Raw genomic sequence first — 53,513 nt, 5'->3', positions numbered from 1 at the left:
CCTGCCGACTCGGGCGGTCGCGGAGCCTGCCGACTCGGGCGGTCGCGGAGCCTGCCGACTCGGGCGGTCGCGGAGCCTGCCGACTCGGGCGGTCGCGCGGATGTGCCGTCTCGGCTGTCGCGGGGCGTGCCGGCTCGGGCGGTCGCGGGGGTGTCTCAGGCCGTCGCGGGGCGTGCCGTATCGGGCGGTCGCGGGGGTGTCTCAGGCCGTCGCAGGGCCTGCCGTATCGGGCAGTTGTACGATGTGCCGTCTCAGGCCGTCCCGGGCATGTGCCGCCTCTTTGGCTGCGGGGGAGCCTTGTCGGGCGGTCGCGGTGCCTCTTGGGCGGCTGCACGAGTGCCTCGTCGGGTTCACTCGGAGCCATCCGCGTTGTAATCGCACTACATACGCCCCTCTCGGGGCACTATGGCGGGGTGGCAGCCGCGAGGACGCCCCCCGGGGCCGCCGGAGTCGGTGGGGCCAAGGGGTTCAAGGGGAGCAGCCGAGGTAGCGGTTCGGGTCGGTTCAGTGGGTCCGTCCGCGCGGTCGGTCATGCCCTGCACCTTCCCGTGACCGGCACGGTCCGCGGCATCCGCAGGGCGACGCACGCGCACGGCGCCGGCGAGTCCGGCCTCGGCAAGCTGATCGAACTGCACGCCGTGAACGGCGCCGGCGACGTCATGATCACCATCGCGCTCGCCTCCACCGTCTTCTTCTCCGTGCCCACCGACGAGGCCCGCGGCCGGGTCGCGCTGTACCTCGCCGTCACCATGGCACCGTTCACGGTGCTCGCGCCGGTGATCGGCCCCCTTTTCGACCGTCTGCCGCACGGCCGCCGCGCCGCGATGGCCGGCGCGATGCTCGCCCGGGCGCTGCTCGCGCTGATCATCTCCGGGGCCGCGGCCAGCGGCAGCCTGGAGCTGTACCCGGCGGCGCTGGGCGTGCTGGTCGCGTCGAAGGCGTACGGCGTGGTCAGGAGCGCTGTCGTGCCCCGGCTGCTGCCGCCCCGGTTCTCCCTGGTGAAGGCGAACTCGCGGGTGACGCTCGGCGGGCTGCTCGCCACGGGCGTGGCCGCTCCCATCGGGGCGGTGTTGCAGGCGATCGGCTCCCCGTGGCCGCTCTACGGCGCCTTCTTGATCTTCATCGCGGGAACGTTCCTGTCCTTCTCCCTGCCCCCGAAGGTCGACTCGGCCAAGGGCGAGGACCGGGCGCTGCTCGCGGCGGACGAGCAGCATCTGCACGGCCCGCACCGCAAGGCGCTCAAGCGGCCCGGCCTGCGCACCGTCGGCACGGCCGTCACGCACGCCCTCGGCGCGAACGCGGCGCTGCGCTGCCTGTCCGGCTTCCTGATCTTCTTCCTCGCCTTCCTGCTGCGGGAGCATCCGCTGACTGGCGAGAGCGCGGCGGTGTCGCTCGGGATAGTGGGTGTCGCGGCGGGCGCGGGCAACGCGCTCGGCACGGCGGTCGGGGCGTGGCTGCGGTCGCGGGCGCCGGAGGTCATCATCGTGACGGTCGTCGCGATCGTGCTGGGCGCGGCGATCACGGCCGCGCTCTTCTTCAGCGCGTTCCTGGTGGCGTGCCTGGCCGCGATCGCCGGTTTCGCGCAGGCGCTGGCCAAGCTGTCCCTGGACGCGCTGATCCAGCGGGACGTGCCCGAGCTGGTGCGGACGTCGGCGTTCGCGCGCTCCGAGACCCTGCTGCAGATGGCCTGGGTGCTCGGCGGCGCGATCGGCATCGTGCTGCCCCTGAACGGCGTACTGGGCCTGTCGGTCGGTGCCGCCATCGTTGCCGCCGGGTGGCTGACCACCGTCCGGGGGCTGCTCGCCGCGGCCCGGCACGGGGGCGCCGCGCGGCCGCGGGTGGCATGACGCAGGGCATGCGGCACCCCGGCGGGCGGCACGCCGTACCCCACGTGGCCGGACGGCTGGACGTGCCCGATAGCCTTCGGTCATGACCACGCTGCAATCCGCTGTGCGACGCCGCCGCGCCGTCGCCGCCGCCGGCGCCGTATCCGCCGGACTGCTCGTTCTGTCGGCCTGTGACAAGCCGACGCCGATCTCGACGATCACCGTCGGCCGGACCTCGGTGAGCTCGGAAGCCACCTGTGGCGGTCAGGGCAACGCGCTGAAGACCGCCGACCTGACGAAGTGCATCAAGTCCACGGACGTCAAGACGATCAAGGTCGACCCCGACGAGACCGTACGCTTCGGCCTCGACCCGGACATCGCCGACAAGCGCTGGGTGATCCTGATGAACGGTCAGCAGCTCGTCGAGGACAGCAACAAGACGTACCGCACGATCCCGGGCAGCGTGTTCTTCAACACCCAGTACGGCGCCCAGGGCAACTCGACCCTCGTCACCATCAAGGCGCTCGACGGCAAGACGAACAGCCAGACGGCCACCGGCCTGTGGTCCTTCAAGCTGAAGAAGGAAGACTGAGCACGTCGTCCATGCACGTCCTGGTGGCCACCGCGGTGCCCGTGGAACGGGACGCGGTGGCACGGGCCTGTGCGGGGCCGGTTCACGAGGTGCCGCTGCCCGGGGTGACGCTGTACCGGGTCGCCGGGTACGACCTGATCGCGGCCGGCGTCGGCCCCGCCCTCGCCGCCGCCTCCACGGCCGCCGCCCTCACCGCCGCCGCCCTCGACGGCGCCCCCTACGACCTCGTCGTCTCCGCCGGTATCGCCGGTGGGTTCCTGCCCGGCGCGCCCGTCGGGTCGCTCGTCGTCGCCGACGAGATCACCGCGGCCGATCTGGGGGCCGAGACCGGCGACGGGTTCCTGCCGGTGACCGAACTGGGCTTCGGCACCGTCACCCACCGTCCGCCCGAAGCACTCGTACGAGGGATCGCAGCCGCCACCGGAGCGCGCACCGGCGCGGTGCTGACCGTCTCGACCGTGACCGGGACCGCCGCCCGGGCCGACGCACTCCGCGCCCGCCACCCCCGCGCCCTGGCCGAGGCCATGGAGGGGTTCGGGGTCGCCGAGGCGGCCGCCGCGCACCGTGTCCCGGTGCTGGAGATACGCGCGGTCTCCAACCCCGTCGGCCCCCGCGACCGCGCCGCCTGGCGCATCGGCGACGCCCTCACGGCCCTGACCGAAGGCTTCGGGAAGCTCGCGCCCGTACTGGAGAGGTGGAAGCCAGATGAGTCCTGAACGCCCGCTGCAGATCGCGTACTCGCCCTGCCCGAACGACACCTTCGTCTTCGAGGCCCTCGCCCACGGCCGCGTCCCGGGCGCACCCGCGCTGGACGTCACCTTCGCGGACATCGACGTCACCAACGGCATGGCCGAGCGCGGCGAGTTCGACGTGCTGAAGGTGTCGTACGCCGTGCTGCCGTACGTCCTGGACGAGTACGCGCTGCTGCCGTGCGGGGGCGCGCTGGGCCGGGGCTGCGGGCCGCTGGTGCTGACCCGGGAGCCGGGGGCTGGGGGCACCTCCCACGCGTTCAGCAGTGGGGGATTGGGCGGCCGTGCGGTCGCCGTACCGAGCGAGAAGTCGACGGCGTACCTGCTGTTCCGGCTGTGGGCCGCGGACATGATTCCCGGCGGGGTCGGCGAGATCGTCGTGATGCCGTTCCACGAGATCATGCCGGCCGTGCGGGACGGGAAGGTCGACGCGGGGCTCGTGATCCACGAGGCGCGCTTCACCTACCAGAACTACGGCCTGCACAAGCTCGCCGACATGGGCGAGCACTGGGAGGACACCACCGGGCTGCCGATCCCGCTCGGCGCGATCATCGCCAAGCGGTCGCTGGGCGCGGAGGCGCTGACGCGGCTCGCCGAGTCGATTCGCACATCCGTACGAACGGCCTGGGGCGATCCCGAGGTCTCCCGGCCGTATGTCATGGAGCACGCCCAGGAGATGGACCCGGCCGTCGCCGACCAGCACATCGGGCTGTACGTCAACGAGTTCACCGCCGAGCTCGGCGAGGACGGCTACGCGGCGGTCCGCGGGCTGCTCACGCGTGCGGCGGCCGAGGGGCTGGTGCCGCCCCTCGGCCCGGATGCGCTCGACTTTCCGTAGACCCCGGTCAGACGTCCAACTGGTCGGCGACGGCGCGCAGCAGGCCCGCGATCTTCTTGCCGGAGGCCTTGTCGGGGTAGCGGCCCTTCTCGAGCATCGGCGTGATGTTCTCGAGGAGGGTCGTCAGGTCCTGGACGATGGAGGCCAGCTCGTCCGGCTTCTTGCGCTGCGCGGCCGCGACCGAGGGGGTCTCCAGGACCGTCACCGACAGGGCCTGGTCACCGCGCTGCCCGGCGACGACGCCGAACTCCACGCGCTGTCCCGGCTTGAGCGTCTCGACTCCGGCGGGGAGGACCGAGGAATGGACGAAGACGTCACCGCCGTCGTCACGGGAGAGAAAGCCGAAGCCCTTCTCGCTGTTGAACCACTTGACCTTGCCGGTAGGCACGTCTGTCCTCGTCCTCGTACTCGTCGGAAAACTGCTTCTGAAACGGCTCTGGATAGCACTGGGGCGGGTCGCGTGGGGACCCGCCCGTACCAAGGCTAATGGTCTTCGGGCGGGTGACAAGACGTCGCCCGGTTGTTCCTTCGCGCTGGGAACTACCCTGGTCCGGTGCGTGACAAAACCCAAACGAATTCCGCCGCGGCCGGTGACCGACTGATCCGTGCCGGTGCCATCGTCTTCTTCATCGGTGCGGTGGCCACTCTGGTCACGGTGGCACCACTGTTCCTCGGGGCGAAGCCTTTTCCCACGTACATGTTCGGCCTGAGCATGCTCATGGGTGTCGGCTTCCTGATCGCGGGCGCGGGTGTGCTCCAGTCGATCGCGGCGGGGCGCCGTCAGGCGCGCGGCGACTCGCGGTAGCCGGTGTCGTAGCGCGTGCCGGCGTTCGAAAAGCCCGAGCCGTAGTCCGAAAACCAATTCGGGAACTCGGTCAGATCCGCGAGAACGACGTCCGCGCCCGCCGCGCGCAGTTCCTCCTCGCCGCACGGACCGGTGGCCACCGCCACCGACAGGGCGCCGGCCGTACGGGCGCCGCGCACGTCCCCGACGTGGTCGCCGACGTACACGCGCGCGCCGTGCTCGCGCAGCGCCTGCGCCTTCTGCTCCGCCCACAGGTTGCCGACGACCTCGTCGGCCTCGATGCCCAGGTGCTCCAGGTGCAGCTTGGCGTTCGGCTCGTACTTGGCGGTGACGACGATCGCGCGCCCGCCGGCCGCCCGCACCGCCGCGATCGCCTCCCGGGCGCCGGACATCGCGGGCGTGGCGGTCACCGCGTGCGCCGGGTACATCTCCCGGTACAGGTCGGCCGTGGCCGCGACCTCCTCGTCTGGGAACCAGTTGATCAGCTCCTCCTCCAGCGGCGGACCCAGCCGTGTGATCGCCAGGTCGGCGTCGATGTACGTCCCCGTCCGCTCGGACAGCGCCAGGTAACAGGCGCGGATGCCGGGGCGGGAGTCGATCAGGGTCATGTCGAGGTCGAAGCCGACGGTCAGCGGGCGAGAGGTCATATGGGCCATTGTGCCCAGGGGGTATGGCGGGGAGACGTCCGGAACGTGTGACCTGCGTCCACCTGCTGGTGGCCCGGTCCGCCTACCGCTGCCGCTGAGAGCGCCACACGAGGAACAGCGCCGAGAGCACGGCCGCGCCCCGGACCACCCACGGCCAGGTCTGGGCGATCGCGTCGTTCATGTGGCCCTGGGCGATGGGGGTGCCCCAGCGGCCGTTGCTGCGGCCCCACAGCCAGACGACTCCTGCCGCGACCGCCAGCCCCGGCATGCCCATCACGGCCCACTTGGACTCCGTCCGGGTCAGGCGGCGGGAGGCGTAGGCGATGAGCCAGCCGAGCAGGAGGGCGAACCAGTTGCCGAGGACCGCGCCCGCGACGAGCAGGCCGGCCGCGAGCAGGAGGAGGGGGTTGCTCCAGCGTCCGGTGCGCAGGGGCGGCAGGCGCCGGCGCGGGGCGGGGGCGTCCGGGACAGCTGCGGCCTCCTCGGCCTTCGCAGCCTCCTCGGCCTTCTCGGCCCTTTCGACGGCCGACGCGGACTCGGGATCCGCCTGCTTCTCCGACTCCTCCTTCGGCGGACGCTTGAGCAGCTCCGGGATCTCCACGCCGCCGACGAAGCCCGGCACGTCGTCGCCGATCCCGAAGGGGCTACTGTCCGCCCGCCACCAGTCGGGCCGCGTCGCCGCCGTTCCGAGCTCCTCCGCGCTCGCCAGGTGCGGCGGGGACGGCGCATCGGAGGGCGCGGGACTCGTCTTCGGCTGGGCGGAGCGCGGCCGCGGTACGACCCGGCGCAGCCCCTTCGGCCGGTCCTCCCTCGCAGCGCCGTCACGCTGTACGAGGACGGAGGGGGCAGGCGGCTGCGGGGTCCCGGTGTCGGGGCCGCCCGCGGCCGCGACGACCTCGTCGGGGCTGCCGATGCGGGCGAGGATGCGGCGGACGGCGGCCGGACTGTCGACGGCGGCCTTGGCGCGACGCCGGTCGATCTCGTTGCGCAGCTCCAAGACCAGGCGCATTCTCGTGGCCGAGGACAGCTGCCGTTGCTGAGCGACGTCCCCGACGCGGCTCAGATACTCGTAGACGACCTGGTCGCTCTCGATTCCCACGAAGTCCCCTCCGGGGCGGGTGTGGTCCGGGCAAGCATTATCCAGCCCGCCCGGGGGTGCCCCCCGCCGGGAAGTGCGAGGACGGGGCTGTTCAGGCCGAATGGGGGTTTGGGGGCGCAGCCCCCGGGGACGCGCCCGCCACCGACCCCGCACGCTTCGGCTCAACCCCCGGAGGCAACCCGCTAACGTGGGTCGGATGAGCGATGAGAAACCGGCGGCCCCCCGTTCCCTCGCGGAAGCGCTCCGCGCGAGGGACGACGCCTTCCTGGCCGCGCTCCTGCGCAGCCGTCCCGATCTCATCACGCCGGTTCCGACCGACCTCACGCAGCTCGCCACCCGCGCCGGGACCCGCGCCTCGGTGGTCCGTGCCCTGGAGCGGCTGGACCGGTTCGCTCTGCAGACGGCGGAGGCGCTGGCCGTCGCGGCGGACCCGGCGACGTACGACGAACTGCTCGGCCTGATGGCCGGGGACGACGGTGATCCCGCCGTCGCCGCCGCGCTGCCGCGCGCCCTCGGCACCCTGCGCGGGCAGGCCCTGGTCTGGGGCGGCGACGACCGGCTGCGCCTGGTGCGCACGGCCCGCGAGCTGCTCGCTCCGTCGCCGCAGCACCCGTCCCCGACGGGGCTCGGCCCGACGGTCCAGGAGGCGACGGCGGGCATGTCGCCGGGGCGGATCCAGGAGCTCGTCACCACCGTCGGCCTGCCCTCGACCCACGACTCCGTCTCCGCCGTGGCCTCGCTCACCGCCCTGTTCACCGACCGGGAGCGGATGGCCGCGCTGCTGGCCGAGGCCCCGGCCGACTCCCTAGACGTACTGAACCGCCTGGTGTGGGGCCCGCCCTACGGCCAGGTCACTCCCTACCCCGCGCCGCGGCTGCGCTGGCTGCTCGACCGCGGTCTGCTGCTGCCGACGGCACCCGGCACGGTCGTACTGCCCCGGGAGGTGGCCCTGCACCTGCGTCAGGGCCGCGCCCACCGCACGCCCGAGCCCGTGCCGCCACCCGTCGAGGCGGCCGCGGTGCACCGTCCACAGGCTGTGGACGCGACGGCGGCCGGGCAGGCCCACACCGCGCTGGCCACCGTCGAGGAGCTGCTGAAAAACTGGGACGAGGGCGGGCCGAACGTGCTGCGCGCGGGCGGCCTGAGCGTGCGCGACCTGAAGCGCACGGCCGTCGCCCTCGACGTGTCCGAACCGGTGGCCGCCTTCTGGGTCGAGCTCGCGTACGCCGCCGGTCTGCTCGCGTCCGACGGAGAGGCGGACGAGCGGTATGCGGCAACCCCGGCGTACGACGAGTGGCTGGAGAAGCCCGCAGCCGAGCGCTGGGCGCAGCTCGCTCAGGCGTGGCTGGCGGCGACGCGGACGCCGGGGCTGGTCGGCGGGCGGGACGCGAAGGACCGGGCGCTGTCGGCGCTGGGCCCCGGGCTGGACCGCTCTGCGGCGCCGGAGGTACGGCACCGGGTGCTGACCCTGCTGGCCGGGCTGCCGGAGGGCACCGCGCCGTCCCGCGAGTCCGTGCTGGCCCGGCTGCGCTGGGAGCGTCCGTTGCGCTCGCCCCAGCGGGACGACGACCTGCGCAGCCGCCTCGCCCGGTGGGCGCTGTCCGAGGCGGAGCTGCTCGGGATCACGGGCCGGGGCGCGCTGTCCGCCCACGGGCGGGCGCTGCTCGGGGCCCCGCCCGCGAAGACCCCTGAGAAGGAGACCGAGCCCACGGGGCCCGGTGACAAGCTCCCCGTCCACCACCACCCACCGGCCCCTCTGGAACCCCTCTCCCCCGCCGAGCAGGCCACCGCCGCCGCGGCGGCCGCCCGCATCCTCGCCCCGCTCCTCCCCGAACCCCTGGACCACCTCCTGCTCCAGGCGGACCTCACGGCGGTGGCCCCCGGCCCGCTGGAGCGCCCGCTGGCCGACATGCTGGGCGTGCTCGCGGACGTGGAGTCGAAGGGCGGCGCGACCGTCTACCGCTTCACGCCGGCCTCCGTACGACGGGCCCTGGACGCCGGCCGCACCGCAGCCGACCTGCACGCCTTCCTCGCCGCGCACTCCCGTACGCCGGTTCCGCAGCCGCTGACGTACCTCATCGACGACGTGGCCCGCCGGCACGGCCACCTGCGGGTCGGCGCCGCCTCGGCGTACGTCCGCTGCGACGACGACGCGCTGCTGAACGAGATCCTCGCCGACAAGCGGTCCGCCGCCCTGCGCCTGCGCCGCCTCGCGCCGACCGTGCTGGCCGCCCAGTCTGATCCGGCGACGCTGCTGGAGGGGCTGCGCGCCATGGGCTACGCCCCGGCCGCCGAGTCCGCCGAGGGCGATGTCCTGATCACCCGCGCCCGTGCCCACCGCACCCCGCCCCGCACCGCCCCCGAACCGGTCCCGGACGGCCCGCCGCCCCCCGACGCCACCCTTCTGTCCGCCGCGATCCGCGCGATCCGGGCGGGCGACCTGGCCTCCACCGCCCCGCGCAAGCCGACCGTGGCCCCGGTGGCCGACGGCGAGCTGCCCCGCACCAACTCCGCCGAGACACTCGCCACCATGCAGGCCGCCGTCCTCACCGGCCAGGCCCTGTGGATCGGCTACGTCAACGCCGAGGGCGCCGCCAGCCAGCGCGTCATCGCGCCGATCCGCGTCGAGGGCGGCTTCGTGACGGCGTACGACCACACCGCGGACGAGGTCCGCACGTACCCGCTGCACCGGGTCACCGGAGTGGCCGAGCTCGCGGACGACCAGATCTGAACCAGGTGCGCGGGCGGGGACGGATCCGCGCCCGCCGGCCGCAGGAAACCGGGCGAGAACGGGTCCGCGCCCGCCAGCCGCAGGAAACCGGGCGAGAACGGGTCCGCGCCCGCCAGCCGCAGGAAACCGGGCGAGAACGGGTCCGCGCCCGCCAGCCGTCGGCGACCCTCGTGATCACCGGCCGGTAGGGCACACTGGACGTTTGGCCGGGCAGAGCCATGCAGAAAGGCAGCCGCGCGTGAATGGTCCGTTGATCGTCCAGTCCGACAAGACCTTGCTCCTCGAGGTCGACCACGAGCAGGCCGACGACTGCCGCCGGGCGATCGCCCCGTTCGCGGAGCTGGAGCGGGCACCCGAGCACATCCACACCTACCGGGTCACCCCGCTCGGCCTGTGGAACGCGCGCGCGGCCGGGCACGACGCCGAGCAGGTCGTGGACGCGCTCATGCAGTACAGCCGCTACCCCGTGCCGCACGCGCTGCTCGTCGACATCGCCGAGACGATGGACCGCTACGGCCGGCTGACCCTCAGCAAGCACCCGGCGCACGGGCTGGTCCTGACCACCACCGACCGGCCGGTCCTGGAGGAGGTCCTGAAGTCCAAGCGGATCGCTCCGCTCGTCGGTGCCCGCATAGACCCGGACACCGTGGCCGTGCACCCCTCCGAGCGCGGGCAGATCAAGCAGGTACTGCTGAAGCTGGGCTGGCCCGCCGAGGACCTCGCCGGGTACGTCGACGGCGAGGCGCATGCGATCGAGCTGCGCGAGGACGGCTGGGCGCTCCGGCCTTACCAGAAGCAGGCCGTGGAGAACTTCTGGCACGGCGGATCGGGCGTGGTCGTCCTCCCCTGCGGCGCCGGCAAGACGCTGGTCGGTGCCGGGTCGATGGCGCAGGCGAAGTCGACGACGTTGATCCTCGTGACGAACACCGTCTCCGCCCGGCAGTGGAAGCACGAGCTGGTGAAGCGGACGTCGCTGACCGAGGACGAGATCGGCGAGTACAGCGGCACCAAGAAGGAGATCCGGCCGGTCACCATCGCCACCTACCAGGTGCTGACGACCAAGCGGAAGGGCATCTACCCGCACCTGGAGCTGTTCGACTCCCGGGACTGGGGGCTGATCGTCTACGACGAGGTGCACCTGCTGCCCGCGCCGGTCTTCAAGTTCACCGCGGACCTGCAGGCGCGGCGGCGGCTGGGGCTGACGGCGACGCTGGTGCGGGAGGACGGCCGCGAGTCGGACGTGTTCTCCCTCATCGGGCCGAAGCGGTTCGACGCGCCGTGGAAGGAGATCGAGGCGCAGGGCTACATCGCGCCCGCGGACTGCGTCGAGGTCCGGGTCAACCTGACGGAGTCCGAGCGGCTGGCGTACGCCACGGCCGAGACCGAGGAGAAGTACCGCTTCTGCGCGACCACCGCGACCAAGCGGAAGGTAACGGAGGCGCTGGTCCGCCGCTTCGCCGGCCAGCAGATCCTCGTCATCGGGCAGTACATCGACCAACTCGACGAGCTGGGCGAGCACTTGAACGCCCCCGTGATCAAGGGCGAGACGTCCAACACGCAGCGCGAGAGGCTCTTCGACGCCTTCCGCGAGGGCGAGATCAGCGTGCTGGTGGTGTCGAAGGTCGCGAACTTCTCCATCGACCTGCCGGAGGCCACGGTCGCCATCCAGGTGTCCGGGACCTTCGGGTCACGGCAGGAGGAGGCCCAGCGGCTGGGGCGGGTGCTGCGGCCGAAGGCCGACGGCCACCAGGCCCACTTCTACTCGGTGGTGGCGCGGGACACGATCGACCAGGACTTCGCCGCCCACCGCCAGCGCTTCCTGGCGGAACAGGGCTACGCCTACCGTATCGTGGACGCGGACGAGATCCTGGCGGAGAGCTGATCCTCGGCCACTGCGGTGGCCGAGCGGAACCGGAGGACGGCCCCTGCCAGAAGGGCCAGCCCCAGCAGCACGTAGGGCGACGCCAGTGGCTGCTGCCACCAGGACAGGTGCAGGTCCAGGTCGCCGTCGTGCGGGACCAGCCACATCGTGCGGGCTGTGAAGAGGGCCGCCGTGAGCGCCGCCCACCGGCGGCGGCCCTCGGCCAGGAGTACGGCGATCAGCGGGACGCACCACACCCAGTGGTGGGACCAGCTGATCGGCGAGACGAGCAGGGCGGTGACGGCGGTCAGGAGGATGCCCCACTGCTCGTCAGGGGCCCGGCGCGCGAGCCACAGGCCGACGGCGGCCACCGCGACCGACGGCAGCACCCAGGCGAGGCCCGGCCCCGGGTCCCGCAGCGCGCGGGCGACCAGGCCCTGGAGGGACTGGTTGTCGATGATCCAGGGCCTGCCCACCCGGCCGGTCTCGAAGAGGCGGCGGGTCCAGAAGTCGACACTGGCCGCGGGGAGAACGAGGCCGCCGACGGCGACCGTCGCGGCGAATGCGGCCGTCGCCGTGGCCGCCTCGGCTCTGCGCCCCCGCAGAAGCAGGTACGCGACGAAGAGGCCCGGGGTGAGCTTGATTCCGGCCGCGACCCCGAGCGCGGCGCCCTTGGCGCGGGCGCCGGGGGGTCTGGTGAGGTCCCAGAGGACCAGGCAGGTGATCGCGAGGTTGATCTGGCCGTACAGGAACGTCTGGAAGACCGGCTCCAGCCAGACGGTGAAGGCCGTGGCCGTACACAGCAGCGGGAGGCCGGCCGGGCGGCCGGCGAGGCGGGCGGAGAGGCGGACGAGACAGGCGAGCAGGAGCGCGTTGCCCGCGAGGAACGCCGCCTTCAGAACCGGGACGGGGATCCACGCCGTCGGCACGAACAGCACCGCCGCGAAGGGCGGGTACGTGGCCGACAGTCGCCACTGGGTGACCGTGAAGCGGTAGAGGTCACGACCGTGGACGACGGCTTGGCCCTCCGCCTGGTACACCAGCGCGTCGGTCATCCGAATGTGCTGGGTGACGCACAGGACCGCGAGGGCGGACAGGGAGACGGCGAGGAGGACAAGGGGCGTTGCTGCACGTGACCGGAGGGCCACCGTCCGTTCTGGCACGGACCGACCCTAGTTGGTCACTTGTGGCGTATGCCCGCCTCCTCGCCGTACTCGCCGAGGATGATCACGTCGAACGCGGCGCCCGCGAAGACCCTGAGGGCGCGCAGGGCGTCGCCCAGACGGTGGTGGTGGCTGCCCTGGACGGCCGTGGCGCCGGCCGGCCGGGCGGCGGGAGCTGGGGTGATCATTGCTGCGCTCATGACTCAATGGTGGATGTCGGGACACAAGGCGGGCATCGGCCTTCAGGGCCAACCTCCTCGCCCTACACGTACCCCTCTGGAGGGACCACACCCCCTACACCGGAGGGACGGTCGCCCCTAGGGGGCGAAGCCCGGAGTGCGGGGCGGGAAATCCGTTGGCCTCCGCCGCCCCCGCCGACCTAGAATCTCCGCTCTTGCACGCCTCCCTCACGGAGTGCCCGCCCGTCACCCACCACCACTGTCAACCGAGGCCCTGCGGGCCGCCGCATCGTCTGACCGGACGGAAACGGGTCGGCATCCCGCAGCCGCCTGTCCCGTAGGTCTTCCGGAGGCACCCCCTTGTCCACGCCCGCCGGCCCCGCACGCCCCGCCGACGACCCCCTCGCCCGCGAACGGTCCCACCTCGCCGCGTCCCGGGCCGCCCTGCGCGCGATGCGCGAGGACGTCGAGTCGCTGGACATCAGCGACGTCACCGCGAACTGGGTCAACGCCGAGGTCCTCGCCCGCCAGATCGACGAACGCATCAAGGCGCTGGCCGACCTCAGCGACACCCCGCTGTTCTTCGGCCGCCTCGACTACCTGCACGCACCCGGCGCGGACCAGGCCGAGGGCGCGTCGAAGGGGGCGGCGCGAAGCGCCTCCGGCAAGGGCGGCGGTGGGCACCGGGAGGAAGAGCGCTTCTACATCGGGCGCCGGCACGTGCACGACGCGGACGGCGACCCGATGGTGATCGACTGGCGTGCGCCGGTCTCGCAGCCGTTCTACCGGGCGTCGAAGAACGACCCGATGGACATCGCGCTGCGCCGCCGCTTCGGCTACACCGGCGGCGACCTGACGGCGTACGAGGACGAGCACCTGTCCGACCCGGCCGAGGCGGCCACCACCAGCAAGCTGCTCCAGCAGGAGATCGAGCGCCCGCGCGTCGGCCCGATGCGGGACATCGTGGCCACCATCCAGCCCGAGCAGGACGAGATCGTACGGTCCGGCCTGTCGGGCACGGTCTGCGTGCAGGGAGGCCCCGGCACCGGAAAGACCGCCGTCGGCCTGCACCGGGTCGCCTACCTGCTCTACGCCCACCGCGAGCGGCTCGCCCGCACCGGCACCCTGGTCATCGGGCCGAACAGGTCCTTCCTGCACTACATCGAGCAAGTGCTGCCCGCGTTGGGTGAGTTGACGGTCCGGCAGGCCACGGTGGACGACCTGGTGGCCCACGTCGAGATCCGGGGCACGGACGACGCGGCGGCGGCGATCGTCAAGGGCGACGCGCGGATGGCAGAGGTGCTCAGGCGGGCCGTGTACTCCCACGTGACCATGCCGTCCGAACCGGTCGTGGTGGTGCGCGGCTCGCGCCGCTGGCGCGTCCCGGCATACGAACTCGAGGACATCGTCCGCGAGTTGCTGGACCGCGGCATCCGGTACGGCGCGGCCCGGGAGGCCCTGCCGCAGCGCATCGCGCACGCCGTGCTGGTGCAGATGGAACGCTCGGGCGAGGCCCCGGACGACCGCGTGCAGGACGCCGTCGCCCGCAACGCCGCGGTAAAGGCCGCCGTCAAGGCGATCTGGCCGCCGGTCGACCCGGCGAAGCTCGTGCTGCGGCTGCTGACGGACGCGGACTTCCTCGCCGAGCACGCGGACGGGATCCTCAACGATGAGGAGCAGAAGACGATCCTGTGGGCCAGGCCCGTGCGGTCGGTGCAGTCCGCCAAGTGGTCGGCGGCGGACGCGGTGCTGATCGACGAGGCGACCGACCTGGTGGAGCGGACGCACTCCCTGGGGCACGTGGTGCTGGACGAGGCGCAGGACCTCTCCCCCATGCAGTACCGGGCCGTCGGCCGCCGCTGCACCACCGGCTCCGCGACCGTCCTCGGCGACCTGGCGCAGGGCACCACGCCCTGGGCGACCCGCACGTGGGAGGAGGCCCTCGCCCACCTCGGCAAGCCCGACGGTGGCGTCGAGGAGCTGACGGCCGGTTTCCGCGTGCCGACGGACGTCATCACGTACGCCTCCCGCCTGCTGCCGTACATCGCGCCGGGCCTGACGCCGGTCGCGTCCGTGCGCGAGAACCCCGGCTTCTTCGAGGTCCGTACGATCGCCGACGACGCCGAAGTGGTGGGGGCGTGTGAGGAGTTGCTGCGCAACGAGGGCTCGATCGGCCTCATCGCCGCCGACGCCCGTGTACCGGCCCTCGCCGAGGCGCTCACGGTGGCCGGACTCACGTATCTGGACCCCGGCGAGGAGACGACCCGGGAGACCCGGCTGACCCTGGTCCCGGCCTCGTTGGCCAAGGGCCTGGAGTACGACTACGTGGTCCTCGACGAGCCGCAGGCCGTGGTCGACGGCGAACCGGACGAGCGCACCGGCCTGCGCCGGCTGTACGTGGCCCTGACCCGAGCGGTGTCGGGCCTGATCGTGACCCACGCGGCCCCGCTGCCCCCGCAACTCGCCCAGGACACCGCGGGGCAGACCCCCTGAACCAGTGCCCGATGAGGGCGGGCGACCGCCCCTCGGGAGGAGGAAGGGCGGCAAGTAGGGTGCTGTGCCGTTCTGTCATGTCGCCCTGGAAAGGCTTTCGTTGAGCGCGCCGCCCCCTGCCTCCCCCTCGCCGTTCCCGACCGGCCCCTCCGGCTCGCCCGCGCCCCCGTACCCGTCGCATCCCGCATACCAGCAGGCTCCCGGGCCGTACCCGCCCCCTCCCACCCGGCCGCAGCAGTACGGCGGCGCCGTGCCGGCGGCGGGCCGACGGCCGCATGCGAGGCGTGCGGAGCGACGCCTGCCGCACCGGTGACGGTCCGCGGCCATCAGGGCATGCTGGTGATCATGCGGTTCCTGCGGCGTCAAGGCGTCTTCTGCCGCACATGCGCGCTGGCCGTCTTCCGGCAGATGCAGTCGGACACCCTGGTGCCGGGCTGGTGGGGTCCGCTGTCGGCGGTCATCACACCCGTCACCCTGCTGGTCAACCTCAGCGCTCTGTCCGGGATACGGAGCATCCCCGCACCTGTCACGGCCGGGTGGCGGCCGTCGCTGGACCCGGGCCGGCCGGTGTTCAGGCGGCCGGCCGGTCTGGTGGCCCTCGTCCCCCTGGCCGGGCTCGCCCTGCTGGTCCTCGCCGTTCCGCTGCTCATGGTCATCGGCCTGTTGGCCGGGCCGGACGGGAGTGACCACCAGCCCCTGACGGTCGGATCGTGTGCCCGCAACGACGGCACCTGGAGCGCCAGGACCTCAAGAGCGTGCCCTGTGGCTCCTCCGACGCCGAGTTCCGCGTCACGGACCCGGGGGACGGGTCGTGTCCGGCCGGGGACTACATCGCTCACCCCGAGTACAGCAAGGACGGCACGACGGAGTTGTGCCTGCACCCTCTGAGGTGACGACGCCGCAGGGGGCAGAAACGCTAACCGGCCTGGGCGTCCAGCACCGCCCGCCACTCCGCCACCGCCTCGGCGGAAACCGGCCCGTCCCACCCGGCAGGCCGAGCCGCCCCGCCGATGTGGAACGCGTCGATCCCGGCGGCCCGAAGCCGCGGCACATGATCGAGCCGCAGACCCCCACCCACCATGATCCGCTGCTCGTACCCGGGCTCCCCACTCCGCGCCGCCTCGGCGACCAGCGTGGGGAGCCCGTCGTCCACACCCCCGGCAGCCCCCGCCGTCAGGTAGGTGTCCAGCCCGGGCACCCCGTCCAGCTGCTTCCGCAGCGCATCCCGGTCCGCGGCCCGGTCGATCGCCCGGTGGAAAGTCCAACGGCATCCGTTCAGTGCGGTGACGACCCGCTCCACGGCGGCCAGGTCCACGCCGCCCTCCGCGTCGAGGAACCCGAGCACGAACTCCTCGGCCCCCGCGGCCCGCAGTTCCCCCGCGACCCGGACCAGCCGGTCGACGTCGTCCGCGGCGAACCCGTCCGCAAGCCGCAGCATCACGCGCAGCGGGATGTCGACGGCGGCGCGGATCCCGGCGAAGGTCTCGGTCGACGGGGTGAGCCCGTCGGCCGCCATGTCGGTGACCAGCTCGAGGCGGTCCGCGCCTCCGGCCTGGGCGGCGACCGCGTCCTCGGTGTCGAGGGCGATCACCTCCAGGACTGCACGCGTGCTCATAGGACCCCTTTCGTTGGTTCCCCTGGCGCGGACAGGTCTAGTCCAATCTCAGGGTACGCCCGAAGGGGCCGAAGGCCGAGGACGGGTGCGCGATCAGCTCACCGAACAGACCCGAACAGGTCCCCGACCAGCTCACCGAACAGGTCACCGGCCAGATCACCGGCCAGATCACCGACCAGCTCACCGACAGGTCCCCGCCCAGATCACCCGAAGAGGTTCAGCTCGCCCTTCTCCGCGCCCGCCAGCTCGTACGCCGGCACCGGACGCCCCGCGTACAGCCGTACGAGCGTGGCGGCGTCGCCGATGTAGCGCGCCGGGGTCCGCTCCCCGCTCACGTCACCGAACCTGAGCGGTTCGTCCACGTCGTCGAGGTCGGCGTGCAACGGCAGGTGGCCCTTCTCGCGGGTGACCCGACGAGGAGGGGAAGCACGTACGGCAGCCCTTCCCTGCGTACGCCCCCCGGCTCGCCGAAGGTCTCGCGCACGTCACCGGCGTGCACCCTCCCCCACTGCCTTAAAAAACGGCGTGGGGGACCCCCATGCCGAGCGCGATCATGTCCAGCACCCCGCCGGCCTTGGCGATCACCGGCCCGGCCTGGGTCATCCCGCGTTGCAGCTTGTCGACGACCTGGGCGTTGGTCCAGTCGGCCCGCTCGGCGACGTCCCGGTCGTTGGACTCGGGCGAGAACACGCCCTTCTCGAACCGGCTCTCCACGACCCTGAGCAGCGTGGCCGAACAGTGCGCCAGCACGTCCCGCACCCTCCAGCCCGGACACGCGGCGGTCGGCAGCGCGAAGTCCGCGTGCGGCCTGGCCCGCAGCAGCGGGATCACCGTGTCCCGCTCGCTCGTGAGCAGCCGCCCGGGCAGCTCGGGGTCCCGTACCTCGTGCACGTCAGCAGAAGTCATGGGCTCCACGCTAGGGGCCACACGCCCCCCCGACGGGAGAATGAGCACATGGCCGATCACGCCGATCCCGACGCCCTGCGCCGCCGCTGGACCCGCGCCCTGGAGGGCGCCCGGGGTCCCGGCAACGGCCCCGACCCGGTGCCGTACGCCGACAACCTGCTCGCCCGCTGGCAGGAGCCGCAGCGGCGGTACCACACGCTCACGCACCTCATCGCGGTCCTCGACCACATCGACGTCCTGGAGCAGTACGCGGACGACCCGGACGTGGTCCGGCTGGCGGCCTGGTTCCACGACGCGGTCTACCGCCCCGACCGCTCCGAGAACGAGGAACGCTCGGCCCGCCTGGCCGAACGCGCGCTCCCCGAGGCCGGGGTCTGCGGCCGGAAAACCGCGGAGGCCGCCCGCCTGGTCCGCCTCACCCTCACCCACGACCCGGCCGACGACGACCGCAACGGCCAGGTCCTGTGCGACGCCGACCTGGCGATCCTCGCCTCGCCCCCGTCCGCGTACGCCGCCTACACGGCCGCCGTCCGCGAGGAGTACCACTTCGTCCCGAACGACGCCTTCCGCGAGGGCCGCGCCGCGATCCTGCGCCGGCTCCTCGCTTTGCCCCGCCTGTTCCGGACCCCGTACGGGGAGACGACGTGGGAGCAGACGGCCCGCTACAACATCGGCTCCGAGCTGGAAATGCTGTCGCTCTGAGGCCTCCGGCACCCCTACCCTGCGCCGTATGGGTGAATGGGGCGGGGAACAGGTGGAGGAGGCCGTCGCGGGCGCCGTGGCGCTGCTGCGGACGGTGACGGACCGGGACTGGGAGAAGGTGCGGGCCGGGCGGATGGAGTGGAGCTGCCGGCGGACCGCCGAGCACATCGCAAGCGATCTCATCGCGTATGCGGGGCAGTTGGCCGGGCGGGCGCAGACCGCGTACGTCCCCTTCGAGATCACCCTCGACGAGGGCACCGACAACGCGGGCGCCCTGGACGTGATCGAGACGACCGGCGCCCTGCTCGCGGCCGCCGTCCGCACCGCCCCGCGCGAGGCGCGCGCCTTCCACCCGTACCCCTTCCGCAGCGCGAACCGCGAGGGCTTCGCCGCGATGGGCGTCGCGGAAGTACTGCTGCACACGCACGACATCGCCGAGGGCCTCGGGCTGGCGTACGAGCCGCCCGCCGAGCTGTGCGAGGACGTCCTGACCCGGATCTTCCCGCAGGTCCAGCCCGGCCCGGCGCCCTGGCCCACCCTGCTGTGGGCGACCGGCCGCGGTGACCTGCCCGGCCGCGCCCCGGTCACCGAGTGGCGCTGGCACAACAACCTGGTCCTTCCCACCGAACGCCTCACTCTGCAGGGCGTCACGCCCGCGGCGGCACACGATCTGCGGCTGGGCGGAGACGGCGGTTTCGCGTGGATCGACGGCGGCCTTTTCGAGGGCACGCGGGAGGCCGCCGGGATGGTCGCGAAGGCGTACGAGGGCGGTACGCACCGGCCCGAGTGGGGTCTGTTCGTGCTCGTACGGCGACAGGACGGCCAGGCGATCGGCGGAATGGGCTTCCACGGTGCCCCCGACGAGGAGGGCCGGGCGGAGGTCGGCTACGACCTCGCCGAGACCGCCCGCGGCCAGGGCTACGCCACCGAGGCGCTGCGCGCCCTGTCGGCCTGGGCCCTGGCCCGGGACGACGTACGGGTGCTGTTCGCAAGGGTCGACCGGGACAACCTCCCCTCGCAGCGCGTGGTCTCACGCGCCGGGTTCGTCCAGGTGAGCGAGGACGAGGAGCAGCTCGCCTACGAACTGCGTGGCTGAGCACGCCCCTTGGGGCGGCGCAGCCCCGATGCGTACAGCAGCCGGACCACTTCCCGGCTGCTGACCTCGACCGCTCCGGCCGACACCGCGTCCGCGTACCGGTGGGAGGGGAGGTCGTAGTGGTCGCGTTCGAAGGCTCGGCGGGGCACGCCCAACTGCTCGGCGAAGGCGTGCAGTTCGCCGTACGAGACGTCGCTGACGAGGTGGGACCACATGCGGCCGTGTCCGGGCCAGCTCGGCGGGTCGATGTAGATCGTCACGGCGCCACCGCCGCGCCGGAGACCGTCACGAGGACGGCTCCCCTCCCGTCGCCTCCGCCAGCGTCCCCACCGGCGCCACCTTCACTCCCGCCTTGGGGCACACCCAGTGCGGGTCGGGGCCCAGTTCGGGCTCGACGTCCAGCGCGTGCGGGTCGCCGGAGCCGCACACCGGGCACAGCGGCCAGCGGCCGTACCGCTCGAGGAGCGCGTCCTGGACGTCCTGCGCGACCAGGCCGGCCACGTACGCCGCGCCGTCCGGCCACTGCTCCACCCACCAGCGGCGCTGGGCGACGGAGTCTTCCACGAGCGAGACCACGTCCGCATCGGCGACGTCACCCGCGACCAAGTCGGCGAGCACGAGGGCGCGCGCCGCGTGCAGGGCCTGCTCCAGGGGGCTGACGGGGTCCATGCCTCCATTGTGCGCACTCTTGACCGCGCCTCCGAACAGAAAATATCTTTCATAATGTGACCCAGGACGTGAAGGAAATTTTCGCAGGCACGGGCAGCCCGGGCGCCGCACCCCCCGCGCCCGCCGCCCTTTCGGCCAAGGTACGGACGCTCGCCCCGTCCATGACCCGCTCCATGCAGCGCGTCGCCGAGGCCGTCGCGAGCGACCCGGCCGGCTGCGCGGCCCTCACGGTCACCGGCCTCGCCGAGCTCACCGGCACCAGCGAGGCGACCGTCGTGCGCACCGCCCGCCTGCTCGGCTACCCCGGCTACCGCGACCTGCGCCTCGCCCTCGCCGGTCTCGCCGCCCAGCAGCAGTCCGGCCGCGCCCCCGCCATCACCACCGACATCGCAGTCGACGACCCGATCGCGGATGTGGTGGCCAAACTCGCCTACGACGAGCAGCAGACCCTCGCCGACACCGCCGCCGGACTCGACACCGTGCAGCTCGGCGCGGCCGTCACCGCGCTCGCCGCCGCCCGCCGCACCGACGTGTACGGCATCGGCGCCTCCGGCCTGGTCGCGCAGGACCTCACCCAGAAGCTGCTGCGCATAGGGCTGATAGCGCACGCGCACAGCGACCCGCACCTCGCCGTCACCAACGCGGTGCAACTGCGCGCGGGCGACGTGGCGATCGCGATCACCCACTCGGGGTCGACGGGAGACGTCATCGAGCCGTTGCGGGTCGCCTTCGAACGCGGCGCGACCACCGTCGCCATCACCGGCCGGCCCGACGCGCCCGTCGCGCAGTACGCCGACCACGTCCTGACCACCTCCACGGCCCGCGAAAGCGAGCTGCGCCCGGCGGCGATGTCCTCCCGGACCAGCCAACTGCTCGTCGTGGACTGCCTGTTCGTGGGCGTGGCGCAGCGGACGTACGAGACGGCCGCGCCGGCGCTCGCCGCGTCGTACGAGGCGCTGGCCCACCGTCACAGCCCGCGGGGCGGCGGAACGCAGCGCTAGGCCCACCCGTCCTCCAGACCGAGCCCACCCCCGTCACCGTCACTGTCACCCCGTCACCGCCACCCCGACAACCGTCACCCCGACAACCGCCACCCCGACAACCGTCACCCCGACAACCGCCACCCCGACAACCGCCACCCCGTCGCCGAAGCGCCCGGATCGCCGAGCCACCGAGCAGTCGGATCGCCCGCACTGGCAGTCGTACCGCACGAAGAGAGTCGCCCCCTCATGACCTCCACGTCCCACTACCGTGAGCTGCGCGCCGAGTTGGAAACGCTGACGACCGAGGCGTTCCGCCCGGAGCTGTCCGAGATCGACCGGCTGCCCACGCTCGAGATCGCACGGCTCATGAACGCCGAGGACGCGACCGTGCCCACCGCCGTCGCCGATCGGCTGCCGCAGATCGCCGCCGCGATCGACGCCGTGGCGGAGCGGATGGCGCGGGGCGGCCGGCTGATCTACGCCGGCGCCGGTACCGCCGGCCGCCTCGGCGTCCTCGACGCCTCCGAGTGCCCGCCCACCTTCAACACGGACCCGTCGCAGGTCGTCGGCCTGATCGCGGGCGGCCCCGAGGCCATGGTGACCTCCGTCGAAGGCGCGGAGGACTCCAGAGAACTGGCGGTCGAGGCCCTCAACGCGCTCGGCCTCACGCCCGAGGACACGGTGGTCGGCATCTCGGCCTCCGGCCGCACCCCGTACGCCATCGGCGCGGTCGAACACGCCCGGGAACTGGGCGCGCTCACGATCGGCCTCGCCTGCAACGCGGACAGTGCGCTGGCGGCCGCCGCCGAGCACGGCATCGAGATCGTCGTCGGCCCGGAACTGCTCACCGGCTCGACCCGGCTGAAGGCCGGCACGGCCCAGAAGCTGGTCCTGAACATGCTCTCGACGATCACGATGATCCGCCTGGGCAAGACCTACGGGAACCTGATGGTCGACGTACGGGCCTCGAACGACAAGCTGCGCGCCCGCTCCCGCCGTATCGTCGCCCTCGCGACGGGCGCGGCGGACGACGAGATCGAACAGGCGCTCGCAGCCACCGACGGCGAGGTGAAGAACGCGATCCTGACGCTCCTGGCCGACGTCGACGGCCCGACGGCGGCCCGCCTTCTGGAGGAGTCCGGCGGCCATCTGCGTGCCGCGCTGGCAGCGGCGAAGGGCTGACGAGCACGCTCGGGGCGCGCGCACGAACCCTGTCTCCACGGCCGCCAGGATCCTCCCCCACCGCCGCCAGCCGGTCCCCGTGCCGCGCGGTCGGGCGGTGCCACGCCAACCGGTCGGCCGGGTCGTCGCTGTTCGCGCGGGCGGTGGCCCGGTTGTCCGCCTCGGCCATGCGCAGGAGCTCGTCCGCCAGGGCGGCGACATCATGGGGCACTGCTCAACTCCTCCGTGTGGTGCGTGCGTTGCCCGGGTCTCGACCACCCTAAAGCCGCATACGGCACACAGAGAGCATTCCGGAGAACGGTGACAGAGGCCGCCGCGCGCTGGGATACTGGACCTACCGGCGGCGACTCACGGCAGTCGCGACTCCCGGTTCAGCCGCCGTGCGCGCGCCCGCAGTTCCTCACTCGTCGGCATCGCTCGCAGCACGTCCGTCAAGTGCTCGGCCGTACGGACGTTGCAGCGCCCCAGGTCGACCAGGGCGAACGGCTCGTCGCTCGCGCCGGTCACCGGGTCGACGCACAGCGACGGCAGTACGACACCGACCGCCTCCAGGGCCGCCCGCAACGACTCCACGATCTCTTCGGTGGACCGCACCATTCCCTACCTCCACGCTGAGTTGCCATTTCGCCACACAGAGTGTCCGACGAGAGGCTAGCCTGGCCACATCCGGCGCCCCAACAATTTCTGCTGTTCGACAGGGAGCTGCCCATGCCCGGACCGAGGGACCTCGACCCCTCCTCATCCCCGCGGGCCCTGCTGGGCGCCGAGCTACGGCACGCCCGCGAGAAGGCCGGCCTCAGCCAGGAGGAGTTGGGGCAACGGCTGTTCGTGAGCGGCTCGTTCATCGGCCAGCTGGAGGCGGGAACGCGGCGGATGCAGCCCGAGTACGCGCGCATGCTGGACGAGGTGCTGGGGACGGACGACTTCTTCGCACGGAACTGCAGGGCGGCGGCCAAGTCGCGATATCCGCAGCACTTTGCGGAGGCGGCGGAGGCGGAGGCGGTCGCCACGGCGATCCGGGAGTACGCGCCGATGCTGATTCCGGGGTTGCTGCAGACACCCGCCTACGCACGAGCCGTGTGCCGCGCCTACCGGCCAACGGCACCGGAGGGTGAGATCGACGAGTTGGTGGCAGCTCGGGTGGAGCGAGCGCGCATTTTCGACGATCCAACAGAGCCTTTGTTGTGGGCGGTGATCGACGAGGCCGCACTGCGCAGGGTGACCGGTGGGTCCGAGGTGATGGCTCAGGCCCTGAAGCACGTCGTCGGCTTGGTCCGCCGCAACCGAGTCATCGTCCAGGTACTGCCGTTCGACGCGGGAGCGCACCCGGCCATGGAGGGCTCCCTCAAGCTGATGGACTTCGAGGACGCGCCTCCGCGGGTCTACTTCGAGGGCGTCGGCACCGGGCGGCTGGAGGACGACCCGGCCACCGTCAAGCACCAGCGGCTCACCTACGAACTCCTCACGGCCTGCGCACGCTCGCCGGAGAACTCCCTGGCCCTGATCGAGGCGATGGCGCAGGATTACGCCCATGAGGAGCATCCCTGAGTACGACCTGGCCGGGGCCACCTGGTGCAAGTCCAGCTACAGCGGCGGCAGCGGCGGCAACTGCCTGGAAGTGACCCACGACTTCCCTACCGTCGTCCCCGTCCGCGACTCCAAGAACCCCCGTGGCCCGAAGCTCGTGTTCCGGGCGGAGGCCTGGTCGGCGTTCGTCGCGGACGTGAAGTCGGCCGGCTGAACGCCCGATCCCGAGTGGCCCGAAGCTCAAACGCCGAACCCCGAGCGCACTTTTCAAGGAATGGGTGGAGGGTCTCAACCCACCCTCCCACCCCGGCGAGTTGACTTGGCGCGTTCGACTTGCCACGCACAGTGACAAGGCTCTGACGTCCCGCACAACGCATAGCCCCCGTCAGGTGCGCCAACACCTGCGGGGGCCTGACCGACGAGATCGAGAGAGAGTCGATCCCATGGCTGACGGCCAGCTCAGCCCCGCCCACCTGCCCGCGCACGCGTCCCCGCACTCGATGGCCAATCCGGGTTACGGCAAGCGTTCGGCGCCCGACCAACTTGCCCGCTCCCGAAACGACTTCGCCCACCTCCCACCCCGCGAAGCCGCCATCGCCGCGTACATCGACCGTCTCCCCGACGGCGCCGACATCTCCGTGAAGACGCCGGCCAAGACGCTTCCGTACGGGCAGTGCGCGCTGCGCACGGCCCTCAACCACCTCCAGCGGACCGGCCACTTGCGCCGAGGCCGGGAGCGTGTGGCGGCGAACTCAGGCGGCTCCCGCTGGATCACCCGATCGTGGTTCTCCCGTACGGCACGAGACGACGACTGGTGGGCGGCGTTCACACGGGGCGACGTACGCGAGGAGCCGGCACCGGGCCCGCCCCGCCCGACCCGCTCCCGCGCCCACATCCTCCTTGCCGCCCTGGGCCGCACGGCACCCGCTCTGTCCCTCTCCCAGGCCGAATGCGTGGAACTCGCCCCGCTGCTGACGGAGTGGTTCGCCAGGGGCGCCACGGACGACGCCGTACTCCACGCCCTGACCTCCGGCCTGCCCACCCCGGTCCACCACCCCGCCGCCCTGGTCCGCAGGCGACTGACCGACAAGCTCCCTCCCGAGCCGCCCGCACCGCAGCCTCCACGCCGCCCCTTCCGGCTCCTCGAATGCGCCGAGTGCGGCGTCCCGGGCCGTCCGGAGGCACTGCCGGGCGGCATGTGCGGCACGTGCCGGGGCGAGCGAGCCACCGCGCGCAGCAACGCACCCGTACCCGCCACCGCGGTGCACGCCTACGCGGCCGGAATCCGCGCCGCGATGCCTCGGCGGCGAGGAAGACCGAAGGACGGCCGCTATCAGCAGTCCCCGTCCTACCCTTGGGGGGCGACCGTCGAGCTGCCCGACCCGGTGCGGGTCAGGCTCGACACCGAAAAGCTCAAGGACTACGCCGACTGACGACGATGAACCATGCCCAGTTGACCGCCCTCGGCCGTGCGCTGCGCCTCCTCGGCGAGCACGGCGAGGCCCTCACCGGCGACACCCCCGACGCCAAGCTGCACGAGATCAAGGCGGATGTGCGGCGCGCCCTCGACCTGCTGGACGAGAGCGTCACCACCGCGGCCCCGGCGACCCGGTGCCCCGAGCACCCCAACGGCCCCGTCGACGAGAGCGCCCCCGACCTGTGCCTGCTGTGCGAGACTCGGCGCCGGGCCGCCCGCCGTTCCGACGTCAACGGTTCCTATCCGTACACCCGGCCCGCCGCCGAGCCCACCGCCCCCGCCCCGTCCCGGTACGGCGTGCGCGGGGACCGGCCACAGCCCCAGCAGCGCTGGCTGCCGGAGCTGTGGAACGGGCGGGAGTGGCAGCTGTGCGGCACCCCGCGCCGGGACCGCCGCGAGGCGGAGCTGTACATCGCCGCCCAGCGCCGCGGGCCCCGTGCCGCCATGGCCTACCGGCTGGTGCACGAGTTCACCGATTACGAGGTGGTGCGGGTCTGGGGCACGCCGGTACGGGTCGACATCGAGCCGCTGGGGAACCTCTAGAAACCAGGTCCTACGCGACGTCGTCACACCTTCGCTTCCGAGGCCGCCGTCTCCCCGGCCGCCACCGGCTCCCCCACCGCCGCAGGACGCTGCCGCGGGATGAAGGAGGCGACGAGGAAGCCGAGCAGGGCGGCGTCGGCACCTACGGCCAGGACGGTCTTGAAGCCGTTCTCGGAGGGCAGCGCGTAGGAGCCGAATTGCGTCGTCATGTGGGCCAGGACGACACCCGCGACCGCACTGGCGGTCGACGTGCCGATGGACCGCATGAGGGTGTTGAGGCTGTTGGCGGCGCCCGTCTCGGAGGCGGGATCAGCGCGCCGATCATCAGCGTCACCTTCGGGCCCTTGGCCCGGGACACGGTCGCGGACACCGGGGCGACCGCCATCATCACCAGGCCGGACGGTGCCATGACGAGGCCGGACGCCAGCAGCGACTTGCCCAGGCCGTAACCGGTCTGCGCGGGCATCTGCAGCAGCTGCGGGATGACCAGGGACATCGAGAACATCGCGAAGCCGATTGCCACCGAGGCGAGGTTGGTGACCAGCACCTGTCGGCGGGCGGTGGTGCGCAGGTCCACCAGCGGGGCCTCGATGCGCAGTTCGAAGAAGCCCCACGACAGGAGCACCACGACGGCGGCCGCGAACAGGCCCAGGGTCATGCCGCCGGCCCAGCCCCAGTCGGCGCCCTTGGAGATCGCCAGGAGCAGGCAGACCAGGCCGACCGCCATGCCCACCGCTCAGACCAGGTCGAACCGGCCGCCCGTGCCCACCTTCGACTCCGGTACGAGGCTCAGCACCAGGACCGCCGCGACGACTCCCAGGCCGGCCGAGGTCCAGAACAGCACGTGCCTTAAGCAATGGAAATATGCGTACTGCGCCGGAACGTGCAGGTGTCGTGCAAGCAGCAGGTCGGCGCCTCCCACCTGCGGGAGGCGCCGACCTCGTGCCGTCAGGTACCGGCTCAGCTCAGCGTCTTCAGCGCCGCAGGGTCGTACGGCTTCAGCTCGTCGAAGCGGCCGCCGAGGACCTTCGCCGCCCACTCCGGGTCCTGGAGCAGGGCGCGACCCACGGCCACCAGGTCGACCTCGTCGCGCTCCAGGCGGTCGAGGAGGTTGTCGAGGCTGCCCACCGCGGCGCCCTCGCCCTGGAACGCCCTGATGAAGTCGCCGTCGAGGCCGACCGAGCCGACGGTGATGACCGGCTTGCCGGTCAGCTTCTTCGTCCAGCCCGCGAGATTGAGGTCCGAGCCCTCGAACTCCGGCAGCCAGTAGCGGCGCGTGGAGGCGTGGAAGACGTCCACGCCGGCCGCCGCCAGCGGGGTCAGGATCGCCTCCAGCTCCTCCGGGGTCTCGGCGAGCCGCGCGTTGTACGCCTCCTGCTTCCACTGCGAGTAGCGGAAGATGACCGGGAACTCCGGCGAGACAACCTCGCGGACCGCCGCCACGATCTCCGCCGCGAACTTCGTCCGGGCCACCGCGTCGCCGCCGTAGGCGTCCGTACGGCGGTTGGTGCCCGCCCACAGGAACTGGTCGAGCAGGTAGCCGTGGGCGCCGTGCAGCTCCACCCCGTCGAAGCCGATGCGCTCCGCGGCGGCGGCCGCCTCGGCGAACGCGCCGATGACGTCATCGATGTCCTGCTGCGTCATCGCCCGGCCCGTGCCCTCGGTGCCGTCGATGCGCAGCCCGGAGGGGCCGACCGCGGGCGCGTCCGGGAACGGCGGCTGGCCCTGCTGCCGGACCATGCCGATGTGCCACAGCTGCGGCACGATCCTGCCGCCCGCCGCGTGCACGGCCTCGGCGACCTTCGCCCATCCCGCGAGCTGCTCCTCCCCGTGGAACCGCGGCACGCGGTCGCTCTGCCCTGCCGACTCGTGCCCGACGTAGGTGCCCTCGGTGACGATCAGCCCTACGCCCGCGGCGGCGCGGCGGGCGTAGTACGACACCACGTCCTCCCCGGGGACGCCGCCCGGCGAAAACATGCGCGTCATGGGCGCCATCACGATCCGGTTGGGGACGGTGAGGCCGTTCAGCGTGAGAGGACGGGACAGGATGCGGGCCGCGCGGGAAGCGGACTCGGTTGCGGTGGCGGTCACGTGGCGGACTCCTCGGAGGCGTGATGAGTACCAGCTGGTATGTGCACGCGCATTACTGCACACAGGCGTCAACTGCCCCACCCGGTACGGCATTCCGCCGTCCGGCGCCACTTGCTGTGATCCGGAACACGCCCGAGGGCGGCACCCCCTGCTTCCAGGGAGTGCCGCCCTCGGCACGGAAGGGACGGTTCCGATCCTCGAAGATCCTTCGAAGGATCAGAAGTCCATGTCACCGCCCGGCATGCCGCCGCCGGCCGGCGCGGAGGCCTTCTCCGGCTTGTCGGCGATGACGGCCTCGGTGGTGAGGAACAGCGCGGCGATGGAGGCGGCGTTCTGCAGCGCGGAACGGGTCACCTTCGCCGGGTCGATGATGCCTTCCTTGATCAGGTCGACGTACTCGCCGGTCGCGGCGTTCAGGCCGTGGCCCGGGGTCAGGTTGCGCACCTTCTCGACCACGACGCCGCCCTCGAGGCCGGCGTTGATCGCGATCTGCTTCAGCGGGGCCTCGAGCGCGAGCTTCACGGCCTGGGCGCCGGTCGCCTCGTCACCCTCGAGCTCCAGCTTCTCGAAGACCTGGGAGGCCTGCAGCAGGGCCACGCCACCACCGGCGACGATGCCCTCCTCGACGGCCGCCTTGGCGTTGCGGACGGCGTCCTCGATGCGGTGCTTGCGCTCCTTGAGCTCCACCTCGGTGGCGGCACCGGCCTTGATGACCGCGACACCGCCGGCGAGCTTGGCCAGGCGCTCCTGCAGCTTCTCGCGGTCGTAGTCGGAGTCGCTGTTCTCGATCTCGGCGCGGATCTGGTTGACGCGACCCGCGACCTGCTCGGCGGAGCCGGCACCGTCGACGATGGTGGTCTCGTCCTTGGTGATGACGACCTTGCGGGCGCGGCCCAGGAGGTCCAGGGTCGCGTTCTCCAGCTTGAGGCCGACCTCCTCGGAGATGACCTCGCCGCCCGTGAGGATGGCGATGTCGCCGAGCATGGCCTTGCGGCGGTCGCCGAAGCCCGGGGCCTTGACGGCGACGGACTTGAAGGTGCCGCGGATCTTGTTGACGACCAGGGTGGACAGGGCCTCGCCCTCGACGTCCTCGGCGATGATCAGCAGCGGCTTGCCCGACTGCATGACCTTCTCAAGGAGCGGGAGCAGGTCCTTGACCGCGGAGATCTTGGAGTTGGCGATGAGGATGTACGGGTCCTCGAGCACCGCCTCCATGCGCTCCATGTCGGTCGCGAAGTAGGCGGAGATGTAGCCCTTGTCGAAGCGCATGCCCTCGGTGAGCTCCAGCTCCAGACCGAAGGTCTGCGACTCCTCGACGGTGATGACGCCTTCCTTGCCGACCTTGTCCATGGCCTCGGCGATGAGCTCGCCGATCTGGGTGTCGGCGGCGGAGATGGAGGCCGTGGAGGCGATCTGCTCCTTGGTCTCGACCTCCTTGGCCTGGTCGAGCAGGGCGGCGGAGACGGCCTCGACGGCCTTCTCGATACCGCGCTTCAGGGCCATGGGGTTGGCGCCGGCGGCGACGTTGCGCAGGCCCTCCTTGACCAGCGCCTGGGCCAGGACGGTAGCGGTCGTCGTACCGTCACCGGCGACGTCGTCGGTCTTCTTCGCTACTTCCTTGACCAGCTCGGCGCCGATCTTCTCGTACGGGTCCTCGAGCTCGATCTCCTTGGCGATGGAGACACCGTCGTTGGTGATCGTGGGGGCGCCCCACTTCTTCTCGAGGACGACGTTGCGGCCCTTGGGGCCGAGGGTCACCTTGACGGCGTCCGCGAGCTGGTTCATGCCGCGCTCGAGGCCGCGCCGCGCCTCCTCGTCGAACGCGATGATCTTGGCCATGTGAAGTGGTCCCTCCAGGACTGGGGGTGATTACTTCGGACCGCGCCCGCGCCCGCGACGGACGGCCCCGACCGGTGGTTCCTTGCCCCACCTGGTCCGTGGCCTCACCGACCCGGTCCTTCATTGTCACTCTCACCTTCAGAGTGCTAACGCCAATGATTAGCACTCGCCCCTGCCGAGTGCAAGCGCCTCGGGGGATCGGCGGCGGCGCTCAGCCGCGCGCGAACCGGGATCGGCAGATGCGCTCAGCCGCCGCGACCAGGGAGCGTACGAGCGCGGGAGCAGGCGCGCCCGGGTGTGCGTGCAGCCGTCGAACGGTCCCGGACACGCCGAAGGGCTCGCACCCCATGGAGGTGCGAGCCCTTCGGCAGAAGACGTTGCTTGCGGTGGTCGCGCGATTCAGGCCGTGACGCGGACCATGTCGGCCTGCGGGCCCTTCTGGCCCTGCGAGATCTCGAACTCGACCCGCTGGCCCTCTTCCAGCGTGCGGTAGCCGTCCATCTGGATCGCGCTGTAGTGGACGAAGACGTCCGCACCACCGTCGACCGCGATGAAGCCGTACCCCTTCTCCGCGTTGAACCACTTGACGGTGCCCTGAGCCATGCCTAACTCCCCTATTACTGGCCCTTGCACAGATCCACACTTCGCGGATCCGGGTCAGACCTCACCCCCCATGGATTTGGGGGCGTGCGCCGGAACGCGTCGACCGCGGCTGAATGTATCTGTCCAACTGCCGTCTGCAACAGGTCAATCGGACGAGAATTCTGGACGTGGCCGGTCCGGAATGTGGTGAGAATTCACCTGAATTCAGGGCAAGTCGGGCCCCACAAAGGCCACAAAAGCCGCAAAAAACCCGCGCACTTTGGCTACTTCTTGTCGGGCACGCGGGAGGAATCCAGGGCTTCCGACCCGGGGATCAGAAGCGCGTTCCCCAACTGTACCGCGCTCAATCACGCTGAATTGCCCCCTCCGCTTCTCTCACGGAGGGGGCAATTCGATGAACTCTCGGTGACGAGCGTTACCGAAGGTAACGATCAGCCGCCGGCGACTGCCGGAATGATGGAGACGCCCGCGCCGTCCGGGGTCGCGGTCTCCAGGCCCTGCTCGAAGCGGACGTCGTCGTCGTTGACGTAGACGTTGACGAAGCGGCGCAGCTTCCCCTGGTCGTCCAGCACGCGGGCGGCAATGCCGGTGTGGTTCTTCTCCAGGTCGGCGATGACCTCGGCGAGGGTCGCGCCCTCGGCGGTCACCTCGGCCTGACCGCCGGTGTAGGTGCGCAGGATGGTGGGGATGCGAACGGTCACGCTCATACGAGGCCAGCCTCTCGGAAGGAGTCCAGGGTCGGACGGATCGTCGCGGTGAGGCCGGTGCCCGCCACCGCGTCCAGGGTCTTCAGGCCGTCGCCGGTGTTGAGGACGACGGTCGTCTTCGCCGGGTCGAGGACGCCGCTCTCGATCAGCTTCTTCGTCACGCCGACCGTCACACCGCCCGCCGTCTCCGCGAAGATGCCCTCGGTGCGGGCGAGGAGCTTGATGGCGTCCACGACCTGCTCGTCGGTGACGTCCTCCACGGCACCGCCGGTGCGGCGCGCGATGTCGAGGACGTACGGGCCGTCGGCCGGGTTGCCGATCGCCAGCGACTTGGCGATGGTGTTCGGCTTCTGCGGCCGGACGACCTCGTGGCCGGCCTTGAAGGCGGTGGACACCGGCGAACAGCCCTCGGCCTGGGCGCCGAAGATCTTGTACGGCTTGTCCGCCACCAGCCCGAGCTTGATGAGCTCCTGCAGACCCTTGTCGATCTTCGTGAGCTGGGAGCCGGAGGCGATGGGCACGACGATCTGGTCCGGCAGCCGCCAGCCCAGCTGCTCGCAGATCTCGTACGCCAGGGTCTTGGACCCCTCCGCGTAGTACGGCCGCAGGTTGACGTTGACGAAGCCCCAGCCCTCGCCGGCCGGGTCGCCGATCAGCTCGGAGCAGAAGCGGTTCACGTCGTCGTAGTTGCCCTCGATACCGACGAGGTCGCCGCCGTAGATCGCGGCCATGACGACCTTGCCCTGCTCCAGGTCGTGCGGGATGAAGACGCAGGAGCGGAAGCCGGCGCGGGCGGCCGCGGCGCCGACGGCACCGGCCAGGTTTCCGGTGGAGGAGCAGGACAGGGTGGTGAAGCCGAAGGCGCGGGCGGCCTCCAGGGCCTGGGCGACGACGCGGTCCTTGAAGGAGTGCGTCGGGTTGCCGGAGTCGTCCTTCACATACAACCCGCCGGTCACGCCGAGCTCGCGGGCGAGGTTGTCGGCCTTGACGAGCTTGGTCCAGCCCGGGTTCAGGTTCGGCTTTTCGGCCACGTCCGCGGGGACGGGCAGCAGCGGCGCGTAGCGCCAGATGTTCGCGGGGCCCGCCTCGATCTGCTTGCGGAGCTCCTCGGTGTCGTAGGCCGAGAAGTCGTAGGCGATCTCCAGGGGGCCGAAACACTCCTCGCACGCGAAGACCGGGCCGAGGGGCACGCGGTGGCCGCACTCGCGGCAGGACAGCGCGGCGGCGGGACCGAGGTCGACGGTGTCAGCGGTGGTTGCAGCGGTCTGCACAGCCATGTGAGGCGAGGCCCTTTCTCCTCATCTTCCTCACGACGCATCTCGCCGTGAGACGGATTTGGCACCTTCCCTAGCCGGGAGCCTCGCAATGGATGGACGAGAACCGGCTGGAGGGTTGCCGGGGCTTCATCGGGCCGTGTCCCTCTGCCCCTCTGGATGAGCGGTATGCGGTTGTGGGTGGCGGTGACCCGCGACATGCGATGGTCATCCGCGTTGTTCAAGACTGTAACCGAAGGCCAGGACAGTTGAGATAGTCGTCCGAACCGCGAGACGGATCACCCGACTGTGTGAATCCGTACTGTGATTTGAACTGCAGTGAGGAGCCGCAGACCGTGCTGGAAGAAGTCGAGCGCTGGCTGAGGACACGCTCCTGGTCCGTGACCGATCGCCCGCTCTACAGGATCCTGGCCGCCAAACGCGCGAGCGGCTCGTCGGTCAGCGTCGTGCTGCCCGCCCTCAACGAGGAGGAGACGGTCGGCGACATCGTCACCGTGATCCGTCACGACCTGATGCAGCAGGTCCCGCTCGTCGACGAGATCGTCGTCGTCGACTCGGGTTCCACCGACCGCACCTCCGAGGTGGCCGCCGCCGCGGGCGCCCGCGTCGTCCACCGCGACGACATCCTGCCGCGGATCCCGGCGGTCCCGGGCAAGGGTGAGGTGCTGTGGCGCTCCCTGCTCGTGACCGAGGGGGACGTCGTCTGCTTCATCGACGCCGACCTGAAGGAGTTCTCCTCCGACTTCGTCACCGGGATCGTGGGCCCGCTGCTCACCGACCCCGACGTCGACCTGGTCAAGGCCATGTACGACCGTCCCCTGGGCTCGGCGGCCGGTCAGGGCGGGCGCGTCACCGAGCTGATGGCGCGGCCGCTGCTCAACATGCACTGGCCGCAGCTGGCCGGCTTCGTGCAGCCGCTCGGCGGCGAGTACGCGGCCCGCCGCTCCCTGCTGGAACAGCTGCCGTTCCCCGTCGGGTACGGCGTCGAGCTGGGCATGCTGGTCGACGCACTGCACCTGGTGGGCCTGGACGCGCTCGCGCAGGTCGACGTCGGTGTGCGCAAGCACCGGCACCAGGACGGGCAGGCGCTGGGCCGCATGGCCGCCGCGATCTACCGCACCGCCCAGCTGCGCCTGGCCCGCGGCCATCTGATCCGCCCCTCCCTCACCCAGTTCGAACGGGGGGAGGACGGCTTCGAGCCGCGCACCTACTCGGTGGACATGGAGGAGCGGCCGCCGATGCTCGAGATCGCGGAGTACGCCGCACGCAAGGTGGCGTGAAATCCCGGCCCGGCCGTATACGGCCCACCCACGAAGCGGAACCGTACGTTTGAGCGTTTCCAGGCTGGGCTAGGTTGAGTGCTATGGCTTCAACGCACGGTGCCGAGGTGCTGGTCGCGTCCAATCGCGGCCCGGTTTCGTACGAGGTGCGCGAGGACGGCTCGCTCCACGCCAAACGTGGAGGCGGAGGGCTGGTGTCCGGGCTGTCGGCGATCGGGCCGGACGCGGGCGCGGTATGGGTGTGCGCCGCGCTGAGCGACGCCGACCGGGAGGCGGTGCGCCGCTTCGAGGGCGGACGGCGGCTGCCGTCCGACGCGACCGGCGGCCAGCAGGTGCGGATGCTCGACATCGACGCGGGCGTCTTCGCCGACGCGTACAACGGCATCGCCAACTCGGTGCTGTGGTTCGTCCACCACATGCTGTACCAGACGCCGCTGGAGCCGGTCTTCGACGCGGAGTTCCGGCGCCAGTGGGCCTCGTACGAGGCCTACAACCGCGCCTTCGCCGAAGCGCTGGCGGAGGAGGCGGCCGAGGGGGCGGCGGTCGTGGTGCAGGACTACCACCTCACGCTGGTCCCGGGGATGCTGCGCGACTTCCGGCCGGACGTACGGATCGGCCACTTCTCGCACACGCCGTGGGCGCCGGTCGACTACTTTCGGATACTGCCGGACGACGTCGCCGAGCAGGTGCTGCGCGGCATGCTGGGCGCCGACCGGCTGGGCTTCCTCACGCAGCGGTGGGCGGACGCGTTCACCGGGTGCTGCGAAGCGCTCGTCGGCGGGCTCGGGGGCACGCGGGTCGGGGTCCACGGGCTGGGCGCGGACGCCGAGTTCCTGCGGGAGCGCTCGCATCGGGCCGACGTCGCCGAGCGGATGGCGGCGCTGCGGGAGGAGATCGGCACGGCGCCCGACGGGGGCGCGCGCAGGACGATCGTGCGGGTGGACCGGACCGAGCTGTCGAAGAACATCGTGCGGGGTCTGCTGGCGTACCGGCAGCTGCTGGAGGACCACCCCGAGTGGCGGGAGCGGGTGGTGCACGTCGCGTTCGCGTACCCCTCGCGGCAGGATCTCGCCGTGTACCGGGAGTACACGGCCGAGGTGCAGCGGCTGGCGCAGGAGATCAACGGGCAGTACGGGACGCCGGGGTGGACGCCGGTGGTGCTGCACGTGAAGGACGACTTCGCGCGGTCGCTTGCGGCGTACCGGCTGGCCGATGTGGCGCTGGTCAACCCGATCCGGGACGGCATGAACCTGGTCGCCAAGGAGATGCCGCTCGTGTCGGACGTCGGCTGCGCGCTGGTGCTGTCCCGGGAGGCGGGGGCGTACCACGAGCTGGGCGAGGACGCGATCGTCGTCAACCCGTACGACGTGATCGGGACGGCCGCGGCCCTGCACGAGGCGCTGAGCATGCCGGTCCACGAGCGGGCGGAGCGCGCGAAGCGGCTGGCCGCGGCGGCTACCGCGCTGCCGCCGGCGCAGTGGTTCCTGGATCAGCTGGGTGAGCTGAACGCTGACTGAAGGCACCCCCAGCGCCCATCCGTGCCGCCCCCTGGGGTGCCCCCAGGCCATCAAGGCACTCGGGGCGGCACGACTGCCCGCGGCTACGCCAGCCGGGCCGCCAGGTCCCACAGCAGGCGTACGACCCCCTCCGGGCCCTCCACCACCAGGTCCGCCCTCTCCGACAGTTCCGTGACCTCCGTGCTGCCGCTGCACACCAGCAGGCCCGGTACGCCTTCGGAGCGGAGTTCGTCGACCGCGGCGAAGGCGGGGAGGTCGCCCAGATCGTCACCCGCGTACATGACCGCGGCGGCGCCGATCTCGCGGACGTAGTCCAGGAGAGCGACTCCCTTGTCCATGCCCGGGGGGCGGAGTTCGAGAACCATGCGGCCCGGTTCGACGATCAGGCCGTGCCGGGCGGCCAGGTCGGTGAGGGGCTTGCGGAGCACCTCGAACGCGGCCTGCGGGTCCTCCGCGCGACGGGTGTGGACGGCGACGGACCGGCCCTTCTCCTCGACCCAGGTCCCGCGCAAGGCACCGACCCGGTCGAGGAGCCCCGGCAGTTCGGCGCGGACGGCGGCGACGCCGGGGTGCGGGGGCGGGGCGCTGACGGTGCCGGTGGCGGCGTCCCAGCGCTCGGCACCGTAGTGGCCGAGGACGACGAGGTGCTCCAGGCCGGGTACGCCCGCGAAGCCGCCGTGCCGCACCGCGACGTCGGCCGGGCGGCCGGTGACCACGGCGACGGCGGCCACCTTCGGGGCGAGCGCGGTGAGTGCGGGCACCACGTCCGGATGGGCGCGGGCCTGGTCCGGGTCCGGCACGATCGGCGCGAGTGTCCCGTCGAAGTCGAGCGCGATCACCGCGTTCTCCGGCCGCGCGAGGATCGCGGCGAGCCCGTCCCGCCCGGCCTGTGTGACGGGCGTCGGCAGGGATTGCCTGGGGTTCGTCGAGTCCGTGTCATGGCTGTCATGGCTGCCCATACGGCGACCCTATCCAGGGAGGGCCGGGCGCACTCGTGGCCGACCCGGCGCGCCGCCCGGCACCGTCCGGACCTCAGTGCTCCGACCCCAGCGCTCCGACCTCCGCGCTCCGACCTCCGCGCTCCGACCTCCGCGCTCCGACCTCCGCGCTCCGACCTCCGCGCTCCGGCCCCAGCGCTCCGACCTCGGCACTCCGACCGCAATGCTCCGGCCTCAGCGCTCCGACCTCCGTGCCTCCCGCACCCGCCTCAGCCGGTTCACCGTCACCGGGTCGTGGGCCAGCGCACGCGCGTCGTCGAGGAGGGCGTTGAGGAGCTGGTAGTAGCGGACGGGCGACAGGCCGAGTTCCTCGCGTATCGCGCGTTCCTTCGCGCCGGGCCCGGGAAAGCCGCGGCGCTCCAGGGCGAGGATGTCCCGTTCCCTGCGGCCGAGCTGCTCCTGGTCGTCGTCCATACCCGGCACCGTAGCCCCCACCACCGACAGCGATGTACCGGCAGCGGCCCCCGTCGGCGGGCTACTCCGCGCTCTCCGCCGTCGACGCCGTCGCCTGCAACTGGCCGAGGACCGCGGACGGGCTGCCGTCCGGGGCGACCGCCTGGCCGATCCGCTTCTTGATGTCCGCGCTGACCTGGGCCCAGGACGTCTTGCCGACCGGGTAGAGCCGGGCGACCGGGAGCTCCTCCAGGAACGGCCGGAGCTTCTTGTCCTCCTCCGCCGCGGCCATCACGTCGGACGCGGAGCCGGTGACGGGCAGCAGGCCGTACTCGCGGGAGAAGTCGAGGACGTTCTTCTGGCTGTAGACGAAGTCGAGGAAGTCGTTGATCTGGTCGCGGTGACCGTTCTTCTTGAAGGCCATCATCCAGTCCGCGACGCCCATGGTCGCCTTGGCCGTGCCGTTCCTGCCCGGCATCGGCACCATGCCGAACTTCACACCCTTCTTCGCGGCCTGCTGCATCAGCGTGGGGTGGCCGTTGAGCATGCCGACCTCCCCGTCGGCGAAGGCGGCGAAGGCGTCCGCCCGGTTGAGCTTGCCGGGGGCGACGGGCCCGGTCAGGCCCTTGCCGACCAGCTCGTCCTTGAGCCAGGTGAAGGTCTCGACGTTCTGCGCGGAGTCGAGGGTGTAGGTGCCGATGTCGTCGGTGTAGCCGGCGCCGCCGCTGAGCAGCCACTGCATGGTCTCGGCCTGCGCCTCCTCCGGGCCGAGGGGCAGCGCGTAGGGGTACTTCACGCCCTCGGCCTTCAGCACCCTGGCGTCGGCCGCGAGCTGGTCCCAGGTCTTGGGCGGGGTGAGGCCGGCCCTGCCGAAGAGGGTCTTGTTGTAGAAGAGGACGCGTGTGGAGGCGGCGAACGGGATGCCGTACTGCACGTGCCGCACCTGCCCGGCCCGGGAGAGCTGGCCGAGGAAATCGGCCTGGACGGGTATGGAGAGCACGTCGTCGGCCTTGTACAGCAGGCCCTTGGCAGCGTAGTCGGCGTACGCGCCGATCTGCGCCATGTCGGGCGGGTCGCCCGCGTCGACCATCTCCTTGACCTTGCGGTCGACGTCGTTCCAGGAGTAGACGCTGACCTCGACCTTCACGCCCGGGTGCTGGGACTCGTAGTCCTTGACCAGCTTGTCCCAGTACTTCTGCGAGCTGTTGGCCGCGGAGTCGCCGTAGTCGGCGGCGACCAGCTTGAGAGTGACGTCGGAGGAGCCGGTGCTCCCGCAGCCGCCGAGGACCGCCGTCATGCCCAGTGCGGACACCACCGCGATCATTCCTGTCCTACGCCGCTGCACTGCTCTCCGCCCCAAACCACTGCCGACTCGCCGAACGGAAACGCACAGAACCGGAACCTGTGCCCCCCGCAAGGCGAAAACTTTCAAAACGTCAGCCATAAGGTCTACACCCCGTAAGTGGACTAGACCTCTTGCGGGTCCACGGGCCACACTGTCCCCCGTGAGACACGTCATCGCCCTCGATGTGGGCGGCACCGGCATGAAGGCCGCCCTGGTCGCGGCCGACGGCGAACTGCTGCACCAGGCGCGCCGGGCGACCGGCCGCGAGCGCGGGCCCGACGCCGTCGTCGAGGCCATCCTCGGCTTCGCCGCCGAGCTGCGCGCGTACGGCGCGGAGCGCTTCGGCGAGCCCGCGGCCGCCGCCGGCGTCGCCGTCCCCGGCATCGTCGACGAGGAGCGGGGCATCGCCGCCTACGCGGCCAACCTCGGCTGGCGCGACGTCCCCCTGCGCGCGCTGCTCGGCGAGCGGCTGGCCGGCGTCCCCGTGGCCCTCGGCCACGACGTGCGCACCGGCGGGCTCGCCGAGGGCCGGATCGGGGCGGGGCGGGGCGCCGACCGGTTCCTGTTCGTGCCGCTGGGCACCGGGATCGCGGGCGCCATCGGCATCGACGGCCGGGTGGAGGCGGGCGCGCACGGCTTCGCGGGCGAGATCGGCCACATCGTCGTACGGCCCGGGGGCATCCCCTGTCCCTGCGGGCAGCGCGGCTGTCTGGAGCGGTTCGCGTCCGCGGCGGCGGTCAGCCAGGCGTGGGCGGAGGCGTGCGGCGACCCGGGCGCGGACGCGGCGGACTGCGCACAGGCCGTGGAGTCCGGGGACCCGAGGGCACAAGCGGTCTGGCAGGAGGCCGTGGACGCGCTCGCCGACGGGCTGGTCACCGCGCTCACCCTGCTGGACCCGCGCACGCTGATCATCGGTGGCGGGCTCGCCGAGGCGGGGGAAACCTTGTTCACACCGCTGCGGGACGCCGTCCGGCGGCGCGTCACCTTCCAGAAGCTGCCGTCGATCGTCCCCGCGGCCCTCGGGGACACCGCCGGATGCCTGGGCGCGGGGCTCCTCGCCTGGGATCTGCTGAACACTCCTACTCCCCGGAGGTAACCACCTGATGGCCCCTAGCAAGGTTCTCGCCGGTGCCCGGGTGGTGCTGCCCACCGGAATCGTGGACGGCGGCCACGTGATCGTCGAGGGCACGCGGATCGCCGGCTGGGGTACCCCCGGGCCGGAGCCTGTCGTAGGCCTTGGGGAGGCCCGGGAGGACGCGGAGATCATCGACGTACGAGGCCACTGGGTGGTCCCCGGCTTCGTCGACATCCACAACCACGGCGGCGGTGGCGCCTCCTTCTCCGGCACGGCCGACGACGTCCTGACGGCCCTCCGCTTCCACCGGCTGCACGGCACCACGACGCTCGTCGCCTCGACCGTCACCGACGAGATGGACTTCCTGGTCCAGCAGGCCGGGCTGCTGTCCGAGCTGACCGAGCAGGGCGATCTCGCGGGCATCCACTTCGAGGGGCCGTTCATCTCGCCGTGCCGCAAGGGCGCGCACTCCGAGGGACTGCTGCGCGACCCGGACCCGGCCGAGGTGCGCAAGCTGATCGACGCCGCGCGCGGCAAGGCCAGGATGGTCACGCTCGCCACCGAACTGCCGGGCGGCATCGACTCCGTACGGCTCCTCACGGAGCACGGGGTGATCGCGGCGGTCGGGCACACGGACGCGACGTACGAGCAGACGGTGGAGGCCATCGACGCCGGCGCGACCGTGGCCACGCACCTGTTCAACGCGATGCCCGCCCTGGGGCACCGTGCCCCCGGCCCGATCGCGGCCCTCCTCGAGGACGAGCGGGTCACGGTCGAACTGATCAACGACGGCGTCCACCTGCACCCGGCGGCCCTCGAACTGGCGTTCCGTCACGCGGGTGCGCGCCGGGTGGCGTTCATCACCGACGCGATGGACGCGGCCGGATTCGGCGACGGCCGCTACATGCTCGGCCCGCTGGAGGTCGAGGTCGCCGACGGCGTGGCGCGCCTGGTGGAGGGCGGCTCGATCGCGGGCTCGACGCTCACCCTGGACCGGGCCTTCAAGCGGGCGGTGACGATCGACCGGCTGCCGGTCGAGGACGTGGTGGCAGCCCTGTCCGCCAACCCGGCCCGGCTGCTCGGAATGGACGACCGGGTGGGCTCGCTGGAGCCCGGCAAGGACGCCGACCTGGTGCTCCTGGACGAAAGCTTCGACCTCAAGGGCGTGATGCGCCAGGGCGAATGGGTGGTCGATCCCCAACTGGGCTGATCCGTCCGGCCGTACGGCCGCAGTGGCCGCCCCGAGGACTGGGCCCGCCGCCGTCTGTTTGGCATGATCAAGCCTCCGGAACGTTGCGACAAGCGCATTTACTCGGGGGAGGTCGGCCCACGTGATCCTCACGGTCACGCTGAACACCGCTCTCGACATCACCTATCGGGTGCCGTCCCTGCGGCCCCATGCCTCGCACCGGGTGTCGGAGGTGACCGAACGGCCCGGCGGCAAAGGGCTGAACGTGGCCCGGGTCCTCGCGGCCCTCGGCCACGAGGTGACGGTCACCGGATTCGCGGGCGGGGCCACCGGGCGCGTCGTGCGGGACCTGCTCGCGGACACGGCCGGCGTGGTGGACGCGCTCGTCCCGGTGGCGGGCGCGACCCGGCGCACGACAGCCGTCGTGGACGAGCGGACCGGCGACACCACCCAGCTCAACGAGCCCGGGCCGGCCATCGCCTCCGCCGAGTGGTCCGCCTTCCAGGACGTGTACGAGGAGCTGCTCGGCTCGGTGTCGGCGGTGGCGCTCTGCGGCAGCCTGCCGCCCGGGGTGCCGGTGGGGGCGTACGCCGGGCTGGTCCGCACCGCGCGCGCCGCGAACGTGCCGGTGCTGCTGGACACCAGCGGCGAGCCGCTGCGCCGGGCCGTCGCCGCCCGCCCCGACATCATCAAGCCGAACGCCGAGGAGCTGGCCGAACTCACCGGCTCCCACGAGCCGTTGCGCGCCACGCAGGACGCCCGCCGACGCGGAGCCCGGGCCGTCGTCGCCTCCCTGGGCGCCGAGGGCCTGCTCGCCCACACCCCCGAGGGCCACTGGCGCGCCACACCGCCGACCCGCGTCCAGGGCAACCCCACCGGCGCCGGCGACTCGGCGGTCGCGGGCCTGCTGTCCGGCCTCGTGGAGCACCTCCCCTGGCCGGACCGCCTGGCCCGCGCCACCGCCCTGTCCACGGCGACGGTCCTCGCCCCCGTGGCCGGCGAGTTCGACCACGCGGCCTACGAGGAGCTGCTGGGGCGGGTGGCGGTGACGGGGGAGGTCAGCGCGGCGTGAGGGTCAGCGCGTCCTGACCCAGCCCTTCACCAGCCAGAGCTGGTCCAGGTTGGCGTCGCACTGGTTGCCCTGTTCGCACGAGATCTTGATGGAGTTCGTGCCCTTGTTGAGCTGGATCCAGTTGAAGGTCTTCGTCCAGCCCTTCTCGTAGTCGCCCTCGGGGGCGTCCGCCCAGTTCTTCAGCTTGACGGGCGTGGTGGACGGCGTGCCGTTGACCGTGAGGGTCGCGGTGCCGTCCTTGCCGGGGACGCCGTAGCCGACGAACAGGGTGTACTTGCCGTCGGCGGGGATGCCGTTGACGTTCCAGGTGACCGAGGCGCCGACCTGGTTGAAGCCCGTGACGTAGACGCCGCCGTCGGCCTTGGCGCCCTTGACGTCCGACGCGGTGGTGGCGCCGCCGCCCAGCAGCAGGGCCTTGGCGTCGATAGTCGGCAGGTTGTCCGCGGACGCGGCGCTGTTGCTCGCCGACGGGCTCGGCGCGGTGCTCTGGGAGGTCGTCGGGGTGGAGCCGCCGGCGGTGTTGTCGCCCTTGTCGTCCGAGTTGTCGCCGATCATCGCCACCCCGATGCCGATCACCACCGCGGCGACCACCGCGATGGCACCGATCAGGAGGCCCTTGGTGTTGGGGCCGCGGCCCCGGCCGCCGTTGCCGGTCCGGGCCGGCTGCCGGGTCGTGGGGGCGCCGCCCGGGAGGGTCTCCGGGGCCGCGTAATGGGCGCTCGGCTGGCCGTACGCGCCCTGCTGCTGCGGGACCTGCCCGTACGGCGCCGTGGGCGCCTGCTGGCCGTACTGCCGCTGGCCGACCGCGCGGACCCGGCTGACCGAGTTCGGGTAGCCGTAGCCACCGGACGGCGGCTGGGCTCCGTTGGCCTGACCATCTGCGTACAGGTAGCCGAACGGGTCGTCGTCCTCGGGCGTGCTCGCGCCGTTGTTGCCGGGCGTCATCCCTAGGTACTCCTCAACAGGTGCGGGTCGGATGCAGTACGTGGTGAGAATGGCGAGCCTACCCGGTCCACGTGGCCCAAACGGGTGACTCAGCCCTCATCAGCCCACTGACCTGGGGATCATCCGGCGCGTCGGTGCTGTTTGGGACGAGATCGTTTCTCGACGTACATCCGTTCGTCAGCGGATTTCAACACTTCGTCCGCCGTCATGCCGCATTGTGCCCAGCCGATGCCGAAGCTCGCGCCGACCCGGACGGCGCGGCCCTCGGCACGGATGGGCTGGATGATCTCGTTGCGCAGCCGTACGGCGAGGTCCTGGGCGTCGGCCCGGCCGAGCCCATCGGCGAGGATCACGAACTCGTCGCCGCCGAGCCGGGCCACGGTGTCCCCGTCGCGCACACCGTTGCTGAGCCGCCGGGCCACCTCGATGAGCACCGCGTCGCCCGCGTTGTGCCCGAACCGGTCGTTGATCGACTTGAAGCCGTCGAGGTCGCAGAAGAGGACCGCGAGCCCCTTGGTGCCGTCGTCGTGGTCGCCCTCGGGGGCGACCGTGTGCACGTGGTGGTCGTAGGCGTCGTACGCCTCGGCCCCCGGCCGGAAGTCGAAGCCGTGGCCGCCGACGTCGAAGGCCGGATGCCCGTAGGCCGCGTCGAGCGACTCGAGGTCCCCGGCGTACGCCGACTGCGGGCGACGGCAGAGGCGGGCGGACAGGCGGGCGCGCAGCTCGGCGGAGTTCGGCAGGCCGGTGAGGGAGTCGTGGGAGGCGCGGTGGGCGAGCTGTAGTTCGCGGCGCTTGCGCTCCTCGATGTCCTCGACGTGGGTGAGCAGGAAGCGGGGGCCGTCGGCGGCGTCCGCGACGACGGAGTTGCGCAGGGAGACCCAGACGTAGGTGCCGTCGCGGCGGCCCAGGCGCAGCTCGGCGCGGCCGCCCTCGGCGGACGTTCTCAGCAGGGTGCCTATGTCCTCGGGGTGGACGAGGTCGGAGAAGGAGTAGCGGCGCATCGCGGAGGCGGGGCGGCCCAGGAGGCGGCACAGCGCGTCGTTGGTGCGCAGGATCCGGCCGTGCTGGTCGCCGCCCATCTCGGCGATGGCCATGCCGGAGGGGGCGTACTCGAAGGCCTGGCGGAAGCTCTCCTCGCTGGCGCGCAGGGCCTGCTGCTCACGCTCGAGGCGGACCAGGGCGCGCTGCATGTTGGCGCGCAGCCTGGCGTTGCTGATCGCGATGGCCGCCTGGAATGCGTACATCTGCAGGGCTTCGCGCCCCCATGCGCCGGGCCGCCGGCCGTTGCGCGGCCGGTCCACGGAGATCACGCCGAGCAGCTCGCCGCGCTGGCCGTCCGGCGCGCCCGGCGTGTACATGGGCGCGAAGAGCCGGTCGGCCGGGTGCCACTCGTCCTCGAAGCGGGGCGCGGGGCCGTCGGTGTACCACTGGGGGACGTCGTCGTCGTCGAGGACCCAGCCCTCGGTGTGCGGTATGAAGACCAGGTCGCCCCAGGCCTCGCCCATGCTCAGCCGGCGCTCCCAGGACTCGCGGGAACCGACGCGGCCGGTGATGAGCGCCTCGGCGGCGGAGTTCCCGGCGAAGGCGGCGACCACGAGATCGCCGTCGGGGCGTACGAGGTTCACGCACGCCAGTTCGTAGCCGAGGCCGCCCACCACGCCGTCGGCGACGGTCTGCAGTGTGTCCGCCAGGCTTCGTGCGGTATTCATGTCCGCCATGACCTGGTGCAGTTGTCGCAGGGTCGCAAGACGGACGTACGGCTCCGACTCGGTCTCCATGCTCGCCCTCCCCCCGAGACCACGCAGCGAATCAAGGGTTCTCTTCGGCGTATCGTCTGTGCAGCGTCCCCCGCCACTGAATCACAGCGCGGAGCCCACTCGGTACACAGGGTCAACAATTCATGCCCCTTGTGACTCAAGTCACAGCGGAACGTGAACAATTGAGTGGAGTTTCTGCTTATTTCCTGTGCGTTTACTGAACGCAAACTTTATGGCTGTGTGGACATGATGTACGAGAGGCCCTCCGGACGCGTGGAAAACGGTGGGTCTGCGGTCCGCCGCTGGTCCTAGGTCCGGCTTCGGGCGGAGGCCCGATGCGACGCGCGCGGGCCGCCGATTAGCGTTCTCAGCGTGCTGAACACTCCCTCTGCCTCGCTCTCCCCCGCTGCCACGTCCACCTCCGGGCATGCTGAGGGGGTGACCAACGACGAGTTCCGCGCCGCCATGTCCCGGCTGGCCTCCGGCGTGGTCCTGGTGACCGCGCAGGAGCCGCCGCTCGACCCGGACGACCCGCAGGCTCCGGTGGGCGAGGACGTGGGCATGACGGCAACGGCGTTCATGTCGGTGTCCCTGGACCCGCCGCTGGCCCTGGTCAGCCTGCGCGAGGGTTCCCGCATGGACGACCTGCTCGCCGAACAGCCCGTGTGGGCGGTCTCCGTCCTCACCGAGAGCCAGCGCCACATCGCCGGCCGCTTCGCGATGAAGGGCCGTATCAGCGACCGTCTCCTCTTCCAGGACATCCCCTACGTCCGTGGCGAGGTCTCGGGCGCCCCGATGGTGGGTGGCGCCCTGGCCACCCTGGAATGCCGCACCGAGCAGCGGGTGGCCGCGGGCGACCACACCCTGGTCATCGGCCGCGTCCTGACGGCGAAGGTCCCGAGCGCGGGCGGGGGACCGCTGCTGTATTTCCGGGGGCGCTACCGGCAACTGCGCTGACCCCCGGAATGGAGTTCACCGGCCCGCGGCGATCACGCCCGCCCAGGGTGCGCGCATGACCACGCCCCGTCCGGAAGAAATCACCCCACCCGCGGCCGGTGAGCAGGGCCGGGGACACGGCCGTTTCGCGGTCGCGTCCGTCGCCGCGGAGATCCGGCGCCGGGGCGGCACCCAGTTGTATGTCTCCTGGCACCCCGGCCCCGGCGGACCGGAGGGCTTCCACCTCGGACTGGGGTTCCGCCCGACCGGGGAGACCAGCGGAGACCAGACGGTGGGCGTACGGGAACTCTGCCGGCGCGGATGGACTGGGGCCGCTACGTCCAGTTGCGCCCGGACCGGCCCCGCTTCGTCTCCGAGCGCTGCTTCTTCTCCCGCAGCCGCCGCTCGTTGATCCCGCGCGGGATCCGGGTCGGCTTGCGCGGCCTGGGCGGGGGCGCGGTCGCCTCGGCCAGGAGCGCGGCGAGGCGTACGGCGGCGGCCTCGCGGTTGCGCCACTGGGACCGGTGCTCGGAGGCGCGGACGCTGATGACCCCGTCGACGAGCCGGCCGGCCAGGCGCTGCAGCGCCCGCTCCTTCCACACCTGCGGAAGCGCCTCGGTCTTCGCCAGGTCGAAGCGCAGCTCGACCTGGGAGTCACTGGTGTTGACGTGCTGTCCGCCGGGCCCCGACGACCGCGAGAAACGCCACACGAGCTCGGCCTCGGGAAGCGAGACGGAGCCGCGGACGACATAAGGACCGGACATGGGGTCCATGTTCCCGCTCCTGTCCGGACCACGTCACTCGGTTTTCCGCAGGGCGCGAAAGCAGGGCGGGTGCATGCAGGGCGGGTACATGCAGGGCGGGTACATGCAGGGCGGGTACATGCAGGGCGGGTAAAAACGGTAAAGAGACACGGAACCTTGGGGACCCCTCTCGGCGTTCTTGGATGTGACGGTAGCTTCGTCCGCACACGTAACGAGGGAAGGGACTCCCAACAATGGCTGTAAGCCTGTCCAAGGGCGGCAACGTCTCGCTCACCAAGGAAGCTCCGGGCCTGACCGCCGTCACCGTGGGCCTCGGCTGGGACGTCCGCACCACCACCGGCACGGACTTCGACCTGGACGCCTCCGCGATCGCGGTCAACACCCAGGGCAAGGTCTACTCGGACGCACACTTCGTCTTCTTCAACAACAAGCAGACCCCGGACAACTCCATCGTCCACACCGGCGACAACCGCACCGGCGAGGGCGCCGGCGACGACGAGGCGATCAACGTCAACCTCGCCGCGCTCCCGGCCGACATCGACAAGGTCGTCTTCCCGGTCTCCATCTACGACGCCGAGAACCGCGGCCAGAACTTCGGCCAGGTCCGCAACGCCTACATCCGCATCGTCAACCAGGCCGGCGGCGCCGAGATCGCCCGCTACGACCTGTCGGAGGACGCCGCCACCGAGACGGCCATGATCTTCGGTGAGCTGTACCGCAACGGCGCGGAGTGGAAGTTCCGTGCGGTCGGCCAGGGTTACGCCTCGGGCCTGGTCGGCATCGCCCAGGACTTCGGCGTCAACGTCTGACGGACGCCTTCGGGCTTTTCGCGCAGGGGGTGACCCCAGCGGGTTGCCACAGGCCCCTGGCTGCGGCGGTGCCGCGGCCGGGGGCCTCGGCACCGAACGGCCGGGCTTCCGCCGGGACCTCCGGCGGGGGCGGAGACGCCGGGGCCGGTGAATATGCCGAGCCACGGCTTCGCCCTCGCGATACGTTGCCCCGCATGTTCCTCGAGCCCCTCCCCCTCACCCCCGACCACGACATCCCCGCCCCGCTGCTCACCGAACTCACCGCGCTGTACGCCTCGAACCGCGACTTCCACACCCTCAGCGGCGACTTCCCCGACCCGGACGACATCCGCCCCGAGCAGGTGGCGACCGCGCTGGCCGACGAGGTGGCGAACCCGGACGTGGAGGTGCTGCTCGCCCGCAGCGGAGGCCGCCTGGCCGGCATCGCGATCACCCTCGCCCACCACCCCGATCCGGCCGACCCGGACCCGTGGATTGGCCTGCTGATGGTGGACGCGGACGTACAACGGCAGGGCCACGGGCGCCGGTTGGCATCCCTCGTCGAGGACCGCCTCCGCGCCGCGGGCCGCACCGCCGTACGTCTCGCCGTCCTCGACAACAACCCCAAGGGACTGGCCTTCTGGTCCGCCCTCGGCTACGAGGTCGTCGGCCACCGCCCGGACCGCCGGCTGGGCCGGCCGTGCGCCGTGCTGCGCAAGGCACTGCGGTAGCCCCGGTCGGCATGGCCGTGACCCGGCCAGGCACCATTCCCGCATGGACTGGATGACCTTGACCGGCACGGGGCTCGGCGCGCTCGTCGGGGTCGGCTCGACGCTGCTCGCGGACCGGGTGCGCCGGCGCCGCGACCTCGCCGAAAGGACCCGGCAGGAACGCAAGGAGATCTACGTGACCTGCCTGTCCAAGTACCGGCAGGCGTACGAGGCGATGCACACGGCCGCCGTCGCGCACCGCGAGCGGGAGCCGGCGGCCCTGGATGCGGCCGTGCGCGAGGCGTTCCGGGCGTCGGGCTGCGACGAGGTCCGCGAGTCGGCGCTGATCTGTGCGCCGGAGCGGATGGCGGACGTCGTCGAGGCCGTCTACACGACGCTGCGGGACCTGCTGGGGGTGTTCGCCTCCGGGAACCCGGCGCTGGATACCGCCGAGTTCCAGGAGTACCGCCTGAAGCACGCGCAGACGGTGTGGGCGGCGCGTGCGGCGATGCGGCGGGACCTCCAGCGGCGGGCGTGAGGCGCGAAACGGGCTCGGAGCAGGAGCGGCCCCCCCCCCCGTCAGGGGTGCGCCGGCTTTCCGTCGCCGTACAGCCAGTCCTTCCAGAAGCCGCTGAAGTCCTTGTCCGGCGCCTTCTTCTCCACGTAGGCCGTGAAGTCGGCGGTGTCCGCGTTGCCGTGGCGGTGGGTGGCGGCCCAGCCCTGGATGATCTCGTAGAAGGCGTCGTCGCCGACGGTCTGGCGGATCTTGTGCAGGACCATCGCGCCGCGTTGGTAGACGGGGCCGGCGGAGATGTGCGCGGCGTCGCTCGGCTTCGCGGGCGGGAACGCCCAGATCGCCTCGCTGTCCCCCGAGTCGTCTTCGTAGTCGCCGCGGTAGAGCGCGTCGAACGTCTCCTGCGCGCTGTCGCCGCCGTGGTCCTCCTCCCACAGCCACTCCGCGTACGTCGCGAAGCCCTCGTTGAGCCACATGTCCCGCCAGGTCTTCGGGGTGACGGAGTCGCCGTACCACTGGTGGGCGAGTTCGTGGACGAGGACGCCGAGGCCGGGGGCGCCGTGGAAGACGGGGCGGTTCTGGGTCTCCAGTTCGTACCCGGCGTCGTGCGGGCGGTCGACGATCGCGCCGGTGGAGGAGAAGGGGTAGGGGCCGAAGTTGTACTCCGCCCACTCCATGATCTCCGGGATCCTCGCGAGCACCGCCCGGCTCGCCTTCGCCTGGGTGGGGTCGACGGCGACGTACTCCGGCAGGCCGTTCTTCGTGGTGGAGGGGGTGATGTCGTAGTGGCCGATCGCGACGGTGGCGACGTAGCTCGCCATCGGTTCGGCGGCGTGCCAGCGGAACGTCGTACGGCCCCCGGTGGTGGTCTCGCTCTTCAACTCCCCGTTGGAGACGGCCTGCAGGCCCTCGGGCACGGTGACGGAGATGTCGTACGCCGCCTTGTCGGACGGGTGGTCGTTGCCGGGGAACCACGCCATCGACCCCACCGGTTCGCCCAGTGCCAGCGCGCCGTCGGCGGTGCGCAGCCAGCCCTCCTCGGAGCCGTCGGCATCCGTGATGGTCAGCGGGGTACCGGAGTAGCGGACCGTCGCGCTGAACGTCTCGCACTTGTCGAGTTCGTCGTGCGGGCGGACGGTCAGTTCCTGGCCTGCGCGGGTGAAGCGGGCGGCCCTGTCCTCGACGGTGACGCTGCTGACGTCGAGGCCCTTCAGGTCGAGGTCGAAGGCGGACAGATCCTTGGTGGCGCGGGCGGTGATCTTCGCCGTGCCGGTGAGGTGGTGGTGGTCCGGGTCGTAGGCGAGGGTCAGGCCGTAGTGGGTGACGTCGTACCCGCCGTTGCCCGCCTTGGGGAAGTACGGGTCGCGCACGCCGGAGCCGCCCGGGGTGCCGTGCACACCGCCGCCGCAGGCGGTCAGGGTGAGGGCGAGCAGGGCGGAGGCGAAGCCGGCAGTCCGGACGACGGGTGCGGATCGGGACACGTGCGCGATCCTATGCGGGGGCCATGACACCATCGCGTACGTGCTCGACATCGGCTACTCCCTCTCCCCCCGCTTCCCCGACCCGCCGCAGACGGACTACCGGCGCGCGGACGTCCACGCGCTGCGGCACGACCTGTTCTGCGGTGACGTCTACCTCGCCGACACCAAGGCGGACCGGGAGCTGGCCACGGCCTGGGGGTGGGTGCCGGTGCTCGACTTCGCGTGGGCGCTGTGCGACATCGTGGAGCGGCTGGACCAGGACCCGGCCGGGTCGCGGGCCGCGCGGCCCCAGCGGGCGGAACTGGACTTCACCGAGTCGACCGACCGCATGCTCTTCGAGCGCCGCTTCGGCTGGGTCGACATCGAGTCCGACTGGATGCCGGCCGAGGAGCCCCCGTTGACCTTCTCCCACGCCGAACTGCGCCGGGAGGCACGGGACTTCCTGCACGACCTGATCGCCGACCTGTGCGACCTGCACGAGGACCTTGCGGAAAACCCGGCGATCTGGACACTGCAGGCCCGGTTTCCGAGGGTGCCGTGAGCTGCGGTGACCCCTCGTTCCCGGGCACCCTCACCCCTGCACGATCACCCCTCATGCCCGAGACCCTGTCCCGCCACCAGCGTTCCGCTCTCGGCCACTTGGCCCCCGGCGAGCAGCTCCAGACGTACGGCACGGTCGTCCCCGTCAAGAGCGCCAAGGGCGTCAAGGTCGGCTTTCACGGGCGCGGACGGATCGGTGGGGAGCTCGGGGACTACCTGATGCAGAACATCGGTGCCGCGTCGGGCGGAGCCGGGAGCATCGCGGCCGGCCTGCCGCCGACCTCCGGCGCGCTGCTGCTGCGCGTCACCGACCAGCGCGTCGGCCTGGTGCACCCCTTGGACGGCACCCCGGTGTGGGAGGTGCCGCGGACCTGGGTGGTCCCCGTCGAACGCCGTCCCCGCCTCCAACTGATGGCCCGCTTCCGCCTGCACTACACCGACGGCTCCTGGCTCGCCTTCCTCACCGCACGCCGCAGCACGATCGAGCACCTGCGAACCCACGTCGGCGGCTAGGGCCGTTCGTCGAAGGCCCCACACACACAACCCGCCCCAGCGATCACCCCTCCACCCGGATCCCCAGCTCCGCCGCCAGCAGCGGCGCCAGATCCACCAGTTGGCCCGCGCTGATCACCACACCGGCCAGCCGGTCCAGCCCACGCGCGATGTCCAGCGAAGCGGCGCCGCGCAGGTCCACGTCGGTGAGTGTGGCCGCGCTGAAGTCCGCGCCCTTCAGGGCGCAGTCGACGAACTCGACCCGCTCCAGACGGGCGCCGCCGAAGTCCGGCTCGACGAGGACGCAGCCCTCGAAGACGACGTCCTTGAGCTTCGCCTTGCGCAGGTTCAGGTAGTCGATCTTGCCGCCCCGGATCGACACCCGCTCCAGTACCGCGCCGTGCAACTGCACCCCGCCCAGGCGGGCGTCGACGAGCTCCACGTCGCGCAGGGTCGACTCCGCGAGGTCGGTGCCGACGCCCCGTATGCCGGTGAGGACCGAGTCGAGGAGGCGGGCATGGTGCAGCGACGTCTCGTCCAGTGCGCAGCCCGTCAGCGCGCAGTCCATGAACCGGGCGCCCGCGCCGTCCTGCCCGGCGAAGTCCGCCTCCCGGAACTCCAGCCCGTCGTAGTCCCCGTCCGGCGTCAACTCCCCGCCGCCGTACGCCTCCAGCGGTGGCAGCCGCACCTCCGGTCGCCGCGCCGCCTTCACACCGGCCCCGCCCCTGGTTCCAGCCCCGGCCGCACCGGTCCTGCCGGTCGCTCTCCTCGCCATGGCCCCATCCTGCACCCCGCCACTGACAATGCCCCTGGCCTGCGCGAACACCGGCGATGTCACATTCCGGGGCCCCGCACCGGTCGTACCCGCCGAAAGGCGAACCCGACCAGAGGGAGACCCCTATGTACCGCATCACCGTCATCGGCGGCGGCTTCGCCGGACTGACCGCGGCCATCACCGCAGCCGTGGCGGGCGCCAAGGTCACCGTGCACGAAGCCCACCACACACTCGGCGCGCGGGCGCGAACCGCCGAGGGCCCGTACCGGACGAACGAAGGACCGCACGCCCTCTACAACGGCGGCCCGCACTGGGCCTGGCTCAAGCAGCGCGACCTCATCGGGCCGCTCGCCCCGATCCCGCCCCTGGAGGCCGCCCGGCTCAGGCTGCGGCACAGGGGCGCGCTGCGCCGCACCCCGCCCTTCGCGATGCTCAAGCTGCTGCGCCGTGGCCTTCCACAGGCCCCCGTCGACGTCGACTTCATGACCTGGGCGACCGGCATCGCGGGAGGGGAAGGCGCCCGCGCCGCCGCGCACTACTCCGCGGTCGCCCTGTTCCACCACGACCCCGGCGCCCTGTCCGCCGCCTTCGTGCAGGAACGGCTGCGCCGGGCCACCAAGCTCCCGCCCGAGGCGCACTACCCGCGCGGCGGCTGGGCGAGCGTCGTCGACCGGATGGCCGCCCGCGCCTGGAACCTGGGCGTCCGCATGGAAACCCTGTCCCGGGTCGACACGCTCCCGACGGACACCCCCGCCGTCGTCGCAGGTCCTCGGCCCCGTGATGCTCCGGAGCGTGGGTGGCCCCCACCCGGTCCGCACCCTGGAGCTGCGCGCCCTCGCCGAGGCCGCCGAGGGGCGGCTCACCCCGGCCGTCACGCGCTTCCCGCTCGCCGAGGCGGCCGCCGCGCACCGGGCACTTGAGACCCGGCGGACGCTCGGGAAAGTGGTGCTGGAGCCATGACCAGGAACAAGGCGCGCGAGGATGCAATACGTCCCGATTCATGGTCTTCTAACCAGGTGAGAGTCACCCGAACAGGTGAATCCCGCTCTGCGGAAGCCGATCCCCGTCGCTGGTGGGGCCTGGTGGTGATCGCGCTCGCGCAGCTGATGGTCGTCCTGGACGCGACCATCGTGAACATCGCGCTTCCCTCCGCCCAGCGCGCCCTGCACGTGTCCGACGGCAACCGCCAGTGGGTCATCACCGCCTACAGCCTCGCCTTCGGCGGCCTGCTCCTGCTCGGCGGGCGGATCGCCGACCTGGTGGGCCGCAAGCGCACGTTCGTCATCGGGCTCATCGGCTTCGCGGGCGCCTCCGCGCTCGGCGGCGCGGCCACCAACTCCGGCATGCTCTTCGGCGCCCGCGCCCTCCAGGGCGCCTTCGCCGCCCTCCTCGCCCCGTCGGCGCTCAGCCTGCTGACCACGACCTTCACCGACCCGAAGGAACGCGGGAAGGCCTTCGGCGTCTACGGCGCCCTCGCGGGCAGCGGATCGGCGATCGGCTTCATCGTCGGCGGAGTGCTCACCGAGTACCTGAACTGGCGCTGGTGCCTGTACGTCAACGTGCCCATCGCCGCCGTCACGGTCCTCGGCGCCTTCGCGCTGCTGCGCGACTACCCCGGCCACGCGGGCGCCCACCTGGACGTACCGGGTGTGCTGCTCGGCTGCGGAGGGCTGGTGGCGGTCGTCTACGGGTTCAGCGAGGCGGAGCCGCGCGGCTGGACGGATCCGCTGGTACTGAGCCTGTTCGCGGTGGGCGTCGTGCTGCTCGCGGTGTTCGTGTGGTGGCAGACCCGGGCGCCGATGCCGCTGCTGCCGCTGCACATCATCAGGGACCGCAACCGCGCCGGCTGCCTCCTGACCATGATGCTCGCCGTGATCGGCCTCTTCGGGCTGTTCCTGTTCATGACCTACTACCTGCAGGGCATCCTCGGCTACTCGCCGCTGAAGACCGGCCTGGGCTTCCTGCCGCTGACCGCCGCGATCATCGTGGGCTCCACGCAGATCTCGGCCCGGCTGCTGCAGCACGTGGCGCCGCGGATGCTCATGGTCCCCGGCATGATCCTTTCGGCCAGCGGCCTGATGATCCTCACCCGCATGACGGTCGACTCGCGGTACGCGACCGAGCTCCTGCCCGCGCTGCTGCTGATGGGCCTCGGCATGGGCCTGACGTTCATGCCGGTGTTCGCCACCGCGACCGCGGGCGTCGCCCCGCAGGACTCGGGGGTGACCTCCGCGACGGTCAACACCTCGCAGCAGGTGGGCGGTTCCATCGGCACGGCCCTGCTCAACACGATCGCCACGACCAGCGGCACCGCCTACATCACCGCGCATCTGCACAACCCGGCGGACAGGGCGCGGGTCGTCCCCGAGGGTGTGGTCCACGGCTACACGGTCGCCATCTGGTGGGCCGCCGGCGTGATGCTGCTGGCCGGCCTGGTCGCGGGCCTGATGGTGACGGCGAAGGCCCCGAAGCACGGGGCGCCGGCGGAGACGGCCGTGCCGGAGTCAGTGGCCTGAGGAGGGCGACCGTACCGAACAGGTGGCCGACACCCTCGCCGGCGCCCTCCGTCCATGGCGAGAGGTACCGGAGACGGCAATCGGACCGGACCGTAAAGCTTCGTCAGTGACGGCCCGCCACCCGGTCGGCGATCTTCGTCAGTGACGGCCCGCCACCCGGTCGGCGATCTTCGTCAGTGACGGCCCGCCACCCGGTCGGCGATCTTCGTCAGTGACGGCCCGCCACCCG

Annotated in this window: 51 protein-coding genes, 5 pseudogenes and 1 riboswitch; of the genes and pseudogenes, 32 read left to right on the top strand and 24 right to left on the bottom strand. The window is 71.9% G+C overall.

Going from position 1 to position 53,513, the window contains the following annotated elements; all coding sequences use genetic code 11:
- Positions 1-413 precede the first annotated feature (413 nt).
- From ABZV31_RS17595 to ABZV31_RS17580, 4 genes are all read left to right on the top strand, one after another.
- On the top strand, positions 414-1,847 hold the full coding sequence (locus ABZV31_RS17595) for an MFS transporter (RefSeq protein WP_355894329.1): 1,434 nt from the start codon (positions 414-416) through the stop codon (positions 1,845-1,847).
- Between the two features lie 82 nt (positions 1,848-1,929).
- Entirely contained in the window at positions 1,930-2,418 is a 489-nt protein-coding gene (locus ABZV31_RS17590) for a DUF2771 domain-containing protein (RefSeq protein ID WP_355894326.1), read from the top strand.
- Between the two features lie 11 nt (positions 2,419-2,429).
- A complete protein-coding gene (locus ABZV31_RS17585; RefSeq protein ID WP_355894323.1) occupies positions 2,430-3,134 on the top strand; it encodes a futalosine hydrolase in 705 nt (234 codons plus the stop codon).
- The gene (locus tag ABZV31_RS17580; RefSeq protein WP_355894320.1) at positions 3,124-4,005 is read left to right on the top strand and encodes a 1,4-dihydroxy-6-naphthoate synthase; all 882 of its coding nucleotides are present in this window, start codon (positions 3,124-3,126) and stop codon (positions 4,003-4,005) included. Before ABZV31_RS17585 ends, ABZV31_RS17580 begins: the two co-directional genes overlap by 11 nt.
- Positions 4,006-4,012: 7 nt before the next feature.
- Here ABZV31_RS17580 and ABZV31_RS17575 read toward each other — a convergent pair whose 3' ends face one another.
- A complete protein-coding gene (locus ABZV31_RS17575; RefSeq protein ID WP_355894317.1) occupies positions 4,013-4,393 on the bottom strand; it encodes a cold-shock protein in 381 nt (126 codons plus the stop codon).
- Between the two features lie 165 nt (positions 4,394-4,558).
- Here ABZV31_RS17575 and ABZV31_RS17570 point away from each other — a divergent pair, with 165 nt between their 5' ends.
- Entirely contained in the window at positions 4,559-4,810 is a 252-nt protein-coding gene (locus ABZV31_RS17570) for a hypothetical protein (protein ID WP_355894314.1), read from the top strand.
- Here ABZV31_RS17570 and ABZV31_RS17565 read toward each other — a convergent pair.
- A complete protein-coding gene (locus ABZV31_RS17565) occupies positions 4,786-5,466 on the bottom strand; it encodes a haloacid dehalogenase-like hydrolase (RefSeq protein ID WP_355894311.1) in 681 nt (226 codons plus the stop codon). The two genes, ABZV31_RS17570 and ABZV31_RS17565, sit on opposite strands and share 25 nt — an antisense overlap.
- A gap of 73 nt (positions 5,467-5,539) precedes the next feature.
- Complete coding sequence (locus tag ABZV31_RS17560; protein ID WP_355894308.1) at positions 5,540-6,556, bottom strand: hypothetical protein; 1,017 nt, start codon at positions 6,554-6,556, stop codon at positions 5,540-5,542.
- 196 nt (positions 6,557-6,752) lie between these two features.
- On the opposite strand from ABZV31_RS17560, the gene ABZV31_RS17555 reads away from it, so the two are divergent.
- Positions 6,753-9,287 carry a helicase C-terminal domain-containing protein gene (locus ABZV31_RS17555; RefSeq protein ID WP_355894305.1) on the top strand — a complete coding sequence of 845 codons (2,535 nt, stop codon included), beginning with the start codon at positions 6,753-6,755 and terminating at the stop codon, positions 9,285-9,287.
- 238 nt (positions 9,288-9,525) lie between these two features.
- The gene (locus ABZV31_RS17550) at positions 9,526-11,169 is read left to right on the top strand and encodes a DNA repair helicase XPB (protein ID WP_355894302.1); all 1,644 of its coding nucleotides are present in this window, start codon (positions 9,526-9,528) and stop codon (positions 11,167-11,169) included.
- Here ABZV31_RS17550 and ABZV31_RS17545 read toward each other — a convergent pair.
- Positions 11,127-12,311: a glycosyltransferase 87 family protein gene (locus tag ABZV31_RS17545; RefSeq protein WP_355894299.1), complete on the bottom strand. Its 1,185-nt coding sequence runs from the start codon at positions 12,309-12,311 to the stop codon at positions 11,127-11,129. The genes ABZV31_RS17550 and ABZV31_RS17545 overlap by 43 nt on opposite strands.
- Positions 12,312-12,328: 17 nt before the next feature.
- Entirely contained in the window at positions 12,329-12,511 is a 183-nt protein-coding gene (locus ABZV31_RS17540) for a hypothetical protein (protein ID WP_355894297.1), read from the bottom strand.
- A gap of 432 nt (positions 12,512-12,943) precedes the next feature.
- Between ABZV31_RS17540 and ABZV31_RS17535 the strand changes: the two genes are divergently transcribed.
- Complete coding sequence (locus tag ABZV31_RS17535; protein ID WP_355894595.1) at positions 12,944-14,983, top strand: UvrD-helicase domain-containing protein; 2,040 nt, start codon at positions 12,944-12,946, stop codon at positions 14,981-14,983.
- A 710-nt stretch (positions 14,984-15,693) separates the two neighbouring features.
- Positions 15,694-15,876 carry a hypothetical protein gene (locus ABZV31_RS17530; RefSeq protein WP_355894295.1) on the top strand — a complete coding sequence of 61 codons (183 nt, stop codon included), beginning with the start codon at positions 15,694-15,696 and terminating at the stop codon, positions 15,874-15,876.
- Positions 15,877-15,899: 23 nt separating this feature from the next.
- On the opposite strand, the gene ABZV31_RS17525 is transcribed toward ABZV31_RS17530, so the two are convergent.
- Positions 15,900-16,598, bottom strand: a complete 699-nt coding sequence (locus ABZV31_RS17525; protein ID WP_355894292.1) for a copper homeostasis protein CutC — start codon at positions 16,596-16,598, stop codon at positions 15,900-15,902.
- Positions 16,599-16,801: 203 nt separating this feature from the next.
- Positions 16,802-17,504 (bottom strand): annotated as a pseudogene (locus ABZV31_RS17520) (maleylpyruvate isomerase family mycothiol-dependent enzyme).
- Positions 17,505-17,552: 48 nt separating this feature from the next.
- On the opposite strand from ABZV31_RS17520, the gene ABZV31_RS17515 reads away from it, so the two are divergent.
- Together ABZV31_RS17515 and ABZV31_RS17510 are read left to right on the top strand one after the other, a co-directional pair.
- Entirely contained in the window at positions 17,553-18,206 is a 654-nt protein-coding gene (locus ABZV31_RS17515) for a hypothetical protein (protein ID WP_355894289.1), read from the top strand.
- 28 nt (positions 18,207-18,234) lie between these two features.
- Positions 18,235-19,302 carry a GNAT family N-acetyltransferase gene (locus ABZV31_RS17510; protein WP_355894287.1) on the top strand — a complete coding sequence of 356 codons (1,068 nt, stop codon included), beginning with the start codon at positions 18,235-18,237 and terminating at the stop codon, positions 19,300-19,302.
- On the opposite strand, the gene ABZV31_RS17505 is transcribed toward ABZV31_RS17510, so the two are convergent.
- Both ABZV31_RS17505 and ABZV31_RS17500 read right to left on the bottom strand, forming a co-directional pair.
- Complete coding sequence (locus ABZV31_RS17505) at positions 19,284-19,562, bottom strand: DUF4031 domain-containing protein (protein WP_355894284.1); 279 nt, start codon at positions 19,560-19,562, stop codon at positions 19,284-19,286. The two genes, ABZV31_RS17510 and ABZV31_RS17505, sit on opposite strands and share 19 nt — an antisense overlap.
- Before the next feature lie 25 nt (positions 19,563-19,587).
- Positions 19,588-19,971 (bottom strand): hypothetical protein, encoded by a 384-nt coding sequence (locus ABZV31_RS17500; RefSeq protein WP_355894282.1) that lies wholly within the window; start codon positions 19,969-19,971, stop codon positions 19,588-19,590.
- Positions 19,972-20,027: 56 nt separating this feature from the next.
- On the opposite strand from ABZV31_RS17500, the gene ABZV31_RS17495 reads away from it, so the two are divergent.
- The gene (locus ABZV31_RS17495; protein WP_355894279.1) at positions 20,028-20,972 is read left to right on the top strand and encodes a MurR/RpiR family transcriptional regulator; all 945 of its coding nucleotides are present in this window, start codon (positions 20,028-20,030) and stop codon (positions 20,970-20,972) included.
- A gap of 228 nt (positions 20,973-21,200) precedes the next feature.
- Positions 21,201-22,136 carry an N-acetylmuramic acid 6-phosphate etherase gene (gene murQ, locus ABZV31_RS17490; RefSeq protein WP_355894277.1) on the top strand — a complete coding sequence of 312 codons (936 nt, stop codon included), beginning with the start codon at positions 21,201-21,203 and terminating at the stop codon, positions 22,134-22,136.
- Positions 22,137-22,484: 348 nt separating this feature from the next.
- Here the strand turns inward: murQ and ABZV31_RS17485 are convergent, their stop codons facing one another.
- On the bottom strand, positions 22,485-22,733 hold the full coding sequence (locus ABZV31_RS17485) for a hypothetical protein (protein WP_355894274.1): 249 nt from the start codon (positions 22,731-22,733) through the stop codon (positions 22,485-22,487).
- Positions 22,734-22,844: 111 nt separating this feature from the next.
- Between ABZV31_RS17485 and ABZV31_RS17480 the strand changes: the two genes are divergently transcribed.
- The 4 genes from ABZV31_RS17480 to ABZV31_RS17465 all read left to right on the top strand — a co-directional run bounded on the left by ABZV31_RS17480 (position 22,845) and on the right by ABZV31_RS17465 (position 25,683).
- A complete protein-coding gene (locus tag ABZV31_RS17480) occupies positions 22,845-23,684 on the top strand; it encodes a helix-turn-helix transcriptional regulator (protein WP_355894272.1) in 840 nt (279 codons plus the stop codon).
- A complete protein-coding gene (locus tag ABZV31_RS17475) occupies positions 23,668-23,877 on the top strand; it encodes a DUF397 domain-containing protein (RefSeq protein WP_355894269.1) in 210 nt (69 codons plus the stop codon). Before ABZV31_RS17480 ends, ABZV31_RS17475 begins: the two co-directional genes overlap by 17 nt.
- A 229-nt stretch (positions 23,878-24,106) precedes the next feature.
- Positions 24,107-25,096 (top strand): hypothetical protein, encoded by a 990-nt coding sequence (locus ABZV31_RS17470; protein WP_355894267.1) that lies wholly within the window; start codon positions 24,107-24,109, stop codon positions 25,094-25,096.
- 5 nt (positions 25,097-25,101) lie between these two features.
- Positions 25,102-25,683 carry a hypothetical protein gene (locus ABZV31_RS17465; RefSeq protein ID WP_355894264.1) on the top strand — a complete coding sequence of 194 codons (582 nt, stop codon included), beginning with the start codon at positions 25,102-25,104 and terminating at the stop codon, positions 25,681-25,683.
- Between the two features lie 23 nt (positions 25,684-25,706).
- Here the strand turns inward: ABZV31_RS17465 and ABZV31_RS17460 are convergent.
- From ABZV31_RS17460 to thrC, 6 genes and pseudogenes are all read right to left on the bottom strand, one after another.
- Positions 25,707-26,530, bottom strand: a pseudogene (locus ABZV31_RS17460) (MFS transporter); the annotation flags it as partial.
- Between the two features lie 113 nt (positions 26,531-26,643).
- The gene (locus ABZV31_RS17455) at positions 26,644-27,774 is read right to left on the bottom strand and encodes an NADH:flavin oxidoreductase (protein WP_355894262.1); all 1,131 of its coding nucleotides are present in this window, start codon (positions 27,772-27,774) and stop codon (positions 26,644-26,646) included.
- Between the two features lie 216 nt (positions 27,775-27,990).
- Complete coding sequence (groL, locus tag ABZV31_RS17450; RefSeq protein ID WP_355894260.1) at positions 27,991-29,613, bottom strand: chaperonin GroEL; 1,623 nt, start codon at positions 29,611-29,613, stop codon at positions 27,991-27,993.
- 399 nt (positions 29,614-30,012) lie between these two features.
- Positions 30,013-30,216, bottom strand: a complete 204-nt coding sequence (locus ABZV31_RS17445; protein ID WP_004986573.1) for a cold-shock protein — start codon at positions 30,214-30,216, stop codon at positions 30,013-30,015.
- Positions 30,217-30,647: 431 nt separating this feature from the next.
- The gene (locus tag ABZV31_RS17440) at positions 30,648-30,923 is read right to left on the bottom strand and encodes a MoaD/ThiS family protein (RefSeq protein ID WP_029387398.1); all 276 of its coding nucleotides are present in this window, start codon (positions 30,921-30,923) and stop codon (positions 30,648-30,650) included.
- A complete protein-coding gene (gene thrC / locus ABZV31_RS17435) occupies positions 30,920-32,200 on the bottom strand; it encodes a threonine synthase (RefSeq protein WP_355894258.1) in 1,281 nt (426 codons plus the stop codon). The genes ABZV31_RS17440 and thrC overlap by 4 nt, the downstream gene beginning before the upstream one ends.
- An 18-nt stretch (positions 32,201-32,218) precedes the next feature.
- Positions 32,219-32,363, bottom strand: a riboswitch (SAM riboswitch).
- Between the two features lie 169 nt (positions 32,364-32,532).
- Here thrC and ABZV31_RS17430 point away from each other — a divergent pair.
- Entirely contained in the window at positions 32,533-33,477 is a 945-nt protein-coding gene (locus ABZV31_RS17430; RefSeq protein WP_355894255.1) for a glucosyl-3-phosphoglycerate synthase, read from the top strand.
- Positions 33,478-33,560: 83 nt separating this feature from the next.
- Positions 33,561-34,994 (top strand): trehalose-6-phosphate synthase, encoded by a 1,434-nt coding sequence (locus ABZV31_RS17425; protein ID WP_355894253.1) that lies wholly within the window; start codon positions 33,561-33,563, stop codon positions 34,992-34,994.
- 83 nt (positions 34,995-35,077) lie between these two features.
- On the opposite strand, the gene otsB is transcribed toward ABZV31_RS17425, so the two are convergent.
- The 3 genes from otsB to ABZV31_RS17410 form a co-directional block, all read right to left on the bottom strand.
- A complete protein-coding gene (gene otsB, locus ABZV31_RS17420; protein ID WP_355894250.1) occupies positions 35,078-35,953 on the bottom strand; it encodes a trehalose-phosphatase in 876 nt (291 codons plus the stop codon).
- Positions 35,954-36,166: 213 nt separating this feature from the next.
- On the bottom strand, positions 36,167-36,406 hold the full coding sequence (locus ABZV31_RS17415) for a DUF3263 domain-containing protein (protein ID WP_355894247.1): 240 nt from the start codon (positions 36,404-36,406) through the stop codon (positions 36,167-36,169).
- A 61-nt stretch (positions 36,407-36,467) separates the two neighbouring features.
- Complete coding sequence (locus ABZV31_RS17410) at positions 36,468-37,709, bottom strand: extracellular solute-binding protein (protein WP_355894244.1); 1,242 nt, start codon at positions 37,707-37,709, stop codon at positions 36,468-36,470.
- 181 nt (positions 37,710-37,890) lie between these two features.
- Here ABZV31_RS17410 and ABZV31_RS17405 point away from each other — a divergent pair, with 181 nt between their 5' ends.
- The 3 genes from ABZV31_RS17405 (at position 37,891) to ABZV31_RS17395 (ending at position 41,066) form a co-directional block, all read left to right on the top strand.
- A complete protein-coding gene (locus ABZV31_RS17405; protein WP_355894241.1) occupies positions 37,891-38,826 on the top strand; it encodes an ROK family protein in 936 nt (311 codons plus the stop codon).
- 7 nt (positions 38,827-38,833) lie between these two features.
- Positions 38,834-40,015, top strand: a complete 1,182-nt coding sequence (gene nagA, locus ABZV31_RS17400) for an N-acetylglucosamine-6-phosphate deacetylase (protein ID WP_355894238.1) — start codon at positions 38,834-38,836, stop codon at positions 40,013-40,015.
- 121 nt (positions 40,016-40,136) lie between these two features.
- Entirely contained in the window at positions 40,137-41,066 is a 930-nt protein-coding gene (locus ABZV31_RS17395) for a 1-phosphofructokinase family hexose kinase (protein WP_355894235.1), read from the top strand.
- Between the two features lie 3 nt (positions 41,067-41,069).
- Here ABZV31_RS17395 and ABZV31_RS17390 read toward each other — a convergent pair whose 3' ends face one another.
- The gene (locus tag ABZV31_RS17390) at positions 41,070-42,011 is read right to left on the bottom strand and encodes a carbohydrate-binding protein (RefSeq protein WP_355894232.1); all 942 of its coding nucleotides are present in this window, start codon (positions 42,009-42,011) and stop codon (positions 41,070-41,072) included.
- Between the two features lie 119 nt (positions 42,012-42,130).
- Complete coding sequence (gene cdgB / locus ABZV31_RS17385; RefSeq protein ID WP_355894229.1) at positions 42,131-43,789, bottom strand: diguanylate cyclase CdgB; 1,659 nt, start codon at positions 43,787-43,789, stop codon at positions 42,131-42,133.
- A gap of 417 nt (positions 43,790-44,206) precedes the next feature.
- Between cdgB and ABZV31_RS17380 the strand changes: the two genes are divergently transcribed.
- Positions 44,207-44,725, top strand: coding sequence for a flavin reductase family protein (locus tag ABZV31_RS17380; protein WP_355894226.1), 519 nt, complete (start codon positions 44,207-44,209; stop codon positions 44,723-44,725).
- A 91-nt stretch (positions 44,726-44,816) separates the two neighbouring features.
- A pseudogene (locus ABZV31_RS17375) lies at positions 44,817-45,116 on the top strand (hypothetical protein); the annotation flags it as partial.
- Here the strand turns inward: ABZV31_RS17375 and arfB are convergent.
- The gene (gene arfB / locus ABZV31_RS17370) at positions 45,040-45,477 is read right to left on the bottom strand and encodes an alternative ribosome rescue aminoacyl-tRNA hydrolase ArfB (protein ID WP_355894223.1); all 438 of its coding nucleotides are present in this window, start codon (positions 45,475-45,477) and stop codon (positions 45,040-45,042) included. The pseudogene ABZV31_RS17375 and the gene arfB sit on opposite strands and share 77 nt — an antisense overlap.
- A 224-nt stretch (positions 45,478-45,701) precedes the next feature.
- On the opposite strand from arfB, the gene ABZV31_RS17365 reads away from it, so the two are divergent.
- The 3 genes from ABZV31_RS17365 to ABZV31_RS17355 all read left to right on the top strand — a co-directional run bounded on the left by ABZV31_RS17365 (position 45,702) and on the right by ABZV31_RS17355 (position 47,504).
- Positions 45,702-46,277, top strand: a complete 576-nt coding sequence (locus ABZV31_RS17365) for a TerD family protein (RefSeq protein ID WP_355894220.1) — start codon at positions 45,702-45,704, stop codon at positions 46,275-46,277.
- A 194-nt stretch (positions 46,278-46,471) separates the two neighbouring features.
- Positions 46,472-46,987: a GNAT family N-acetyltransferase gene (locus tag ABZV31_RS17360; RefSeq protein ID WP_355894217.1), complete on the top strand. Its 516-nt coding sequence runs from the start codon at positions 46,472-46,474 to the stop codon at positions 46,985-46,987.
- Positions 46,988-47,030: 43 nt separating this feature from the next.
- The gene (locus tag ABZV31_RS17355) at positions 47,031-47,504 is read left to right on the top strand and encodes a hypothetical protein (protein ID WP_355894214.1); all 474 of its coding nucleotides are present in this window, start codon (positions 47,031-47,033) and stop codon (positions 47,502-47,504) included.
- A gap of 41 nt (positions 47,505-47,545) precedes the next feature.
- Here ABZV31_RS17355 and ABZV31_RS17350 read toward each other — a convergent pair whose 3' ends face one another.
- The gene (locus ABZV31_RS17350) at positions 47,546-48,994 is read right to left on the bottom strand and encodes a M1 family metallopeptidase (protein WP_355894593.1); all 1,449 of its coding nucleotides are present in this window, start codon (positions 48,992-48,994) and stop codon (positions 47,546-47,548) included.
- A gap of 7 nt (positions 48,995-49,001) precedes the next feature.
- Here ABZV31_RS17350 and ABZV31_RS17345 point away from each other — a divergent pair, with 7 nt between their 5' ends.
- Both ABZV31_RS17345 and ABZV31_RS17340 read left to right on the top strand, forming a co-directional pair.
- Positions 49,002-49,502 carry a hypothetical protein gene (locus tag ABZV31_RS17345; protein ID WP_355894211.1) on the top strand — a complete coding sequence of 167 codons (501 nt, stop codon included), beginning with the start codon at positions 49,002-49,004 and terminating at the stop codon, positions 49,500-49,502.
- A 53-nt stretch (positions 49,503-49,555) separates the two neighbouring features.
- Entirely contained in the window at positions 49,556-50,014 is a 459-nt protein-coding gene (locus tag ABZV31_RS17340; protein ID WP_355894208.1) for a hypothetical protein, read from the top strand.
- Between the two features lie 43 nt (positions 50,015-50,057).
- Here ABZV31_RS17340 and ABZV31_RS17335 read toward each other — a convergent pair whose 3' ends face one another.
- Positions 50,058-50,768, bottom strand: a complete 711-nt coding sequence (locus ABZV31_RS17335; RefSeq protein ID WP_355894205.1) for a pentapeptide repeat-containing protein — start codon at positions 50,766-50,768, stop codon at positions 50,058-50,060.
- Between the two features lie 125 nt (positions 50,769-50,893).
- On the opposite strand from ABZV31_RS17335, the pseudogene ABZV31_RS17330 reads away from it, so the two are divergent.
- The 3 genes and pseudogenes from ABZV31_RS17330 to ABZV31_RS17320 form a co-directional block, all read left to right on the top strand.
- Positions 50,894-51,532 (top strand): annotated as a pseudogene (locus ABZV31_RS17330) (NAD(P)-binding protein); the annotation flags it as partial.
- Positions 51,525-51,728 (top strand): annotated as a pseudogene (locus ABZV31_RS17325) (zinc-binding dehydrogenase); the annotation flags it as partial. The pseudogenes ABZV31_RS17330 and ABZV31_RS17325, both read left to right, overlap by 8 nt.
- The gene (locus ABZV31_RS17320; RefSeq protein ID WP_355894202.1) at positions 51,725-53,284 is read left to right on the top strand and encodes an MFS transporter; all 1,560 of its coding nucleotides are present in this window, start codon (positions 51,725-51,727) and stop codon (positions 53,282-53,284) included. The pseudogene ABZV31_RS17325 and the gene ABZV31_RS17320, both read left to right, overlap by 4 nt.
- Positions 53,285-53,513: the final 229 nt, after the last annotated feature.

Source organism: Streptomyces sp. NPDC005202 (assembly GCF_040608235.1).
GTDB lineage: Bacteria > Actinomycetota > Actinomycetes > Streptomycetales > Streptomycetaceae > Streptomyces.
This window is presented reverse-complemented; position numbering and strand designations above follow the sequence as displayed.

Bases quoted from the DNA above. Each gene is read 5' to 3' on its own strand.
- ABZV31_RS17525 (WP_355894292.1), bottom strand. From the start codon at position 16,598: ATGAGCACGCGTGCAGTCCTGGAGGTGATCGCCCTCGACACCGAGGAC.
- ABZV31_RS17500 (WP_355894282.1), bottom strand. From the start codon at position 19,971: ATGGACCCCGTCAGCCCCCTGGAGCAGGCCCTGCACGCGGCGCGCGCC.
- ABZV31_RS17510 (WP_355894287.1), top strand. From the start codon at position 18,235: ATGGGTGAATGGGGCGGGGAACAGGTGGAGGAGGCCGTCGCGGGCGCC.
- ABZV31_RS17320 (WP_355894202.1), top strand. From the start codon at position 51,725: ATGACCAGGAACAAGGCGCGCGAGGATGCAATACGTCCCGATTCATGG.
- cdgB (WP_355894229.1), bottom strand. From the start codon at position 43,789: ATGGAGACCGAGTCGGAGCCGTACGTCCGTCTTGCGACCCTGCGACAA.
- ABZV31_RS17365 (WP_355894220.1), top strand. From the start codon at position 45,702: ATGGCTGTAAGCCTGTCCAAGGGCGGCAACGTCTCGCTCACCAAGGAA.
- ABZV31_RS17390 (WP_355894232.1), bottom strand. From the start codon at position 42,011: ATGACGCCCGGCAACAACGGCGCGAGCACGCCCGAGGACGACGACCCG.
- ABZV31_RS17565 (WP_355894311.1), bottom strand. From the start codon at position 5,466: ATGGCCCATATGACCTCTCGCCCGCTGACCGTCGGCTTCGACCTCGAC.
- ABZV31_RS17590 (WP_355894326.1), top strand. From the start codon at position 1,930: ATGACCACGCTGCAATCCGCTGTGCGACGCCGCCGCGCCGTCGCCGCC.
- ABZV31_RS17335 (WP_355894205.1), bottom strand. From the start codon at position 50,768: ATGGCGAGGAGAGCGACCGGCAGGACCGGTGCGGCCGGGGCTGGAACC.
- arfB (WP_355894223.1), bottom strand. From the start codon at position 45,477: ATGGACCCCATGTCCGGTCCTTATGTCGTCCGCGGCTCCGTCTCGCTT.
- ABZV31_RS17410 (WP_355894244.1), bottom strand. From the start codon at position 37,709: ATGATCGCGGTGGTGTCCGCACTGGGCATGACGGCGGTCCTCGGCGGC.
- ABZV31_RS17465 (WP_355894264.1), top strand. From the start codon at position 25,102: ATGAACCATGCCCAGTTGACCGCCCTCGGCCGTGCGCTGCGCCTCCTC.
- ABZV31_RS17415 (WP_355894247.1), bottom strand. From the start codon at position 36,406: ATGGACGACGACCAGGAGCAGCTCGGCCGCAGGGAACGGGACATCCTC.
- thrC (WP_355894258.1), bottom strand. From the start codon at position 32,200: ATGGCTGTGCAGACCGCTGCAACCACCGCTGACACCGTCGACCTCGGT.
- ABZV31_RS17480 (WP_355894272.1), top strand. From the start codon at position 22,845: ATGCCCGGACCGAGGGACCTCGACCCCTCCTCATCCCCGCGGGCCCTG.
- groL (WP_355894260.1), bottom strand. From the start codon at position 29,613: ATGGCCAAGATCATCGCGTTCGACGAGGAGGCGCGGCGCGGCCTCGAG.
- ABZV31_RS17440 (WP_029387398.1), bottom strand. From the start codon at position 30,923: ATGAGCGTGACCGTTCGCATCCCCACCATCCTGCGCACCTACACCGGC.
- ABZV31_RS17360 (WP_355894217.1), top strand. From the start codon at position 46,472: ATGTTCCTCGAGCCCCTCCCCCTCACCCCCGACCACGACATCCCCGCC.
- murQ (WP_355894277.1), top strand. From the start codon at position 21,201: ATGACCTCCACGTCCCACTACCGTGAGCTGCGCGCCGAGTTGGAAACG.
- nagA (WP_355894238.1), top strand. From the start codon at position 38,834: ATGGCCCCTAGCAAGGTTCTCGCCGGTGCCCGGGTGGTGCTGCCCACC.
- ABZV31_RS17445 (WP_004986573.1), bottom strand. From the start codon at position 30,216: ATGGCTCAGGGCACCGTCAAGTGGTTCAACGCGGAGAAGGGGTACGGC.
- ABZV31_RS17580 (WP_355894320.1), top strand. From the start codon at position 3,124: ATGAGTCCTGAACGCCCGCTGCAGATCGCGTACTCGCCCTGCCCGAAC.
- ABZV31_RS17515 (WP_355894289.1), top strand. From the start codon at position 17,553: ATGGCCGATCACGCCGATCCCGACGCCCTGCGCCGCCGCTGGACCCGC.
- otsB (WP_355894250.1), bottom strand. From the start codon at position 35,953: ATGGGCAGCCATGACAGCCATGACACGGACTCGACGAACCCCAGGCAA.
- ABZV31_RS17355 (WP_355894214.1), top strand. From the start codon at position 47,031: ATGGACTGGATGACCTTGACCGGCACGGGGCTCGGCGCGCTCGTCGGG.
- ABZV31_RS17340 (WP_355894208.1), top strand. From the start codon at position 49,556: ATGCCCGAGACCCTGTCCCGCCACCAGCGTTCCGCTCTCGGCCACTTG.
- ABZV31_RS17475 (WP_355894269.1), top strand. From the start codon at position 23,668: ATGAGGAGCATCCCTGAGTACGACCTGGCCGGGGCCACCTGGTGCAAG.
- ABZV31_RS17585 (WP_355894323.1), top strand. From the start codon at position 2,430: ATGCACGTCCTGGTGGCCACCGCGGTGCCCGTGGAACGGGACGCGGTG.
- ABZV31_RS17485 (WP_355894274.1), bottom strand. From the start codon at position 22,733: ATGGTGCGGTCCACCGAAGAGATCGTGGAGTCGTTGCGGGCGGCCCTG.
- ABZV31_RS17540 (WP_355894297.1), bottom strand. From the start codon at position 12,511: ATGAGCGCAGCAATGATCACCCCAGCTCCCGCCGCCCGGCCGGCCGGC.
- ABZV31_RS17535 (WP_355894595.1), top strand. From the start codon at position 12,944: ATGCGCGAGGACGTCGAGTCGCTGGACATCAGCGACGTCACCGCGAAC.
- ABZV31_RS17555 (WP_355894305.1), top strand. From the start codon at position 6,753: ATGAGCGATGAGAAACCGGCGGCCCCCCGTTCCCTCGCGGAAGCGCTC.
- ABZV31_RS17470 (WP_355894267.1), top strand. From the start codon at position 24,107: ATGGCTGACGGCCAGCTCAGCCCCGCCCACCTGCCCGCGCACGCGTCC.
- ABZV31_RS17350 (WP_355894593.1), bottom strand. From the start codon at position 48,994: ATGGTGTCATGGCCCCCGCATAGGATCGCGCACGTGTCCCGATCCGCA.
- ABZV31_RS17425 (WP_355894253.1), top strand. From the start codon at position 33,561: ATGGCTTCAACGCACGGTGCCGAGGTGCTGGTCGCGTCCAATCGCGGC.